Origin of the sequence: Planomonospora alba, from assembly GCF_039534085.1 — a bacterium.
GTDB lineage: Bacteria > Actinomycetota > Actinomycetes > Streptosporangiales > Streptosporangiaceae > Planomonospora_B > Planomonospora_B alba.
In genome coordinates this window covers 1-54759 of the sequence record NZ_BAAAUT010000023.1, presented here as the reverse complement: position 1 = coordinate 54759, position 54759 = coordinate 1, and the positions used below count along the sequence as shown (strand labels likewise).

Below are 54759 nucleotides of genomic sequence, written 5' to 3'. Positions count from 1 at the left end.
AGCGGCAGCAGCACCACCATCGGCGGGATCATCAGCGTGGCCAGCATGGCGCCCAGGATCACGCCGCCGAACACCGGCCGCAGCTTGGACAGCGCGAAGGCCGCCGCGACGTCGACCGCCATGACGAACAGCCACGCGCCGGCGGCGTAGAAGGCGGTGTTCGTCAGCAGCACCCCCAGGTCGAACAGCTCCCACGCCTCGGCGAACGCCTCCAGGCTCGGATCGGCCGGGAAGAGCGTCGGCGGGATCTGCGCGATCTCCTCCCCGGTCTTCATGGCACCGGTGACCATCCAGTAGAGCGGGAAGACGAACACGAGCGTGAAGACCGTCACCACGGTGGCCAGGACGGCCCGGTAGACGATCCGGCCGCGGCGGGAGTTGAGCCGGTGCGGGGAGACGATCGTGCGGAACGGCCGGGAGGGGGCCGCGCGCGGCCGGGCGGTCCGGCGTGCGGCCGCGCGCCGCCGGCCGGGCGGCGGCGGGGGCGCGGCGGCCGGGACGGGGCGGTCCGGGCGGTCCGGGCGGAGGACGGCGTTCGGCATCGCGGCTTCTCCCCTAGTCCCTGTCGTCCCGCGTCAGCCGGAGCTGCACGGCGGCGAACACCATCAGTACGAGCATGAGCATCATTCCGAGGGCGCCTCCGGCCCCCCAGTCTCCGAAGGTGAACGCGTACTGGTACATCAGCATCGCGACGGTCATGGTGGAGTTCTCCGGCCCGCCCCCGGTGAGCAGGTACGGCTCGATGAAGACCTGCATGGTCGCGACGATCTGGAGCATGAGCATCAGCAGCAGCACGAGCCTGGTCTGCGGGATCGTGACGTACCGGATGCGCCGGAAGAAGCCGGCCCCGTCCAGCTCCGCCGCCTCGTACAGCTCGCCCGGGATGTTCTGCAGCGCGGCCAGGTAGATGAGCGTGCCGCTGCCGAGGTTCATCCAGGTGGAGACGATGACGAGGGAGACCAGCGCGGTGGCGGAGGAGTCCAGCCAGCTCAGCCCGGGCAGGCCGACCAGCTCCAGGATCTGGTTGAACAGTCCGGGACCGGGGTCGTAGAACCACCGGAACAGCAGCACGCCGACGGCCGGCGGCAGCATGACCGGCAGGTAGACCACGAACCGGAGATAGGCTCGGGCGTGGCGCAGCTCGTTGAGGACGAGCGCGACGACGAACGGCACCGCGTACCCGAAGACGAGCGCCAGCACGGTGAACGCCGCGGTGTTGAGCCAGACCTGCCCGAACGAGGGGTTCGCGAGCACCGTCTCGAAGTTCTTCAGCCCCGCCCACCGGGGCGGGTCGACGAAGTTCGTCTCCTGGAAGGAGAGCAGGAACTCGCGGATCATCGGGTACCAGGCGAACAGCACGAAGCACGCCAGCGCCGCGCACATGAAGCCGTAGGCGGTGAGGTTGCGCCGCAGGCTCCGGAGGAGGGCCGGCCGCGACGGCGGGCGCCGCCGCGGGCCGGCCGCGGCCGCGGTCATCCGGCCGCCAGCAGGGCGTTGACCTTCGCCTCGGCGTCCGCCAGCAGCCGGTCGATGTCGGCGTCCCGCCTGCTCAGCACCGCCGACATGGGCACGTCGAGGACGGCGAAGATCTCCTGGGCCTTCGGCGGCTGCACCTTGAGCGGGATGGCGCCGGCGCCCTCCGTGTAGGAGGCGAAGTTCCGCACCGGGAGCGAGGCGAACCGCTGCTGCAGCTCGGCGAGCTCCCTGCCGGACGGGGAGTCGCCGAAGACGACGTTGACGGGGAGCCCGACCGGGTTGCCGATGGCCTTGCCCCGCTCGAAGTCGAAGGTGCCCCGCCCGGGGGTGAGCCAGTAGTGGTCGATCCACTTCATGCCGGCCCTGGCCTCCTCGGGGGTGGCCCTGGGGTTGATCATGAAGCCCTCGCCGCCGCTCAGCGTGGCCTTCGCCTCGGGGAAGGTGGTGATCCCGTAGTCCTCCATCCTGCCCTTGAACCGGGTGACGATGTCCGGGACGGCGTCCGGGGCGCCGAGCATCATGCCGACCTTGCCGCTGCCCATGGCCATCATCAGGGACTCCCAGCCGACCATCAGCTTGGTGCCCATGCTGTCGTCGGTCCAGCGCAGGTCCTTCAGGAACTGCAGGACGGCCCTGCCCTCGGGGCTGTTGAAGGCGGCCTTCGTGCCGTCCGCGGTGACCGCCTCGCCGCCCCGGCCGTAGAGGGCCTGGACGAAGTGCCAGCCGCCGGTGTTCTGCCCGCTGTACTCGCCGTAGCCGACGTAGCCGGGGCCGAGCGCGCTGATCTTCTTGGCCGCCGCGCGGATCCCGTCCCAGGTGCGGGGCGGGCTGTCCGGGTCGAGGCCGGCCTTGGCGAACAGCGCCCGGTTGTAGATCAGGCCGACGGCGTAGGCGGAGGTGGGCACGCCGTAGACGGCGCCGCCGGACGTCCAGGGCGCGGTGGCGGTCTCCGGCAGGTCGCCGTAGTTCTTGATCTCGCCGAGGTACGGCGTGACGTCGAGCGCCTGCCTGCGGCGGATGACGTCGGGGGCGTCGGTGACGGGTACCCGGAAGACGGTCTCGACCGTGCCGGCGGCCAGCTTGGGGGCGAAGGTCTTGGGGTCGTAGCAGGGCTGCTGGTCGGTGCTCTTGACCGTGATGTGCGGATGGAGCCTCTGGAACTCGGCGACGTCCTCGTCCCACGCCCTGCGGTTGGGCTGGTCGGTCCGGGGCGGCTGGCAGGCGACCGTGATCGTCACCGGCTTCTCGCCGCCGGGCGCCGCCGCGCCCCGGGAGGCGGGGGCCGGATCGCCGCCGCACGCCGCGGCGGAGAACGCGAGACCCGCGCCGAGCAGGACCGCGAGGTTACGAGGTCTCATGGGTGCTTCCCTCCTGGCCTGCCCCCGACGACGAGCCGTGAGATCGGAGCCCGGCCGCACCGGCCGGTTGCGAGAAACATACATATCCTTTCAACTTTCAGCAATACTTTGACTGAACTACGCAAAAACCTGACAACACGCTTCCATGCCGTACGCGGCCCTCCTTCCCGGGGCACGCCCGCCCCGGCGGGCCCGGCGACCCGCTCACCCGGGGCGCGGTACGGCCCAGCGCCCGCCTGCGGCGGTAGCCTGCGCTCATGCCCGGCGGGATCGGCGCGCGGGCACGGTGGATCGGGTGGGCGCGGCGGATGCTGAAACTGGACCGGCTGGTGAACGTCCTCGGCGGTTACGGGGCGCGGCTGTGCGCGGCCCCGGCCTCCCGGGACGTGGAGCTGCGCAGCGTCGTGGTGCACGACCCGACCGACCCCCGCCCGGCCGCGGGCGACGTGTTCCTGGCGGTCGGCGTGGAGTCGGCCGCCGAGGCCGTGCGCCTGGCGCGGGCGGCGCGGGCCGCCGCGGTGCTGACGCGCGGGAGCGCGCCGCCCGGCGGGGACGTGCTGGCCGAGGCCCGCGACGGAGGCGTCGCCGTCCTGCTCGTGGAGCCGGACGTGCCCTGGGGCCAGCTCTTCGGCGTGGTGTACGGCCTGGTGCTGGAGGGCCGCGAGAGCGGGGCGGGCCGGGGACCGGCGGACCTGTTCGCGTTCGCGGACATGCTCGCGGCCGAGGTCGGCTGCCCGGTGACGATCGAGGACCGGATGTCGCGGGTCCTGGCCTACTCCGGCTCGCAGCAGACCGCCGACCCGGTACGGCTGGAGACGATCCTGGGCAGGCGGGTGCCGGAGACCACCCGCCGCCTGCTGGAGCGCAAGGGCGTCTTCGCGCACCTGGCGGCCTCCGACGAGCCGCTCTTCGTGGCGCCCGACCCCGAGCACGGCCTGCGGGGCAGGATGGTGGCCGCCGTACGCGCCGGGCGCGAGCTGCTGGGATCCATCTGGGCCGAGTGCGAGCGCCCGCCGCCCGACGAGCGCCGGGCCCTGCTGGCCGACGGGGCGCGCGCGGTCGCGCTGCACCTGCTCCGCTCCCGGGTCGGCGCGGACCTGGAGCGCCGGGTGGAGTCCGATCTGGTCCTCCAGCTCCTGGAGGGCACGGCTGACGCCCCGGCCGTGATCAGCAGGCTCGGACTGCCGCAGGACCGGCAGTTCCGGGTGATCGCGCTCCAGGCCCACATCGGCGAGGAGCGGCACGCCGCGGTCCTGATGGCCTTCGAGCGCGTGACCACGGGGTTCGGCTGGGCGCGTCCGGGGCGCAGCACGCTGTTCGGCAACACCCTCTACACCGTGCTGCCCTGCGGGGCCGACCCGGCGCCCGCCCGGGACTGGCTCGCCGCGACCGCGCAGGCCCTGCCCCGGCAGGTCACCGTGCTCGCCGGCGTCGGCGGGGCGGCGGGGCCCGCGCAGCTGCCCGCCGGGCGGCAGGAGGCCGACGAGAGCCTCGCCCTGGCCTCGGCGCGGGAGGCGCTCCCCGCCCCGGCAGGAGCGGTCGCCGCGCCGGGGGCCGCACCGGGGGCCGCACCGGGGGCCGCACCGGGGGCCGCACCGGGGGCGGCACCGGGGGCGGCATGGCCCGGCGGGGCCCTGGCGGTCGTCTACGACGAGTCGTGGGACGAGATCCTGCTCCAGCGCCTGCGGGCCGCCGCCGCGGCGGGGCGCGTCCCCTCGCGGGGGCCCGTCGCCGAACTGACCCGGCACGACGCCGAGCACGGCACCCGGTACATCGCGACGCTGCGCGCCTGGCTGGAGGCGCAGGGGGACCTGACCGCCGTGGCCGCGCGCCTGGGCGTGCACCCCAACACCGTCAGGTACCGGCTCCGGAAGATGGCCGAGGTCACGGACCTGCGACTGGACCGACCGGAGAAGCGGCTGGCGATGATCATCGCCCTGGCGGCCGGGCAGGGCGACCGGCCCTGACCTCCCGGGCCCGCCCCCGGGCCCCTTGTCGCCGCCGGACAGCGCGCGCCCGCCCGATTGTCCGGATCGGACAGACCGTTCCCGCGCCGGTGCGGTGATCCTCCTCACAGGGAACCGGCGACGGAGCCGGTGGCGAAGCGAGGAGAGGATCGATGGGGATCGACGGTGGGCCGCGGACGGCGGTGGTGGTCGGCGCCGGTGTGGTGGGGCTGTCGACCGCGTGGTTCCTGCAGGAGCACGGGGTGGAGGTCACCGTGGTGGACCGCGACGGGGTCGCCGCGGGCGCCTCGTGGGGGAACGCCGGCTGGCTCTCGCCGGGGCTGGCCATCCCGCTGAACGAACCCGGCGTCCTCCGGTACGGCCTGCGCTCCCTGCTCGACCCGCGCGCCCCGCTGCACGTCCCCGTCACCCTGGACCCCGCCCTGTGGTCCTTCCTGACCAGGTTCGCCGCGAACTGCACCTGGGGTTCGTGGGGCAGGGCCGTCCGGGCCAACCTGCCGTTCAACGAGGAGTGCCTGGAGGCGTTCGACGTGCTCGCCGCGGGCGGGATCACCGCGCCCACGGTCGACGCCCCGATCACGGCCGCGTTCGAGACCGAGCGGCAGGCCGTGGCGCTCCTGCACGAGCTGCGCCGGATCGACCGGGCCGGGCTGCCGATCGAGTACACCGCGCTCGACGGCGACCGGCTCCGGGCGCAGGCGCCGCAGATCTCCCAGCGCGTGCGGGCCGGGATCCGGCTGGACCGGCAGCGCTACGTCGACCCCGGGGCCTTCACCCGGGCACTGGCCGACGCGGTCGCCGCGCGCGGCGCCGAGATCCGCTCCGGCTTCCGGGTGACGGGGGTGCACGCCGCCTCCGGCGGTCTCGCCGTCCGCTCCGCCGCCGGCGACCAGGTCCGCGGCGACGCCGTCGTGGTGGCCACCGGCGCCTGGCTGAACGAGCTCGCCCGCGACTGGGGGGTGCGCGTGCCGGTGCGGGCCGGGCGGGGCTACTCCTTCACCGTGCCGACCGAGCGGCCCGTCCCGGGGCCGGTCTACCTGCCCGCCGTCCGGGTGGCCTGCACGCCGTACCAGGGCGGGCTGCGGGTGGCGGGGACGATGGAGTTCCGCGGCCCCGACGACCCGCTGGACCACAAGCGCGTCGACGCGATCGTCGCCTCCGCCCGGCCGCTGCTGACCGGTGTCGTCTGGGAGGAGATGACCGACGTGTGGGTCGGCCCGCGCCCCGTCACCCCCGACGGCATGCCCCTCGTCGGGGCCACGCGCAGGCCCGGGGTGTTCGTCGCCGGCGGGCACGGCATGTGGGGCCTCACCCACGGCCCGGTCACCGGGCGCGCCCTCGCCGAGCGGATCGTCAACGGCAAGGGGTCCGAGATCCTGCGCTCCTTCGACCCCCTCCGCTGAGGGCGCGCACCCGTGGCCGGGACGGTCCCGGCCGCGGGCGCGTTCCCGCGCGCCCGGCCGCGGAGCCGTGATCCGCGCGCCCGCGGTCCCGCCTGCCCGGGACCGCGGGCGCGCGGCCGTGCGCGGGGACGGCATCCGGGGGCGGCACCGCGACACGTCAGGGTCGGTACAGGGGTGGGATCCTTACCATCGGAATCATTCCGTTATAGGATCTTCTCCGATCCTGTGGTTTCCCCTTCCCCTCGCAGGGGGAACACCCGGCCCCCTCGATCGTCCTGGAGAGCTGTACGCGATGCGCTTCCTGGATTTTCTCGGCCGTGACATGGCAGTGGATCTCGGCACGGCCAACACCCTGGTCTACGTCCGCGATCGCGGCATCGTGCTCGACGAGCCCTCGGTCGTCGCGGTGAACACCCGCACCGAGAAGATCGTCGCGGTGGGCAGCGAGGCCAAGCAGATGATCGGCCGCACCCCCGGGCACATCGTCGCGATCCGCCCGCTCGCCGACGGCGTCATCACCGACCTCGAGGTGGCCGAGCGGATGCTCCGCTACTTCATCCAGAAGGTCCACCACCGCCGCTACCTCACCCAGCCGCGCATCGTGGTGGCCATCCCCAGCGGCACCACCGGGGTCGAGCAGCGCGCCGTCAAGGAGGCCGGCTACCAGGCCGGAGCGCGCAAGGTCTACATCATCGAGGAGCCGATGGCCGCGGCCATCGGCGCCGGGCTGCCGGTGAACGAGGCGACCGGCAACATGGTCGTCGACATCGGCGGCGGCACCACCGAGGTCGCCATGATCTCGCTCGGCGGCATCGTGACGGCCCGCTCCCTGCGGATCGGAGGCGACGAGCTCGACGAGGCGATCATCGCCTACGTCAAGAAGGAGCACTCCCTGCTGCTGGGCGAGCGCACCGCCGAGGAGATAAAGATCGCGATCGCCTCGGCCTGGCCGTACGAGGAGGACCGCAAGGCCGAGATCCGGGGCCGCGATCTGGTCAGCGGCCTGCCGAAGACCGTGATGGTCTCGTCGGCGGAGATCCGCGAGGCGATCGAGGAGCCCGTGCACGCGATCGTCGACGCCGTCCAGACGACGCTGGACCAGTGCCCGCCGGAGCTCGCCGGCGACCTGGTGCAGAACGGCATCGCGCTGACCGGCGGCGGCGCGCTGCTGCGCGGGCTGGACCGGCGCCTGGCCGAGGCCACCGGCATGCCCATCCACGTGGTGGACAACCCGCTCCACTCGGTGGTGCTCGGCTCGGGCCGCTGCGTCGAGGAGTTCGACCGGCTCCAGGGCGTCCTGGTCCCCGAGCCCCGCCACTGACCCGCCGGACGCCGCGCACCCCCCGCCCCCGCACCCCCGGCACGGAGGAGGAAGGACATGCGACTCGCGCACCGCCCCCGGCTCGTACTCGGCCTGCTGGTCATCGCCTCCGCCGTACTGATCACGATCGACGTCCGCTCCGGCGCGGCCGCGCTGCGCGGCGCCGCGGCCACCGCCGCGGGGCCGGCCGACGAGCTGCTCGCCGCCGCGGGCCGCCCCCTGTCGGCGCTGGCCGGCGGCGACGCCCGCGAGCGCGTCCGGGAGCTGGAGGAGCAGAACACCCGGCTCGCGGCCGAGCTGTGGGCCGAGCGGGCCGCGCGCCGCCGCGCGGCCGGGCGGGACGCGATCCGGGCCGCCGCCCCGCACCGGGGCCTCGTCACCGCCCGGGTGGTCGCGCTCGGCGGCCACCGCGGCTACGGCGCCAGCGCGACCCTCGACGCCGGCACCCGCGACGGCGTACGGCCCGACATGCCGGTGGTCACCGCCGACGGCCTGGTGGGCCGGGTGATCGAGGCCGGTCCGGGCGTCTGCACGGTCCTGCTCGCCGTCGACGCCGCCTCCAGCGTCGGCGCCCGGGTGGCCGGCTCCGGGGAGATCGGCGTGGTGACGGGCACGGGCGCGGCGGGCGACGGCCTGCTCCGCCTCCGCCTGCTCGACGCCGACGCCCCGCTCCGGGCCGGTCAGCGGGTGGAGACGTTCGGGTCGAGCGGGACGCGGCCGTACCCGCCCGGCGTCCCGATCGGCACGGTCGTGAAGGTCGACCCGGCGACGGACCCGCTCACCCGCACCGCGCTGGTCCGCCCCGCCGTCCGCTTCACCGCGCTCGACGTGGTCGGCGTGGTGACGGCCACCGCGTCCGGGGAGGCGGGCCGTGCGGACTAGGCTCGCCGTCGCCGCGCTGCTGGCCCCGCTGCTCCAGGTGACGCTGGTCGAGCGGCTCCCGCTGCCCGGCGGGGTCGTCCCGGACCTGCCGCTCCTGGTGGCCGTGGTCGCCGGCCGGGCCTGCGGCCCGCTCGCGGGCGTGCTCACCGGCTTCGCCACCGGCCTGACCGCCGGCCTGATCCCGCCCGCGGTCCCCCCGCTGGGGCGCGACGCGCTCGTGCTCTGCCTGACCGGCTACGCCTGCGGCCTGCTGCGCCGGCTGCCCCCGCCCGCCGCACTCACCCTGGGCGTGCTGGGCGGCTCGCTCGCCCATGCCGGGCTGGGCGCGCTGCTCGGCGACCCGCGCGTCCCGGCGGCCGCGCTCGCGCGCGTGCTGCCGCTCGCCGTGCCGTACGGCCTGCTCGCGAGCCCGCTCGTCTGGTTCCCGATCACCCGGCGCCGCCGGGACCCCGACCACCTACCGGTTCCGAGAACGACCGATGCGAAGCCTTTCACGCCGTCCTTCACCCTTCCGTCTCCTCCTCGTCCACGTCCTCGTGACCTCGCTCTTCCTCGTCCTGGCCTGCCGCCTGTGGCAGGTGCAGATCCTGGACGGCGACCGGTACGCCGGAGCCGCCGCCGCCGAGCACGTGCGCCGCATCACCCTGCCGGCCGTACGGGGGCGGATCGTCGATGACCGGGGCCGGCCGCTGGTGCGCAACCGCACCGCGATGACGGTCACGGTGGACCGCGCCGCGCTGGGGAGGCTGCCCGACGACGGCCGCGCCGTGCTGGAGCGGCTCGCGCGGGTGCTCGGCCGGCCGCGGGCGGAGCTCTCCGGGCGGCTGCGGATCTGCGGCCCGGAGACGGGCAGGCCCTGCTGGGCGGGCTCGCCGTACGAGCCGATCCCGGTCGCGGAGGGCGTCGCCGAGCGGACCGCGCTGCAGATCGTCGAGCGCCCGGAGGACTTCCCCGGCGTGGCGGCCGTGCCGCAGCCGGTCCGCGAGTACCCGCAGGGCGGCCTGGCCGCGCACCTGCTGGGCTACCTCGCCCCGGACGACACCCCGGGCAGGGGTGCCGGGGGCACCTCCCTGGTCGGCAGGGACGGGCTGGAGGCGAGCTACGAGGCCGACCTGAGCGGCCGGGCCGGCAGCCGCGAGATCGTCGTCGACAGCACCGGGCAGGTGCTGCGGACCCTGCGCGAGCAGCGGCCGCAGGCCGGTGCGACCCTGGTCACCAGCATCGACGCGAAGGTGCAGGCGGTGGTGGAGAAGGCCCTGGAGCGCGCGGTCGAACGCGCCCGCGGGCGGGGCGCCCCGGCCGACTCCGCCGCCGCGGTGGTCCTCGACGTCCGCACCGGCCGCGTCGTCGCCATGGCCGGGCACCCCTCCTACGACCCGGACGTGTGGACCGGCGGCATCGCGCAGGACGACTACGAGCGGCTGACCGGCGCCGGGCACGGGAGCCCGCTGGTGCCGCGCGCGATCCAGGGGCAGTGGCCGCCCGCCTCCACCTGGAAGGTCGTCTCCACCGCCGCGGCGGTGGCGGACGGGCACGACTTCCACGGGCGCTACGACTGCTCGGGGTCGTACCGGATCGGCGACCGCTCCTTCCGGAACTTCGGCGGCGTCGCCCACGGCACGATGGACCTGCACCGCGCCCTCGTGGTCTCCTGCGACACGATCTTCTACCGCTTCGCCCACGAGATGTGGCGCGAGGACGAGCGCTCCGGCAGGCCCGCCGAGCCCGTGCAGCGCATGGCCCGTGCGTTCGGCTTCGGCGCGCCGACCGGCGTGGACCTGCCGGGCGAGGCCGCCGGGAGGGTGCCCGACCGGGCCTGGAAGCGCTCCTGGTGGGAGCGGACCCGGGAGCGCACCTGCGCCGACGCCCGGACCGGCTACCCGGAGACGGCCAGGACCGATCCCGCCCGGGCCGCCTACCTCAAGGCGATCGCCGCCGAGAACTGCACCCACGGCCACGTGTGGACGGCCGGCGACACCGCCAACCTCTCCATCGGCCAGGGCGACGTGCTGGTCACCCCGCTCCAGCTGGCCCGGGCGTACGCGGCCCTGGCCAACGGCGGCACCCTGTACAGCCCGCGCGTCGGCAAGGCGCTGGTGGACGCCGACGGGCGCGTCGTGCGCACGATCACCCCGCCGGCCACGGGCCGCCTGCCCGTCTCCGGGCGCACGCTCTCCGCCATCCGCGAGGCCCTGGCCGACGTGCCCCGCTCCGGTACGGCCGCCGCCGCCTTCGCCGGGTTCCCGTTCGACGAGCTGCCCGTGGCGGGCAAGACCGGCACGGCCGAGGCCTACGGGGAGAAGGACACCTCCTGGTTCGCCTCGTTCGCCCCGGCGGACGAGCCCCGGTTCGCGGTGGTCGTCGTGGTCTCCGAGGGCGGATCGGGAGGCGAGGCCGCGGCGCCCGCGGCCCGGGAGATCTGGTCGGGGATCTACGGACTGGAGGGCAGGCGCGCCGCGCTGCCCGGCGGGCGGCTCTCGGCGCGCCTGCCCGACCTCACCCGGGAGGCGAGGTGACCACCCTCTCCCCCGGCCGGCGCCCGCTCCGGCTGCGCGGCCCGGTCGGCGGGCGGCCGCCGTTCGGCCGTCCCGGCCGCCCGGCGTTCGGCCGCCGCCCCCGCCTCGACTGGGCGCTCTGCGCGGCCGCCGTCGCGCTCTGCCTGCTCGGCGCGGTGCTCGTGTGGTCGGCCACCCGGCCGCGGCTGGTCGCCGCCGGGGAGGATCCGCAGGCGTACCTGAAGCGGCAGATCGCCAACGTCGTCGTCGGGCTGGCGCTGATGACCGCGCTCGCGCTGTCCGGCCACGGCGCGCTGCGCGCCTGGACCGCCCCGCTGTACGCGCTGAGCTGCCTGGGCCTGGTGGCCGTGCTCACCCCGCTCGGCATGACCGTCAACGGGTCGCAGTCGTGGCTCGGCCTCGGCGGGCTCCGGGTGCAGCCGTCGGAGTTCGCCAAGCTCGCGCTGGTGCTCGGCCTGGCCGCCGTGCTCGGGGACCCTCCCGACGGGGGGCGCCGGCCGCGCGGCCCGCAGGTGCTGCTGGCGCTCGGCCTGGCGGCGGTCCCGCTCGGCCTGGTCATGCTCCAGCCGGATCTCGGCACCTTCACCATCCTCGCGGTGACGGCGGGGTGCATGCTCGTCGTGGCGGGGGTGCGGTGGCGGTGGATCGCCCTGCTGGCGCTCGCCGGGGCGGCGGCCGCGGCGGCGGCGTGGTGGCTGGAACTGCTCCGCCCCCACCAGGTGCAGCGGCTGCTCACCTTCACCGACCCGGCGGCCGACCCGCAGGGGGCGGGCTACAACGCCGCCCAGGCGCTGGTGACGGTCGGCTCCGGCGGCCTGTTCGGGCGCGGGCTGTTCCAGGGCGACCAGACCGGCGGGCGGTTCGTCCCCGAGCAGCACACCGACTTCGTCTTCACCGTGGCCGGCGAGGAGCTCGGCTTCGCGGGGACCATGCTGATCCTGCTGCTGCTCTGGATCGTGCTCCGGCGCGGCCTGCGCGTCGCGGGACGGGCGGCCTCGCCGTACGGGACGCTGGCCGCGGCCGGGATCGTGTGCTGGCTGGCGGTGCAGACGTTCGTCAACGTCGGCATGGTCGTCGGCCTGGCCCCGGTCGTCGGGGTCCCGCTCCCGTTCGTCTCCTACGGCGGCTCGTCGGTGGCGGTCTGCCTGGCCGCGGTGGGCGTGCTGGCCGCGATCCACCGCCAGGACGCCCACCGCCTGTGACAGCCCGCCCTACCGGGGCCCGCCGGGCGCGGCGGGCCCCGGTAGGGTGATCGATCCGACCGGAAAAGAGCGCATACCGGCGGAGGCCGGGGAGGAGGCGGGCGTGCAGCTGCGGGCCGCGCGACCGGACGAGGCGGAGGCGCTGAGCGCCCTGGCGCTCCGCTCCAAGGCCCACTGGGGCTACGACGAGGCGTTCCTGGCCGCCTGCCGGGACGAGCTCGCCCTGACGCCCGAGCAGGTCACGGCGGCGCGCACCACGGTGGCCGAGCGGGACGGCCGCGTCCTGGGCTTCGCCACCCTGGAGGGGGGACCCCCGCGGGGGGAGCTGGGCATGCTCTTCGTCGAGCCGGACGCCATCGGGACGGGTGTCGGCCGGCTGCTCTTCGAGCACGCCGTCGCCGCCGCGCGCGGGCTCGGCTTCACCGTGCTGGAGATCGAGTCCGATCCGCACGCCGAGCCGTTCTACCTGGCGATGGGCGCCGTCCGCACCGGTTCCGTCCCGTCCGGTTCCAGGGCGGGCCGGACGCTGCCGCTGCTGGAGGTCGCCGTCGCCTGACGGCCGCGACGCGGGCGGACGCCTCGCGGGAAGGCCCGGCCCGCCGCAGACCGCACAGCCGGACGCCTCGCGGGAAGGCCCGGCCCGCCGCGCGGACGGTGCGGGCGAGGTCTCCGGGACGGGCGCGGCCGGACGCCCCGCTCATCCCGGCCGCAGGGCGAGGGTGCCGTCCGGCTCCAGGTCCACCTCTGAGCCGAAGCCGCGGCAGACCCGGTCGAGGACGTCCCTGAGCCAGACCCGGTCCGCGTCCGAGGCGTGGCACAGCCGCATCCTGCGGGCCCGCATGGGCACCATCCGCAGCGCGGCCAGGGCCCCGGAGTCCGGCTCCAGCGCCACGAGGTACAGCAGCCGCAGGTCGTCGCGGTACTCCTCGTAGCCGGTGATGCCCTCGTAGTCGTCGATGAGGTCGCCGCAGCCGTACAGCACGAGCCTGCCCCGGTACACCTCGGCGGGCCGGGGGTGGTGGGAGGAGTGGCCGTGCACGACGTCGGCCCCCGCCTCGACGAGCCGGTGCGCGAAGCGGACCTGGTCGCGGGGGACGCCGTAGCCCCAGTTGGAGCCCCAGTGGACGGAGACGACCACGGTGTCGCCGTGCCGTTTGGCCCGCCGTACCCGCTCGGCCGCCTCGGCCGTGCCCGCGTCCGTGCCGGGCACGAAGTCCACGCCGGGCCGGCCGGGGGCCGCGGCCCAGCCCGGCGGGACGCCGCTGGAGGCCATGCCGAAGGAGAAGACCGAAAAACGCCTCCCGCCGGCGGTGACGTCCGCGGGCCGCCGCGCCTCCCGCTCGTCCCGGCCCGCCCCCGCCCGGCGCAGCCCCGCGCGGTCCAGCGCGTCGAGCGTCTCCTCCAGCCCCCGGCGGCCGAAGTCCAGCACGTGGTTGTTGGCCAGCGCGCAGACGTCCGGCCGGGCCGCCGCCAGGCAGGGGAGGTTGTCCGGGCTCATCCGGTAGCACACGGGTTTGCCCGGGGCGAACCCGCCGGCGCGCGTGACGCTCGTCTCCAGGTTCACCACCCGCAGGTCGGGTGCGGCCTCCTCCAGCACCGCCAGGGCGTCCCCCCAGGGCCAGGTGAAGTCGGCCGGGCGCGGCACCGGGCCGCTCGCCGCCTCCGCCAGCGCGACGTAGTCCCGGGCGTCCCGGATGTACGTCTCGCGCAGCGCGGGATCACCGGGGTGCGGGAGGATCTGGTCGACACCGCGGCCGAGCATGACGTCCCCGCAGAGGAACAGCGTCACCGGACCGGCCTGCATATCTCCATCAAATCCGACGCGCGCGGCGGCGGACCCACCGGGTGGGGCGGCCGCCCCGGCGTCCGGTGGGCCGCTCCCACGCCCGGTCCGACGCTCAGGAGGTCTCGAACACGATCCGGCCGATCCGGTCGACGGTGCCGAAGTCACCGGCCGAGGCACGGTTCTTCATCACGGCCACGCTGGTCCCGGTGGCGGTGTCCGCGAAGGCCGCGGTGCCGCCGCTGCCGACCATCCCGAAGAAGGTCCGCGCACCCAGTGCTCCGGTCAGGCCGATCGCGTAGCCCAGCCCCCACGTGGCGGGGGCGCCGGTCACCTCGTCCACCCCCGTCACCGCCGCGGAGGACAGCTCGTGCAGCCGGTCGGCGGAGACGAGCTTCCCGCTCAGCAGCGCGTCGTACATGCGGGCCGCAGCGCGGGCGGTCATCGTGCCGCCCGCCGGGATGTCGGAGCCCAGCACGTCGGCGCGGTTGCTGAAGGCCGCGTCCGGCATCGCCGCCGCGGGGGCGGCGGTGTAGCCGTCGACCACCCGGAAGAACGGGATGCCGGCCAGCATCTCGGCGGGCATCTCCATCGCCGGAGCGGCGTCCTCGATCCTGGCCAGCCGCCCGAGCTCGGTGGCGGGGACACCGAAGAACAGCTCGTCCGCCACGCCGAGCGGCCCGGCCACCTCCTCGCGGAGCACCTGCGAGACGGGCTTGCCGGTCACCCGGCGGACGACCTCACCCAGGATGTAGCCGTAGGTCTGCGCGTGGTAGCCGAACCGGGTGCCCGGCTCCCACCACGGCCTGGCCTCGGCGATCGCGGCGCACATCCGGTCCCAGTCGCACAGGTCCTCCGGTGTGGTGCCGACCGGCACGCCGGGTACGCCGGCCGCGTGCGTCAGCGCGTGCCGTACGGTCACCCGCTCCTTGCCGTGGGCGGCGAACTCCGGCCACACGTCCGCGATCCGCGTCTCGTAGCCGAGGGCTCCGCGCTCGGCCAGCACATGGACGACGGTCGCGGTCACCCCCTTCCCCGTCGAGGTGGCGTAGACCGGGGTGGCGGAGGTGAAGGGGCGGCCGCTCGCCGGGTCGGCGACGCCCGCCACCGCGTCGGCCAGGAGCTCACCGCGCCGGTAGACGGCGACCTGCACGCCGCGTTCGGCTCCGGACTCCACCAGCTCGTCGATGGCGGACTGCACCTGCTTCTGCAGATCGGTCATGCTGGTTCCTCTCCCCAGGCTTCGTAGGTCGCCCATAGGACGAGCGGGCCGCGGAAAAGGAATCGGTCTCCCGCCGGAAAGACGGACGGCCCGTCCCGGCAGGAGCCGGCGGGCCGGACCCCGTGCCCGGCTCCCCTCCCCGGCCGTGCGGACGGCGCCTCAGAGCGAGGAGGGCAGGCCGAACAGGGGGAACCGTTCCTCCCCGAACACGGTGATCTGGGAGATCAGCCCGTCCTCGACCCGCAGCACGCCCACCCACGAAGGCGAGAAACCGGTCTCGCCGGGCCTGCGGAGGTATGCGGCGACCGCGGGTTGCCGGTTCGCGCGGGTCGCCAGCACCCGCCACTCCCCCCATCCCGCCGGTCCTCCCGCGGCCGGGTCCCATCCCGCGACGAAGGCCCCGCGCCCGTGCAGCCAGATCGGCTCCGGCGGCATCGTCTGCACCACGTCGGCCCGCAGCACCTCCGCCAGGATGGACGGATCGGCCCGCTCCACGGCGTCGACGTAGCGCCGCAGGACGGCCCGCTCGGCCTCGGTGGGCTCGACCCCCGCACCCCACTCCAGCCGTCGCTCGGGCAGATGCCTGCGGAGGGCCGGCCTGGCCCGCTGCAGGGCGCTCTTCACCGCGGCGACGGTCAAGCCGAGCGCCTCGGCGGTCTCCTGCGCCGGCCAGCCGAGCACGTCGCGCAGGATCAGCACCGCCCGCTGCCGGGGCGGCAGGTGCTGGATCGCGACCAGGAAGGCCAGTTCGATCGTCTCCTGCTCGATCACCACGTCGGCGGTGTCCAGCAATGCGTCGGGGTACGGCTGGAGCCACGGGACCGCGTCCGCGACCGGCCGGTCGAGCCCGGAGTCGGCCAGGACCGGTGCCGGGCGCGGCCGCGGTCGGCGGGGGTGCGCCCGGAGGTGGTCCAGGCAGGCGTTGGTGGCGATCCGGTACAGCCAGGCCCGGAGGCCGTCCTCGCCGCGCAGCGCGTCGCGCCGTCGCCACGCCCGCAGGAACGTCTCCTGGACCAGGTCCTCTGCCTCGTCGAAGGAGCCGAGCATCCGGTAGCAGTGCACGTGCAGCTCGCGCCGGTGCTCCTCCAGGCGCTCGCCGAACCCGTCCACCGCCGTCACCGCCCCGTGCACCGGACGGTCCCCGTCACCGCGCCCGTCCCCGCACGCCCTCGGTCCGCCCGCAGGCCGGCGAGCCCGGAGCGTCGCGGCGCCCGGCCGCGGCTCGCCGCCGTTGTGAGGACAACGCTCATGGCCCGCAACCCGCTAGTGACGACCGATGGGGTGGGCGGCCTCGTGCGCCTCGACCAGCTGCTTGGGCGCGGTCAGGCACCACGCCTCGGTGACCAGCTCGAACAGCTCGTCGGCCTCGATCTTGTCCAGGTGCACCACGACCCAGCCGAACCGGCCGGCGGTGAACTGGACCTCGAAGACCTCCGGCCGCTCCGCCACCAGCGCGATCTGCTCCTGAATCGTCGACTTGAGGCCGACGGTCTCCGTCCGCTCCCACAGGTAGCCGAAGCCCTTGCCGCGGACCTTCAGCGAGATCCAGTCACCGCCGGGGCTCTGCTTCACCTCGGGCAGCCGGTCCAGCATCTTCAGGAACTCGTCAACAGTCACACCCATGGGCCCTGGCCTATCAGCAGGCTCCGACATTTTCCGCGCCGCCGTACCTCCGGCCGCCGGCGGGGCGCCGGAGGCGTCGCCGTACGGCGGCGCGGCAGCGGCTCGGCGGCGGCGCGGAGACCGGAGGCGGGCCCGGAACCGTTCAACCGCGGGGCCGGAGCACGGAGTACAGGACCTGGTCGTGCCAGCGGCCGCCGCGCCACTGCGCCTCGCGGACGACTCCCTCGCGCTCGAATCCCGCCTTCTCCAGCGCGCGCTGCTCGGCGAGGTTGGCGATGTCGGTGAAGGCCTGGACGCGGTGGGCCCTGGTGTGGTCGAACAGGTAGGCGACGAGCCGCCGCTGCGCCTCGGTCCCGATGCCGCGTCCCCGGAGACCGGGCCTGAGGCCGATGGCGATCGTCCAGCACCAGGAGGTGACCGGCCGTCCCCAGGAGCCCTTGAACCACTCGACGCGGCCGGCGACCTCCTCACCGGCGCAGACCGTCAGCGTGCCGCCCTCGTCCCCCAGCAGGCCCGTCTCGGCGAACGCGCGGCGCAGCCTGACCGGATCCTGGTGGCCGAACCACTGGTAGGGGCCGGTGCCCTCCGGTGTGGAGAACTCCTCCTCGAAGATCTGAAGATCGTCGTGCCGGACGGGACGCAGCACCACGCTCACCGTTCGGATCCCTCCTCGATCGGGGCCGGATGCAAGGATCATGAACCTTACCGGGGTGCGGTGACCCGGTGGAAACGGCTCCCCGTCCGGCGCCGGCCCGCCCGGGGTGCCGTGCCCCGGCCGGCGCCGGATCGTCCCGCCCGGCACGCCGAGGTCGAGGCGGCCGGGATCCGCTCGCCGCGCGTGAGGAGGATCCCCACGGCGACCGGATCCACGGGGTCAACCGGATTTCCCGGGGCGCGTGGACCGCCGTGGGCGATCAGGCGCTTCCGGGATCCCCGCCCCGGCCCCGCCGGAGCCACCGGACGAGTGAGCGTCTGCGGCGCGGCGGCTCGGCGGGGACGGCGGGCGTCTCCTCGGCGGGGTGGGCGGCCCGCCACTCGGCGACGACCCCCTCCACGTCGAAGGGCGGCTGGTAGAGCGGCGGGCCGGACAGGACCTTCCGGTGGCCCTCCTCGATCCTGCCGTTGACCTCCTCGATGATCCTGCGGGCCTCTGCCTCCGTGCGGGCCGCCACCGCCGCCGCCCGGGCCTCCTCGGCCTCCTTGCGCAGCGCGAGCGTGCCGGGCAGCGGGAACGACAGGTTCTCCGCCTCCAGCTTCTGCTTGATCCACCACATCTCGTCGTACGGCCTGCCCTCACCGGGCAGGGGCTTGCCCGCCCCCGGCAGGTCGTCGAACTCCCCGCGCTCGGCGGCCTCGCGGATCTGCCGGTCGACCCACGTCTCGAAGCCGACCCCGAGCGGCTTGCGCTCCGTCACGAACCCCACCCCCATGCCGAGACCGGCGGCTCCTTCGAGGATAACCAGCGGTCCGGCGGCGCCCGGCCCGCGCGCCGCCGTACCCTCCCCCGGCCCGCTCGGAGAGGTGAGGTGAGGCCGGTGGCAGAGGTGAGGCCGGCGGCACCGGGGGCAGGACGGCGGTGTGCGAGTAGTGGCCCTGTCCGACACCCACGCGCCGCGGCGCTGGAAGTCCTGTCCGCCCCGCGTCGCGGAGCACCTGCGCGGCGCCGACCTGATCCTGCACGCCGGGGACGTCTGCACCGCGGGCGTGCTCGACGAGCTGGCCGCCTACGCGCCCGTCCACGTGGTCAAGGGCAACAACGACGGACCGGACGTGGTCGCGCCCGAGACGCTCGAACTCGACCTGGACGGGCTCCGCGTGGCGATGGTCCACGACAGCGGCCCGGCGCGGGGACGGCTGTCCCGGCTGCGCCACCGGTTCCCCCGGGCCGACCTGGTCGTCTTCGGGCACTCGCACATCCCCCTCGACGAGAGCGGGGACGGCCTGCGCATCTTCAACCCCGGCTCCCCCACCGACCGCCGCCGCCAGCCCCACGGCACCCTGGGTCTGCTCCGGATCGCGGGCGGCGTGCTGGAGGAGGCGAGGATCGTGCCGGTCACCTGACCCCGCCCGGCGGCCCGCCGGGGCGGGGCACGGTCCCGGTCGGCGCGGGTACGGCCGGGCCCGGCCGCGGGGGTTGCGCTCCGCGGCCGGGCCCGGGGTCGAGCGGTCAGAGGGTGAGTGCGGCGGAGAGGGCGGGCAGGTAGCCCCGGGCGTGGCCGGTGGCGGTCGGGTGGACGGTGGCGCCGCTGATCCAGGGGGCGGAGGTGCAGATCTCGTGGCCCGCGAACGCCGCCCGGGCGTCCGCGAAGGTGAACCCGGCGGCCGCGGCGCGGGCGGCGATGACCTCGTTCAGCCGGTCGGCGCCGCCGTTGATGATCGACCGCTTGGTCGCGCTCGGCCCGCCGAGGCAGATCCCGCCGTCCTTGTAGAGGCGGGGGTAGCCGAGCACCACGACCTTCGCCTGCGGGGCGCGCGCCCTGATCTCGGCGTAGAGGGCGTCGAGCTCGCCCGGGAGCACGTTCTGGGCGTACTCGAGTCCCTTGTTCACCGCGTTCCGGCACGCGGTCGTGGTGGAGAGCAGGCAGTTCAGCATCGTGTCGGCGAAGCCGACGTCGTTGCCGCCGATCGTGATGCTGACCAGGGTGGTGGAGCCGTCGAGAGCCGACAGCTGGTTGTTGCGCACGTCCGGGATCTTGGCGCCGCCGCAGGCGACGAACCTGAAGGCCGCCGGTGAGTTGGCCGCCGCCCACCTCTGCGGGTAGGCGTTGGCGCTGCGCGTGCACAGCACGTTGGTGTAGTTCCCGGCTCCGGTGCCGGAGGAGTAGGAGTCGCCCAGGGCGACGTACGTCTCGGCCGCCGCATGCGAGGCGGAGGTACCGAACAGCGACGCAGCGCCGAACGCGAGGGCGGCCAGGGCCGTGGAGACGGCACGGTGAAGACGCATGGGGTTCTCCAACCGCTGGGGGGTATTACTCACTAGTTTTACGCCGGAGTAACGTAAGAGTAAAAGGTGTGCGCCCTGTGAACGTGCACAGTAATCCGCCCACGAGGTTGTACCGACGCACAATCCCGGCGGGGCGGCCGCATACGCCGCGTGCGCGGAGCGGCGTCTCAGGTCAGGTGCGGGGAGCGGCGGCGAGCAGCCGTTCGCAGGCGTCCAGCAGGCGCCGCCGGAGCGGCCGCGCCCGCTCGGCGAACGCCCGCTGCTCTGCGGCGTACTCGGCCCGCCCCTCGGGCGTCTCGATCCGGATCGGCCGGTAGCCGAGCGCGCCCAGGTCGTACGGGCTCGCCCGCATGTCCACGGCGCGGATGTCGCGGGCCAGCGCGAAGCAGTCGGCGACGAGCTCACCGCTCACCAGCGGCGACAGCTTGTACGCCCACTTGTACAGGTCCATGTTGGCGTGCAGGCAGCCGGGCTGCTCCAGTTCGGGCTGCCGCTCCCGCGCCGGCTGCAGCACGTTGAGCGGGCGCGCCTCGGGGGTGAAGAAGCGGAAGGCGTCGAAGTGGCTGCACCGCACCCCCCGCGTCTCCACGACCCGGGCGATCTCCTCGCCGCCGAGCCGGAGCGGCCAGGCGCCGTGCCGCACCCGCGCGGCCTTGTAGACCATCGCCCACTCGTGCAGGCCGAAGCAGCCCAGATACGCCGGGCGCGACGCGGTGGCGGCCAGCAGCCGCGCGATCCACTCCACGGACGCCCCGCGCCGCTCCAGCAGCGCCGCGGTGTCGAGCGTCGCCCCCTCAGGGGTGTCGAGGTAGTCGCGGCCGAAGCCGGTCGCCCCCTTCAGCACCACCCCGGCGCCCGGGTGCCACCGGCGCAGTTGCGCCGGCCGGTGCCCGTAGTAGGTGAACAGGAAGTCCTCGACGGGATGGGTCTCGCCCCGCTCCCTGCGCGCCAGGTGCGGCGCCGTCCACGCCTCCACCCGCCGCCGGTGGGCCTCCGCCCGGGCCCGCCACTCCTCCGGCTGCAAAACCTCCACCGTCGAATGGTATTCGCGCACCGGCAGTGCCCTCCCCCGCACGTCCCGGCCTGCCCCGCTCCCGCCGGGCCCGCCGTGCGCCGGAAGGGTCTCCGGGTCACGCCAGGTGGAACCAGTGAATGCGCCTGCACTCGGTGCACACGAAGCACGTGGCGTCGCGGTTGGCCCAGTCGAGGCCCATGAAAGTCATTCCCGTGGTCTGGAGCTTCCACCGGTGGTATTCGAAGGTCTCGTTGCGGCAGGTGTCGCACTGCAGAGCGAGACCGTTGGGAAGTGTCACCGGCTGGGGCTCGTTCATGAAGAGATGATAACCACCGGTCAGCGGCCGTCCAGCCCTTCGACCGGAGGCCGGCGCTTCATCTGAGGCGGGCGGAGAACCGCCCGCGCCGCGCTCGGCGGGCACGTCTCCCGGACATCCCCCGCTCATTTGTTTTCGGTCTTCTTCTATTCCGATTTTCCGTTTCAACCATTCACGGAATAGACGAGGAGGAGTAATCCACGTGACGGATAAACGCTCCCTCGCGAGGAGGACGACCCGGCGATCACGCAGCGGCCACCATGAGATCGCCGTCGCCTGCCGCGGTTCTTCCCCCGCCGCAGGCGCCGCGTGGACGAGGTCGGCGCACCGCCGGCCCGATGACCGGCGTGCACCGTCACCCCATGCGTTCCCGACATCCGGGACGCCACCCGAAAGGAAGCCGAAGAACGTGAAAACGCGCAAGAAGGCCCTGCTCGCCACGGCGGCGACGGCGGCTTTCGCCCCCCTGGCCCTGGTGCCGGCGACCGCCGCCACCGCCGCGGCGTCCACTGCCGCGAGCTACACGGTCCAGGTCCAGCTCCAGACCGTCAACACCGTGAAGGAATCGTCCGGCGTCCGCTTCACCTGCCCCGCCGGTCAGGTGATGACCGGCCGCGCGCACTCCGGGGACGAGAACGGCTACACGAAGTACTCCTGCAGCCGGATCCTCATCAACGGCGAGCAGGTGACGGTGGAGCCCCGGAACTGGAGTCCCGAGGAGAGGGAGAACAACTCGTTCTTCGAAGCCCCGCAGAACCAGGTCATCATCGGCAGGTTCCACGAGGGGGACGAGAACGGCTACACGAGCTATCGCGCGGCCGCGCTGTGGTGGCAGGGCAGGCAACTGCGGATCGTCCCGGGGCCGTGGGGCTCGAACCTGCGTGAGAGCAACCATTCCGTGTCGGCGAGCCCCTACCACGTCATGATCGGCCGGAGGCACTCCGGAGACGAGAACGGCTACACGAGCTACCGGTTCGGCTCGGTCGTCGTCGACGGCTGAGACCCCGCACCCCCTCACCCGTCGCCGCCCCGCGCGGAGGCTCCCGCCACCGGAGTCTCCGCCCGGGGCGGTCACCGGAAAGTCGTGACGCGGCCGGGTGTGGCAGTCCCGCCGCTCGCGCCGCCGGAATTCGAATTCGAAAGCGATTCCCGCTGAATCGCCGCCCATAGGGGCATGCGGTTCTCCACGAAGGGCAGGAAAGATGAGAGTTCGTCGCACGATCGCGACGGCGTTGACGGCCGGTGGGCTCGCCTTCGGCGCCGCGGCCCTCTCCGCCACGGCCGCATCCGCGCAGACCACCCCGTCATGGCACCTCGCCGGTTACCACCAGTACAACGAGCAGTGCTTCAGAACCGGTTTCAGAGCCATCACGAGCGGCGGGATCGTCCAGGATTTCAAATGCGAGCTCGTCGGATCCCGGTTCGCCCTCTACCTCTTCTATTAGAATCCGCCGGATCTTCTGTCAGCCCGCCGGATTCCGGCGGGGACCGGCGGAAGGTCCGCCTCGGCCGGTCAGGCGTCCGGCCCGCCACCCGGCGGGCCGGATCCCCGGGCCGGGGCGCGCCGTTCTCGCACCAGCAACCGACCGTCAGGATATCCTGACGGTCGTGACGTTCACCTGTCCTGACATCCCCGACCACGAGGGCTTCGCCGCTCCGGTGCTCCCCACCGGCGAGCCGGCGCCGTCCGCCAGCGCCTTCACCAAGACCTTCGTCGGCTACCAGGCCGCCTGCTCCTGCGGCTGGACCGACCAGCGCCGCTTCCCCGCCACGCCGGAGGGGACCAAGGAGGCGGAGTACCGGTGGTGGAGCCGGCACGCCGCCCCGCTGCTCGCCGCCGCGCCGCCCGCCGAACTGGTGACCAGGTCGAACCTCCTGTGCGAGCGGATCGTCACGCTCGCCGCCGAACGCCCTCTCGCCGCCCTCACCCTGCTGTCCCAGATGGAGGGCTGGCAGCGCACCCTGCTCGAGCACGCCGTCGCCGGGGCGCGGGAGGCGGGCGCCTCCTGGGCGCAGGTGGGGGCCGCGATGGGCATCTCGAAGCAGAGCGCCCACGAGCGGTTCAGCGCGCACGTGAGCGCGTGATCCGCCGCCGGTCCCCATCGCACGGGCGTCCGGCGGGCGGACAGGATCGGCCGGGAGGGCGCGCCCCTATGGAGAACCGTCGCCACGGGTCCGGTCCTGGGGACGGGACCGGGAAGAGCCGTCGGAGCGCCCCTCCACCGGCCGTCTCCCGGACCGCGGCAGGCGGGCGATCAGACCGACCGGCAGGGAGACGAGCACCGAGACGATCGAGGCGACCGGGAACACGGCGAACCAGCCCACCGCCCACAGGACACCGGCGAAGCCCTCCCCCGCGTCCAGACCGTCCGGGCAGTGGCGCTGCGCCCGGGCCACCAGGACGAGATCGAGGAACATCCTGAGCACCGCCCAGATCAGCGCGGCGGCCACCAGCACCCCGCAGCCCTTGGCCCAGAAGACATCACTCGCTGCGGGTTCGTCCCTCTCCGTCACGGCACGATCGAAACAGACCTCCGTGATGGCCGGGCGCAGAGAACGTGAGGATCCGGTGCAGATCCCCTCCGGGGACGCGGCGCGCGGCGGAGACCGCCTGAGAGGCACCCCGGAGGCATGGGCCGCTCCGGGGCCCCTCGCCGATCGGCGGGGCGCGCCGAGGAACCCCGCGATGAGCGCGTTGACCCGGTCGGGGGACTGGCGGTTGGACCAGTGCCCGTCGTCCTCGAGGATCTCGAGCCGGGCATCCGGAACCAGCGCGGCGGCGGCCCTGGTATGCCGGAGCTTGACGCCGATGTCCCTGTCACCCTGGAGCGTTTTTCATCCTGAGCGGCGGTTCTCTTCGATGAGCTGCAGGACGACGATGGCCTGGACGATCGCGGTGGCGCGGCGTGGGCCGGGGCAGTACCTTCCAGGCCCTCGGAGTCGCAGTGGCACGTTCCCCGATCGCCCGGGTACGGGCGCGGGAGCGGTTGACGGGCCTTTGGTTGCGCGACAGGCGCGGACGGTGCCGGTGGCGCTTGGAACGGCGTGCGGATCGTGCCACACGCGCCCTGGTACCCCCGGTCGGCGAAGACCGGGACGCCGGCGCCGGTCGATCGGAAGGAGCGCGCCGTCACCGACGGCGTAGGCCAGGCGGGATGCCTCCCGTACGGCGGTGTGCACGTCATCGGCCAGGCCGCCCCGATCTGGGCCATCAGGTGTCGGCGTACGGGTTCCGGCGCAGAGTCGGGTACACCGAATACGCAGAGGCCGGAGGCGGAAGCGTTGGGCGGCCAGCCTGTCGGCCCGCGTTTGCCATTCACGACGCGTAATCATGGATATGGGCTGACGCCCGGATCGTGGCAGATCCGACTGCCGGTTCATCGGTTGTCCGTGTGCGACCGAAGGTCGTGCAGCGATCGGTCGAGTGGCGCGGGAAGATGCGTCAAAGTGGCGCCCCGCCGATGCTCAACTCATTGCCGTCCAAGTCGCGGAACTCGGCCTTGCGTACCCCGTTGGGATAGGTCTCCCGCCTGGCTGGCTCGATCCCGCGTTCCGCGGCGGCGGCGACGAAGGTGTCGAGGTCGTCCACGAAAATGGTGACCAGGGCGTGACCTGCGTGTTCGGGTCGGTGCTCGACGAAGATCGACCGATGCTCGGCCAGTTCCCACACGGCTTCGGTGTCACCGGCCACGTAGGCCGGTGCGGTGCCGAGCAGCCTCTCATACCAGGCGAGGGCTGCGGGATAGTCGCTGACTGGGATTCCGGCGTAGAGATCGATCGGCATCCGAACAGAGTAACGGCGGCACCTGTGGGCGAGCACACTCTCGTCGTCTGAATCCGGAAGCCAACAGGGCAGACCGGCGTGGCGGCGTGGGCCTGGAGGGACGGCGCCGCCGCGCCTCTACCCGCATCGCCCTCCTCCGCTCCGGGTGCCTTCCGGCCGGCCAGGTCATCCGACGGCAACCCGATCCGGAGCGCAAGCCCGTCAGCGTTGAGCACCGGAAGCGGGGCGGCAGCCTTCTTTCACGGCCGTAGCCGCACCGCCGCCTCGATCCGGCCGCCGATTCCGATGATCGCAAGCACGATGGCCATGGGCGCGAAACTCTCGTTCCCGTTCAGCGCGGAAAGGAATTCCACGACTCCGGCCAGGAAGATCAAGGCGCTACTGACGCCACGAACCGCGTAAACGTTATTGCGAGGCTTGCGAGACGGAGCGATGGCTCCCAGAGCCTGGATAGCCGATTCCGTACCTCTGGATTCACGAATGTGCTCGAAGGACGCAGTGGAAGGTTCACTCATAAGATCACAATGCCACGATGGTGGTCGCGGACAGGACTCTCGCTCCCATTTGAGCAGTGACACGGATCTCGGAGCGGCGGGTCCATCCGGCGGACCGGGCCGTGCGCGCGGATGAGGCTCTGGCGGGAGAGGCCGGGGCGCTTGCAGTGCTGGTGGAAGCGCGTGGGGTCGTCGGCGTCGGGAGCACGTCGGCGTTGGTAGCGAAGGCCAGTTGTCACTGAGCGATGCGGCCGACACGCGACTGATCGGAAAGCAAAGGCCCTTGACCTGTTCTCCCGGGTCAGGGGCCTTCTGGTGGGCGCTACCGGGTTCGAACCAGTGACACCTCGCTTGTAAGGCGAGTGCTCTACCACTGAGCTAAGCGCCCCGACGTCCCGTCCGCGGACGGGATGCGTGCAGACGGGATACAACCTTACGGCACCGCGGAGGTCTTCGGCACATCGAGCGCCCAGGACGCCCTCGCGTCCGGCACTCCGGCCGCCCGCCAGCCGAGCAGCGCCGCGCCGAGCATGCCCGCCGAGACCCCGAGGGCGGCCTTGCGCAGCGGTGGGGCGCTGCGGAAGGTCAGCCGCTCACCGAGGCGGGCGGCCAGCGGGTCGGAGAGCAGGGGCCCGGCCTCGGCCAGACCGCCGCCCAGCACGATCGCGGAGGGGTCCAGCAGGAGCGTGTAGGTCGCCAGGGCCAGCGACAGGGCCTCGACCGCGTCGTCCCACACCTTGACCGCCACCGGGTCGCCGGCCGCGGTCAGCGCGGCGACCCGCTCCGCGGTGGCGGGGGACGCCGCACGGGCCGAGTAGCGGCGGGCGACGGCCGCGGCGGAGGCGTAGGTCTCCAGGCAGCCGGTCTGGCCGCAGGCGCACCGCTCGCCCTCCGGGAAGACCGGGATGTGCCCGATCTCCCCGGCCCAGCCGGACGTGCCGCCGTACGGCCCGCCCTTGATGATCATCGCGCCCGCGATGCCGGTGCCGATCGGCAGGAACAGGAAGTCGGTCAGCTCCCGGCCGGCTCCGAGCACGCTCTCGGCCAGGCCGCCGGTGCGCACGTCGTGACCGAGCAGGACGGGGACGTCCAGCGGGACGAGGCCGGTCGCGGGGACGTCGCGCCAGCCGAGGTTGGCGGCGTAGAGCGCGGTGGCCGTCGCGTCGTCCACCAGTCCCGGTACGGCGATGCCGACCGCCGCGGGCGCCCGCCCGAGCAGCGAGGAGCCCCGCGCGGCCAGGTCGCCGACGAAGGAGCGGATGGCGGCGACCACGTTCTCCGGGCCGCCCTCGGCTCCGGTCGGGCGGCGGTCGGTCGCGACCACTTCGCCGGAACGGGTGACGACGCCGCCCTTCATCGAGGTGCCGCCGACGTCGACGGCCACCACGTACCCGCTGTCCTCGCTGTACTGGCTCATCCCGGCCTTTCCCGTCACCGGCGCCCCTTCCACGCGTCGGGGCGCACGCCGGATCACCCTAACCCAGGGTGATCCGGGTCAGGCGGGGGAGAAGCGCCCGAGCACGCGGTCCAGCGCCGCCGCGACCTCGTCGGCCAGGCCGTCGGGCCGCTCCGGGGCCGCCGGGGGCCGTTCGGCGAGCCGTACCGCGCCGCAGGAACGGCACTCCACCTCGCCGAGGCGGCAGATGAGCGCGATGGAGCCGCACGAGGCGCAGGTGTCGAGGTCGAGGTCGTGCACACGCTGGCAGTCCGGGCAGATCAGCACCTGGGTCTGCCGGCGCACCCCGCGCTTCCACGGGCTGGCGCCGCGGACCGGGTCGGTCTGCCGGGCCCCGCACGAGAAGCAGGGCATGATCGCCTCCGAGTGGTCGAGATCGGCGGGTGCGGACCGCCCCGCCGGGTCACCGCTTAGGAAAGTCCGGCGAGCACCTTGCGGTACTCGGCGATGTCACGTGCTTCCGGGATCGGGTTCACGACGCGCCAGCGGACCACGCCCTCGCCGTCGATGACGAAGGTACCCCGCAGGGCGACGCCCTTATCCTCGTCGAACACACCGTACGCCCGCGCGACCTGGCCGTGCGGCCAGAAGTCCGACAGGAGCGGGAAACGGTAGCCCTCCTGGTCGGCCCAGGCCCGGTGGGCGAACACCGAGTCGACCGAGACGGTGAGGACCCGCACGTCCTCGGGGAGCTCCGGGACGAGTTCGTCCCGGACGGCGGCGAGCTCGCCGCGGCAGACACCGGTGAACGCGAGGGGGTAGAAGATCAGCAGGACCTTCCCGCCCCGGAGGCCGGAGAGCCTGACCGGAGCGCCGTGCTGGTCCTGCAGCTCGAAGTCCGGCGCCGGTGACCCCACCTCGACAGACATGCCCGCTGGTCCTCTCCCCTGATGGTGGACGAACACCATCATCCTGCCGTACGGCTCACGCGAGCCGTACGGCAGGGTGGACCGTTACCGGACCCCTTACCGGCGCGCCTTGGGTGTGACCAGTCGCGTCCCCGACCAGTCCGGCGCGGCACTGATGCTGCTGGTCTGCGACAGACCCGCGGTCGCGGCGTCCTCCCCGATGTCACTGGGCTCCACGTGGCCCTCTCGACCGGCCTTGGGAGTCAGCAGCCAGATCTGGCCGCCGTCGGTCAGGTTGGTCACCACCCCGCTCAGGGCGTCGAACAGGTCACCATCACCGTCCCGCCACCACAGCAGCACGACGTCGACGACGTCCTCGTAGTCCTCGTCGACCAGTTCGTTGCCGGTCAGCTCCTCGATGGAGTCGCGCAGATCGTCGTCGACGTCCTCGTCCCATCCGACTTCCTGCACCACTTGACCCGGCTTGAGGCCGAGCCGTTCGGCCAGGCTGCGTTCACCCTGCGCCTGACCCGCGGTCGCGCTCACGTCTATCCCTCCTGCTTCGATGGCCCCGCCTCCGTACGGCGGTGCTCACAGTGCTTCGGCACAGTCCACACGCTGTGACCCTCAGTCGTCAACGGTCGCCACGGCAACGACTGGGCCACGCGCGAATCACCCCGGCAAAAACGACAACCGGACCTGCCGCTCGCGGTTGTCGACGTTGAGGTCCACCACGGCGACCGACTGCCACGTGCCCAGCGCGAGCCTCCCGGCGAGAACCGGGACGGTGGCGTACGGAGGGACGAGGGCCGGCATGACATGCGACCTCCCATGCCCCGCAGAGCCGTGCGCATGTCTCCACCGGTCGTCCGCCGGGAGCAGGTCCGCGAGCGCGGCGAGCAGGTCGTCGTCGCTGCCCGAGCCGAGCTCGATCAGCGCGACGCCCGCGGTCGCGTGGGGGACGAAGACGTGCAGCAGGCCGTCGCCCCCGCACGACCGGGCGAACTCCTCGCATTCGGCGGTGATGTCGTGCACCCGCTCGCGGGAGCCGGTCACCACCTCGATCAGCTGTGATCTCACACGCGGAATCCTATGAGCCGCGCCGGGACCGGCTCACGGCCGCGCCCCCGCCGGGAGCACGATCGCGTCCGGTCCCGGGACCACCAGGCCGGTGTGGCCGTCGTCGAACCGCACCAGGTAGGGAGGGGTCCCGTCGTCCCCGCGGACCTCGATGACCTCTCCTCTGCGGTCGTGGTGGCCGACCGCGTCACCGTGGACCAGGATCTGGTCCCCCACTGTCGCGCGCATCCGTCGCTCCTCCTTCCTCAGTCGCGCCCCGACCTCACTTCCAGGGTCGTACCCAGCGCTTCCGCGGAAAAGAGCGGCCCCGGTGTTACCTTTGACGTTCATTCGTCCTACGATCGGTGGTCTAGGCCACACTGCCGCTCCTGCCAGCGGCGACATCCTGGTTACCGGTCAGTAGAGATGCACTTTCCGGGGTAAGAGACCAGGATGGATGGTGACCGACACCAGACAAAAGTCCATCCTCGGAAGGCGAGACCCAGTGGCTTCCGGACGCCAGCGTTTCTCGATCATCAGTGACGGCCTACCCAGCCAGCTCCCTGATGTCGACCCCAGCGAGACCCAGGAGTGGCTCGAGTCGCTCGACAACGTCATCAAGACGGAGGGCCGGACTCGGGCCCGGTACTTGATGCTCCGCCTCTTGGAGCGGGCCCGCGAGCACCAGGTCGGCGTCCCCGGCCTGCGCAGCACGGACTACATCAACACGATCCCGCCGGAGCGGGAGCCGTGGTTCCCCGGCGACGAGCACGTGGAGCGGCGCATCCGCGCCTACATCCGGTGGAACGCCGCGGTCATGGTGACCCGGGCCAACGCCCGCACCAACGTCGGCGGCCACATCGCCACCTACGCCTCGGCCGCGTCCCTCTACGAAGTGGGCTTCAACCACTTCTTCCGGGGCAAGGACCACGGCGAGTCGGGCGACCAGGTCTTCTTCCAGGGCCACGCGGCCCCGGGCATCTACGCCCGGGCCTTCCTGGAGGGCCGCCTCAACGAGGCCCAGCTCGACGCCTTCCGCCAGGAGCTGTCGCACGGCTTCCGCGGCCTGCCCTCCTACCCGCACCCGCGCCTCATGCCGGACTTCTGGGAATACCCCACGGTCTCCATGGGCCTCGGCCCGATCAGCGCGATCTACCAGGCCCGGTTCAACCGCTACCTGCTGAACCGGAAGATCAAGGACACCAGCCGCAGCCACGTCTGGTGCTTCCTGGGCGACGGCGAGATGGACGAGCCGGAGTCGCTCGGCGCGATCGGCGTGGCCGCCCGCGAGGAGCTCGACAACCTCACCTTCGTCATCAACTGCAACCTGCAGCGCCTGGACGGCCCGGTCCGCGGCAACGGAAAGATCATCCAGGAGCTGGAGACCTACTTCCGCGGCGCCGGCTGGAACGTCATCAAGGTCGTCTGGGGCCGCGACTGGGACCCGCTGCTCGCGGCCGACGTCGACGGCGTGCTCGTCAACCAGATGAACACCACGCCCGACGGCCAGTTCCAGACCTACTCCGTCGAGTCGGGCGCCTACATCCGCGAGAACTTCTTCGGCGGCGACCCCCGCCTGCGCAAGATGGTCGAGCACCTGTCCGACGACGACATCCGCAAGCTGTCGCGCGGCGGCCACGACTACCGCAAGGTCTACGCGGCCTTCAAGGCGGCCCGCGAGCACGTCGGCCAGCCGACGGTCATCCTCGCCCAGACCATCAAGGGCTGGACGCTCGGCAAGGACTTCGAGGCGCGCAACGCGACGCACCAGATGAAGAAGATGTCCAAGGCCGAGCTGAAGGAGTTCCGCGACCGGCTCTACCTGCCGATCCCCGACTCCGCGCTCGAGGCCGACCTGCCGCCCTACTTCCACCCGGGCGAGAACGACCCCGAGATCGCCTACATGAAGGAGCGCCGCGCGGCCCTGGGCGGCTTCCTGCCCCGGCGCACGGTCCGCGCCAAGCCGATCAAGCTGCCCGGCGAGGACGCCTACGCCCAGCTGCGCAAGGGCTCCGGCAAGCAGAACGTCGCCACCACGATGGCGTTCGTCCGCCTGCTCAAGGACCTCATGCGCGACAAGGAGATCGGCCACCGCTTCGTGCCGATCATCCCTGACGAGGCCCGCACCTTCGGCCTCGACGCGATCTTCCCGACCGCGAAGATCTACTCGCCGCACGGCCAGACCTACGAGGCCGTGGACCGCGAGCTGCTGCTGTCCTACAAGGAGTCGACCGAGGGCCAGATCCTGCACGAGGGCATCAGCGAGGCCGGCTCGATGGCCTCGGCGATCGCCGCCGGCACGTCGTACTCCACGCACGGCGAGCACATGATCCCGGTCTACATCTTCTACTCGATGTTCGGCTGGCAGCGCACCGGCGACCAGATGTGGCAGATGGCCGACCAGATGGGCCGGGGCTTCCTGCTCGGCGCCACGGCCGGCCGCACCACGCTGAACGGCGAGGGCCTGCAGCACGAGGACGGCCACACCCCGCTGATCGCCTCGACGAACCCCGCGGCGGTCTCCTACGACCCGGCGTGGGCGTTCGAGATCGGGCACATCGTCCGGGACGGCCTGCGCCGGATGTACGGCGAGGCGCCGGAGGACGTCTTCTACTACCTGACCGTCTACAACGAGCCCTACCCCCAGCCGGCCGAGCCCGCCGACCTGGACGTCGACGGCCTGCTCAAGGGCCTGTACCGGTTCGCCCCGGCCCCGCAGGTCCAGGGACCGAAGGCCAACATCCTGGCCTCCGGCGTGGCCGGCCCGTGGGCGATGGAGGCCCAGCGCATGCTGGCCGAGGAGTGGGGTGTGGCCGCCGAGGTCTGGTCGGCCACCTCCTGGACGGAGCTGCGCCGCGAGGCGCTGGCCGTCGAGGAGCACAACCTGCTCAACCCCGACGCCGAGCAGCGCGTGCCGTACGTGACCCGGGCGCTGTCGAAGGCCCAGGGCCCGTTCGTGGGCGTCAGCGACTACATGCGCGCGGTGCAGGACCAGATCGCCCGGTGGGTGCCCGGCGACTGGGCCTCGCTCGGCACCGACGGCTTCGGCCTGTCGGACACCCGCTCGGCGCTGCGCCGCCACTTCCACGTGGACGCGGCCTCGATCACCCTGGCCGTGCTCACCCAGCTCGCCCGGCGCGGGGAGGTCAACGAGGAGGTGCTGCGCGAGGCCATCTCCCGCTACCACCTGAAGAACGGTGTGACCGAGGCCGGGGGCGCCGAGAGCAACGACACCCAGTCCATGGGTCTGTGAGATCCTGCCGGGTGGGGTCCGCCGGCGGACCCCACCCGGGACGGGGGACGGGCTCGTTCCTCCCGGGGACCGATCCTTAGGGGGGATGCACGTCATGCGAGGAATCCCGGCGACGGCCGCGACCGCGGCGCTGTCGATGGCGCTGGCCGCCACACTGGCCGCCTGCGGCGCCGGGGAGGACGGCGGGCGCGAGGGCGGGACGGCGGCCCCGAGCGCCGCCGCCACGACGCCGGGCGCGATCGCCTGGGCGCCCTGCACCGACATCAAGCGCCCCGGGGGCCAGCGCGCCACCCCGGAGCCCGGCGAGGAGTGCGGGAAGCTCACCGTGCCGCTCGACTACGCCGACCCCGCCGCGGGGACGATCGACATCGCCCTCATCCGCTTCAAGGCCACCGGCCCGGGGGAGCGCATCGGCTCGCTGCTGTTCAACTTCGGCGGCCCCGGTGCCTCCGGCGTGGACACCCTGGCCCAGGCCGCCAAGGCCTTCGGTGCCCTGCGCACCCGCTACGACCTGGTCAGCTTCGACCCGCGGGGGGTGGAGCGCAGCTCCGGAGTCCGGTGCGGCGGCACCGCGGAGATGGACGAGTACACCTCGGTGGACAGCGTGCCCGAGGACGCGGCCGAGCGCGCCGAGATCGAGAAGGTCGTCGAGGGGTTCGCCGACGCCTGCGAACAGACCTCCGGGAAGGTCCTGCCGTACATCGGCACCGTGAACGCCGCCGAGGACATGGAGCGCATGCGCGCGGCTCTGGGCGACGCGAAGCTCAACTACGTCGGCATGTCGTACGGCACGCACCTGGGCGCGGTCTACGCGACCCGCTACCCGAAGAACGTGGGCCGCTTCCTGCTGGACGCGCCGATGGACCCCAGCCTCTCGATGCGCGAGCACACCCTTGCCCAGACGGCCGGCTTCCAGCAGGCCTACGAGTCCTTCCTGAAGGACTGCGTCAAGGACGGCCAGTGCAAGATCGGCGCCGACGCCGACGCCGCGGACGGGAACGTCACGGCGATGCTGGAGAAGCTGGACGACAAGCCCCTGGCGGTCGGCGGCCGGGAGCTCACCCAGGGTCTCGCGGTCACCGCCATCGCCTCGGCCCTCTACTCGGAGCAGACCTGGCCCTTCCTCGACCAGGCGCTGAGCACGGCGATGCGGGGTGACGGGCAGGGGCTGATGTTCCTGGCCGACACCTACACCGGCCGCGAGCCCGACGGCTCCTACAGCACGATCATGAGCAGCTTCCCGGCCATCAGCTGCGTGGACACCGCGGAGCGGCCCGACGAGGCGGAGCTGCTCAAGACCGAGAAGGAGGCGCTGAAGGTCTCCCCGCTGTTCGGCAGCGCCGGCATGGGGAGCGTCTGCTCCTCCTGGCCGGTCGCCGGCAGCGACGAGTCGAAGAAGATCGACGCCTCCGGCTCCGCGCCCATCATGGTGATCGCCGGCACCGGCGACCCCGCCACGCCGTACGAGTGGGGGCCGAAGCTGACCGAGCAGCTGGGCACGGGCGTGCTGGTCACCTACAAGGGCGAGGGCCACGGCGCCTACATGTCCGGCGACGAGTGCGTCAAGCAGGTCGCCGACGGCTACCTGCTCGACGGCGAGGTGCCCGCGGAGGGGACCACCTGCCCCAAGGAGTGACGCGCGCCACCCGCGCCCGGCTGAGGGCGGCCGGGGGCGGGCTGCGGGCCCGCGGCGGGCCCGCCCGCGCCCGCGGGACCGGGCGGATCGGCTCCGCGGCCCGGCGGGCGGCACCGGGCGGATCGGCCGCGGCGGCCCGGCGGGCGCGGCCTACCCGCAGGGCTCCGGGCGGGGGCGCGCGGTCGCGGGCCGGAAGCCCACCGCCCCGAAGTGGCGGTCGAGGAGCTCCTTCATGCTCCCGTCCTCGTACATCGCCTCGATCGCCCCGGTGACCGCCGCGCAGGCGAGGCGGTCCCCCTTCCGGAGCGCCACGCCGTACGGCTCGCGCCTGAGCCGCAGGCCCGCGATCGTGAACTCGCCGCTCTCCCGGGCACCGAATCCGGCGACCACCAGGTCGTCCCCGGGGAAGGCGTCGGCGGTGCCGTCGGCGACCCGGTCCGCGCACTCCGCCATGTCGTCCGCCTCGACGGCCTCGAAGGCGATGCCGCGGTCCCGGATCAGCGCGGTGGTGGTCGTGCCGGGCGCCACGCAGACCCGCCTGCCGCGCAGGTCCTCCAGGGAGGAGATGCCCGAGCCCTTCCGCACCAGCACGTCGCGGTAGGCCAGGTAGTACGGCCCGGCGAAGGCGACGCGCCCCCGGCGGCCCTCGGTGATCGAGAGGTTCGCGACGACCAGGTCGACCGCCCCGCTCTCGACCGCCTCCTCGCGGCGGATGCCGACGTCCTTGAACACGACGCCGTCGGCGGGGACCTTCAGCTCGGCCGCGATGCGCCGCGCCACGTCGATCTCGAAGCCCGACGGCGCGCCCGAGCGCTTCAGGGCCATCCCGGGCAGGCCGCCGCGGTAGCCGATCGTGATCGTCCGGGTCCTCGCGATCCGGTCGAGCAGCGGCGAGCCGGTGGAGGGGGACGGGGTGGGGACCGGGGTGGAGGCCGCGGCGGTGGCCGGGGGCCGCGCGGTGGCGCCCCCGGCGCCGGACGGGGAGCCGAACTGCGCGAAGGCGACCGCGACGGCCAGGGCCGCGGCCGCGATCCCGCCCGCGGCGGCGGCCCGCGCCGAGGTGGCGCGGGCCCGGGCCGTCCCCGTTCCCCGGGTCAGGTCGGCCGTGGCCGCCTGCGCGCCCTCGGAGAGCTCGGCGTCGGAGACCTCGGCGCCGTCCTGGGCAGGGTGGCCCAGCAGACGCCTGAGCACCTCGTCGGCCGTCGGCCTGCGCTCCTGGTCCTTGGCCAGGCAGCCGGCGACGATCTCCCGCAGGCCGTCGGGGAGCGCGCTCAGGTCGGCCTCGTGGTTGATGACCCGGTGGAGCGTCGCCACGATCGTGTCGCCGCCGAAGGGCGCCCGGCCGGTCGCGGCGAAGATCATGGTGGATCCCCAGGCGAACACGTCGGCCGGGCAGCCGACCCGGTCTCCGGCGATCTGCTCGGGCGCCATGTACGCGGGGGTGCCGACCGCCCGCGTGGTGATCGTCCCGCTCTCGTCGATGATCTTCGCGATGCCGAAGTCGACGACCCGGGGGCCGTCCGAGGCCAGCAGCACGTTGTCCGGCTTGAAGTCGCGGTGCGCGATCCCGGCGCGGTGGATCGCGGCCAGCGCGGTGGCCGTGCCGATCGCGAGCCGCTCCAGCGTCTCCCCGGCCAGCGGTCCGTCCCGCCGTACGACCTGGCGGAGCGACGGGCCGTCGATCAGCTCGCTGGCGATGTACGGCGTCTCGCCGTCGAGATCGGCGGCCAGCACCCGGGCCGTGCAGAACGCCTCCACCCGCCGGGCGGCCTGCAGCTCCCGCGCGAAGCGGGAGCGCGCGTGCTCCTCGCCGGTGAAGCGCACGTGCAGCAGCTTGACGGCCGCGCGCGTCCCGTCGTCGGACTCCCCCAGGTAGACGACACCCTGACCGCCCTCCCCCAGCCTGCCCAGCAGCTCGAAATCCCCCAGCCGCGGCGGATCCCCCGGCCGCAGCGGCTCGATCTCCGACATCGCCGACCCCTCGTACACGGCGTTTTACCCGGACATTACACATCCGCGGCGTCCGGGGCCGGGCCGCGACCGGATCGGGACGCAACCGCGATCTCCCCGGGTGCCCGGCGCGGCGCCCGGGACGCCCGGCCCGTCACTCCTCGTCGAGCAGTCCCGCGTCGTGGACCAGCAGCGCGATCTGGACGCGGTTGTTGAGGTCCAGCTTGGCGAGGATCGCCGAGACGTGGGTCTTGACCGTGGGGACGCTGAGGTGGAGCACCGACCCGATCTCGGCGTTGGACCTGCCCTGCGCGACCGTGACGGCGACCTCGCGCTCGCGGTCGTTCAGCAGGGCCAGCCGTTCCCTGGCCCGGTCGCGGCGCCGGTCGGCGCCGGAGTCGGCGACCCTGGCGATGAGCCGCCGGGTCACCGCCGGGGACAGGACCGGCTGGCCCTGGGCCACCCGGCGCACCGAGGCCACGATCTCGTCGGGCGGGGTGTCCTTGAGGAGGAACCCGGCGGCTCCTGCACGCAGGGCGCGCAGCACGTGCTCGTCGGCGTCGAAGGTCGTCAGGACGACGACCTCCGGCGCGCCGCGGCGGGCGCGCAGCGCCTCGGTCGCGGCCAGCCCGTCCATCACGGGCATCCTGATGTCCATCAGGACCACGTCGGGGGCGTGCCGGGCGACCAGGGGAAGCGCCTCGGTGCCGTTGCCGGCCTCGGCGACCACGCGGATGTCGGGGGCGCCGCGCAGCATCATCGCCAGTCCGGCGCGGACCAGCGGGTCGTCGTCGACGATGAGCACGCCGATGGAGCCGGGTTCGGGTGTGGTCATGACGGCCACGGTAGCCAGGCCGCCAGCCGCCAGCCACCCTGGGCCTCGGGGCCGTACTCCAGCCGTCCCTCGACCAGGGCGACGCGCTCGGACAGGCCGGTCAGGCCCTGGCCGGCCCCCGCGGAGGGCACCGAGGCGGGCACGGGCACGGCGGCCGGTGCGGTGTTGCGCACCTCCACGGCCAGGCCCGCGCCCGGCTCCCCCGCCACGCGGATGCGGACCTCGGCCCCCGGGGCGTGTTTGCGGACGTTGGTCAGGCCCTCCTGGACGATCCGGTACGCCGTGCGGCCCACGCCGTCGGGCACGGCGCCCGCGGTCTCCTCCAGCAGTTCCACCCGCTCCCCGGCCCGGCGCGACTCCTCCGCCAGCTGCGGCAGGTCGGCGAGGGTGGGCTGCGGCAGCTCACCGACCGGGGCGCGGAGCACGCCGACGACCTCGCGCAGGTCCTGCAGGGCCTGGTGGGCGCTCTCCCGGATCACCTTGGCCGCGTGGGCGATGTCCTCGGCCGGGGCGCCGGGGTTGAACTCCAGCGCGCCGGCGTGCACGCTCAGCAGCGACAGCCGGTGGCCGAGCACGTCGTGGATCTCCCTGGCGATCTCCTGGCGGGCGTAATAGCGGGCCTGCTCCGCGCGGAGCCGGGCCTCGGTCTCGGCCCGGACGGCGCGCTCGCGCAGCGAGAGCACGAGCCGGCGCCTGTGGTGGACGAACAATCCCCAGCCGACCGCGGCCGCCTGCAGCGGGACGCCCACCAGCAGCAGCATCAGCGGGGAGCCGGTGTCGGAGCGGACCACGGCGAAGACGACCGACGCGACCATGCTCAGCGCGAAGACGGCGGCCGTGGTCCGCGGGGGCCGGTGGACGGCGACGACGAAGAGCATCAGCAGCATCGGCCCGGCGATCAGTTCCGAGAACGCCGACAGGACGATCAGCGCCACGGCCAGCTCGACCGGCCGGCGGCGGCGCAGCCAGATCGCGGCGCAGCCCAGCGCCGCGATGGCCTGGTCGAGGTGGAACAGCCACATCGGGATGGACAGGGCCTTGACCCGCTCGTCGTAGACCAGCAGCCCGAAGGCCACCGCCAGCAGGAACATGCACGTGTCCACGGCCCAGTCGCGCGCACCGCGCCGGCGCCGGGCGGCGGGCGCGGAAGCGGGGGAGGCGGTCTCAGATTCGTTCATCCTCCCCGGAGCGTACGGCGGGCGGCGGCGCCGCGCCCGCCCCGGGGACGGAGACGGTACCGACGCCGGAGCGGCCGATACTTTCGTCGGGCGCGGGGGATACCTCCGCCGGTCGCGGCCGGTTCCTCCGTCGGCCGGGCCGGCCGCGGGACCGGTCCCGGAGTCGCGGGAGGGCATCCCTGCGGCCGATCCCCGCGGCGGGGGCCGCGCCCAGCATGGGGGCATGCGCAAAGTCATCCAGCTCCTGGGCCTCGCCATGGTCCTGTCCGGCGTCAGCGGAGCCATCGACCACGTGGCGGTCCAGCCCTTCATGGGCGTGCTCAACCTCTTCAACCGCCTGGTCGTCGAACGGGTGGCGCTCCTGGAGGGGCACGAGGTCTTCGCGAACCTGTGCCTGGCCGTGCTCGGCGCCGCGCTGATCGCCGCAGCGCGGCTGACCGAGCCGTCGTGACCCGGTCCGGGCCGTCGTGACCCGCCGGGCGCGTGGATGCGGGCTCCGGCCGCGCCGGGCCTCGGGCCGGAACCCGCGTCCCGGCGCGGCCGTGCCCCGGCGGGACGCGGGCCCGGCGGGCCACGCGGCGGAGGAGCGGGGAGCGGCGGGTCCGGGCGGCGGGATCGGGCGGCGGGATCAAGCCGCGGCGTCGGCGGCCCTCGCGAGGCGGTCCGCCGAGTGGACCGCGCGGGCTCGAGCGGCCCGCAGATCCGGGTGGACGAGTCGGCCCGACCGCTTCACGACCCGCCCGGCGACCAGCACGGTGTCCACATTGCCCGGCCCCGCGGCGGTGACCACCGCGGCGACCGGGTCGCAGACCGGCGCCAGGTTGGGGGCGTCGGCGCGCAGCAGCACCAGATCGGCCTGCTTGCCCGGCCGCAGCGAACCGATCCGGTCCGCCATCCCGAGTGCGGCCGCGCCCTCGATCGTGGCCGTCCGCAGCACCTCGGCCGCGGTCAGAGCGCCGCCCCGGGCCCGTTCAGCCGCGAACGCGGCGCGCATGACGGCGAACATGTCTCCCGGCACGTTCACCACCGTGTCGACGCCGAGCCCGGTCGGGACGCCGGCCCGGCGGAACCTGCCGGTCTCCGGGTGGCCGTGCCCCATCTGCATCTCCACCGCGGGCGCCACGGAGGCGGTTCCCCCGCTGTCGGCGACCAGTTCCACGGCCTCACCGGTGAACCCGTTGCCGTGCACGAACATGACGTCCGGCCCGAGCAGTCCTGCGCCGTGCAGCCGTTCGACCGCGCCGGTTCCGGTGGCGTGCAGGCTGATCCGGAGGCCGAGCTCGCGGGCGAGCCGCCAGTCGGCCTCCGCCTCCTCCATCGGTCCGTGGACCGGCCCCGAGGCGGCGAGGGCGGCGGTGACGAGCCCGGGGGTGCCGAGCAGCGAGGCGACCCGCCGCACCTCGTCGGGGCGGCGGGCCTCGCCCGGGCCGGGATGCGCGTACGCGAAGACCGCCCGGATCCCCGACTCCCGCAGGGCCTCCAGCGCCGCGTCGGTGTGCTCGGGGGTCGACTGGATGTGCGACCAGTCGCAGAGGGTGGTGATCCCGGCGTCGAGGGCCTCCAGCGCGCCCCAGAGGTTCGCCGCGTACACGTCCTCGGCCCGGTAGGCAGGGGCGAGGCGTCCGAGCACGAGTGCGAGGTAGTCACCCAGGGTGGCGTCGGCGGAGGAGGCGCGCAGGACGCTCTGCCAGACGTGGCGGTGGGTGTCGACGAAGCCGGGCAGCACGAGCATGCCCGAGGCGTCGACGACCCGCGCGCCGGGGACGTCGAGTCCCGGGCCGACGGCGGCGATGAGCCCGTCTTCGACCAGCACCTCGGCCCCGGGCAGCACGCGGGGCGCGGGTTCGGTGTCGATCACGGTGCCGCCGGTGATGAGAGTGCGCACGGCAGATCCCTTTCCCGATAGCTATTCAGAAAGCTTTTATAAAAGCTATCAGCCGGGAGGGATACCCTCAATGCCATGGCGAGGCGAGAGACCGACCCGGTCGACGAACTGGTCGCGGCCTGGCGGGCCGAGCTGCCCGAGGCCGCCACCCTCGAACTGGAGATCGTCAAAAGGGCCGCGCTCCTGAAGGGCCGCATCGAGGAGACCACCCAGTCCGTCCTGGGCCGGTACGGCCTCACCTACGCCGACTTCGACGTCCTGACGACGCTGCGCCGGTCGGGTGCCCCGTACCGGCTCAAGCCCGGCCGGCTCGCCACCCGCTCCTCGCTCACCACCGGCGGGACGAGCAACATCCTGCAGCGGCTCACCGGGGCCGGGCTCGTCGAACGCGAGCCCGACCCCACCGACCGCCGCAGTTCCTGGGTCCGGCTGACTCCCGAGGGCGTCCGGCTGGCCGAGGAGATCACCCTGGCGACCACCGAGGCCCACCGGGACCTGTTCACCGGCGTCCCCGCGGCCACCGCACGGGCCCTGGCGGACCTGCTGCGCGAGGTGCTCGCCGCGCTCGGGGACCGGCCGGACCCGCGCCGCGGCCACCGGTGACCCGCCGGGGCCTCACCGCGGAGGCCGCCGGCGACCGGCCGGACCCGCGCCGCGGCCACCGCCGGCCACCGCCAGGGCCTCCTGCGCCGGCGCGGCGCCCCTACGCCTGCGCCCCGCGCAGGTGCGGCGGGGTGAACAGGCCGAACAGGTTGCCCGAGGTGTCGCGGACGTAGGCGAAGTCGGGGCCGTTCGGGTTGTCGAGCAGTTTGAAGACGACCTGGCCGCCGAGGCTCTCGGCCCGCGCGCAGGCGGCGCCGGTGTCGGCCACGAGGACGGAGAAGACCGCGTGGCCCGGGGACTCCCCGCCGGTGGCGTACACGCCGCCCTTGGGGCCGTCGCCGCCGGGGTAGCCGACGAGCCGGTAGTCCATGCCGCCCTTCGCCGACCCCTCGTCGGCGGTGAAGGACCAGCCGAACAGCTCGCCGTAGAACTTCTCCGCACCCTGCGGGTCGTCGGTGGCGATCTCGAACCAGGCCACGGTGTTGATCATCAAGTGTCCTCTCGGAGCGGTTTCCTGAACGCCTCCACGATGGACCGGCCCGGCGACAACCCTATGTCGGTGTTTTCACTCGAATTTCGGGCTTCCGAAAACCAGCCCTGGCACCTGCGGCATGACCCGCTCCGGCGGGTGCTCGGGCGAGGGCTCCTCGGTCTCCTCCGCCCGGACGATCCGGTCGAGCCGGAAGATCCGCACGTCGCGCCGGAGCCGGCACCACCCCACGAGGTACCAGTGGCCGCCGCGCCCGCCCACGAAGACGGCCGGCTCCACCTCGCGCCGGGTCGCCTCGCCCTTGGCATCGGTGTAGTCGATCACCAGCACGCGCCGGTGCAGCAGCGCCTGCTCGATCACCCGCGACACCCGCGGGTACGGCTCCGGCTCGACGAGCAGGTGGACGCGGGCGGCCAGCCGCCTGGCCCGCTCCCCCTCCTGCGGGGGCATCGCGGCCACCAGCTTGCGCAGGGCGCTGCGGGCGTGGCGGGCGAAGGGGCTGCCGGCCGCCTCGCTGAGCGCCACCGCCACCGCGACCGCCTCGGCGGGGGTGAAGTTCAGCGGCGGCAGGGAGGCGTTCTTGTCCAGCACGTAGCCGCCGGTCCTGCCGGGCTCGGCGTAGATCGGCACCCCGGCCTGCTGCAGCGCGGAGATGTCGCGCTCGACCGTGCGCACGCTCACCTCGAACCCGGCGGCGAGCTCGCGCGCGGAGCGGGGCCGGGGCGAGACGGCGCGCAGCTCCTCGACCAGGGCGTAGAGACGGTCGGTACGGTTCACAACCCGACGGTACGCGCCCCCGCCGACACTTCCCGGGGAAGGGGACGCGAAAGGAACTTCCGGGCGCTCCCGACCGCTTGAACAGTCAAAAGAGCATAGATACCCTGTCTCGACACTTCTCATTGGAGTTCGATGGCTCAGAAACACCCGATGGCCCGGAAACCTCCGCGCAAGCCCGCCCGGCTGGAGCCGGGGGGCAAGGCGTCCAAGGCCATCGTGATCTCCGGAATCACGCTCGTCTCGTTGATCGTCGTCGGCGCGTGCGCGGCGGACGACGACTACGAGGAGGTCGGCGCCGACTGCGTCAACCTCGACAACCGGCTTCCCGACGGCTCCTACGAGGTCGTCGACGAGGACCTCTGCGACGACGACGGCACCGTCCGCTACCACGGCTCCCACGGCGCCTATGGCTGGTACTACGGCGGCGCCCGCAGCGGCACCAGGGTGTCGAAGGGCACCACCGTCAGGCCCTCCGACGTCCAGATCACCACCCGCAAGGGCACCGTGATCCAGCGCGGCGGCTTCGGCGGCCGCGGCTCCAGCGGCAGCTGACCCTCCGCGATGAGACGCGAGAGCTCGCCTCCCCGCCCCGGCTGGGAGAAGATCATCGAAGAGCAGGGCCTGGCCTACCACCGCTCCGTCCACCCCAGCGGTCTCGGCCGCCCCTACTGGGACGAGAGCGTGCACTACGTCTTGTCCATGGACGAGGTCCTGGCGCTGGAGGAGCAGGTCGAGGAGCTGCACCGGATGTGCCTGCACGCGGTGGAGCACGTGGTCGCCGCCGGCCGGTACCGCGACTTCGCGATCCCCGAGTGGGTCGCGCCGGAGATCGCCCGCTCCTGGGAGCGGCGCGACCCGCACCTGTACGGCCGCTTCGACCTGCGCTACGACGGGACCGGCCCGGCCAAGCTGCTGGAGTACAACGCCGACACCCCGACCAGCCTGCTGGAGAGCTCCGTCGTGCAGTGGTTCTGGCTCCAGGACCGCCACCCGGGTGACGACCAGTGGAACTCCATCCACGAGCGGCTGGTCGACCGGTGGCGGCAGATCGCGGCCGCGCTGCCCACCGGGCCCGCGCACTTCGCCTGGACCTCCATGGACGCGAGCGGGGAGGAGGCGATGACCGTCGCCTACCTCCAGGAGACCGCCGGCCAGGCCGGTCTGGCGACGGTGGCGGTGGCGATGGAGGACATCGGCTGGGACGCGCTCAACCTGCGGTTCGTGGACATGGAGCGCCGGGTGATCCGCACGCTCTGCAAACTCTACCCGTGGGAGTGGGTGGTCGCCGACCCGTTCGGGGCGGACGCCGTGCGCCAGCAGGTCTCGATGACCTGGATCGAGCCGCTGTGGAAGATGCTGCTGTCGAACAAGGCCCTGCTGGCGGTCCTGTGGGAGCTGTACCCCGGCCACCCGAACCTGCTGCCGGCCTACCTCGACGGCCCGCGCGACCTGCCCGCCCACATCGCCAAGCCCCTGCTGGGCCGGGAGGGCGCGGGCATGCGGGTCGTCGCCCCCGGCCAGGACCTGCGGACCGGCGGCGACTACGGCGCCGAGGGCCACGTCTACCAGGCGTTCGAGCCGCTGCCCGTCTTCGCCGGCCAGCGGCCGGTGCTCGGCGCCTGGGTCGTCCACGACGAGGCCGCCGGGCTCGGCATCCGCGAGACGTCCGGGCTGATCACCGACGACACCTCGTCCTTCGTCCCGCACCGCATCGCACTGTGAGAGCCCGGGCGGGAACCCGGCCCTCCGCGACGGGCGACCGCCCGACCCACGTACGGCCGTGAGGCCGCCGACATCCAGATCATGGAGAGAACGACATGAGCACCACCCCGGTCCTGCTTTCCGCCCCCGCCGAGACCGACACGACCCTGTCGCTCGCCGAGCTCCTCGGCCGCGGGGCGCTCGCCATCGCCGGCTACGCGGCGCTCGGCGTCATCCTGCTGATCATCGGCTTCTACGTGATCGACCTGGCCATCCCGGGCAAGCTCAGCCGGCTGATCAAGACCGACCGCAACCCCAACGCGACCCTGCTCACCGCCTCCGGGCTGGCCGCCGTCGGCCTGATCGTCGCGGCCTCCATCTGGTCCTCCGGGGGCGCGCTGCAGGAGGGCCTGCTGGCCACGGCGGTCTTCGGCCTGGTGGGCATCGCGGTGCAGACCGTCGCCATGGTCCTCTTCGACAAGGTCGCCGGGATCTCCGTCCGCGAGCTGGTCGCCGAGCCCGAGCTGCAGCCCGGCGCCCGCCTGCTCGCCGTCACGCACGTGGTGATCGGCCTGATCACCGCCGTGGCCGTCATCTGACCGGCGGCCGATCGGCTCCGACCTTCTCCCGGCCGCCCGCCGTACGGCTGTCGCATCCCGGCCGAGCTGGCAGTCTTAAGGCGTGAACGATCAGATTCGCGAGGACACCACGCGCAGACTGGAACGGGCCATGGGCGCCCTGGGCACGGCGGCCATGGCCCGGATGGACGACCGGTTGCCGTGGTTCCGTGCCCTGTCCGCGGAGGACAGGTCCTGGGTGGGGCTGGTCGCACAGGCCGGGATCGCCGCGTTCGTGGAGTGGTTCCAGCACGCCGGCGAGGGGCGGCCGACCCCCAGCATCGAGTTCTTCGGCACCGCGCCGCGCGAGCTGAAGCGGTCGATCTCGCTGCAGCAGACCGTCGACATCGTCCGGACCGTGGTCGAGGTCGTCGAGGCGCGGACCGCGGAGCTCGCCGCGCCGGGCGGGGAGGAGCAGCTGGAGCAGGCGATGCTCCGCTACACCCGGGACGTCGCCTTCGCCGCCGCCCAGGTCTACGCCCGCGAGGCGGAGGCGCGCGGGGCGTGGGACGCCCGGCTGGAGGCGCTCATCGTGGACGCGCTCGTCCGCGGCGAGGTGGACGACGGCCTGCACTCCTGGGCCGCCGCGCTGGGCTGGACCTCCTCCCCCGTCGTCGTGCTCGCCGGGCGGGCGCCCGACGACGACCCCCAGGAGGTGATCGACGGCCTGCGCGACCGGGGGCGCCGGGTCGGGATGGACATGCTGGCCGGGGTCCAGGGCGACCAGCTGATCGTGATCGTGGGCGGCGCCGACAGCGTCAATGCGGCGGCCAGGCACGTGGTGCCCCGTTTCGGGCCCGGTCCGATCGTGATCGGCCCCGAGGTGAGCGACCTGCACACGGCGGCGAGCTCGGCGCGGGCCGCGATCGCCGGCCTGCGGGCCGCCGCGGGCTGGCCGGACGCGCCCCGGCCCGTCCACGCCGAGGACCTGCTCGCCGAACGGGCCATCGACGGCGACGAGGCCGCCCGGAGCCAGCTGATCGAGAACGTCTACCTGCCGCTCGTCGGCACTCCGCTCCTCGACACGCTTGCGACGTATCTGGAGCAAGGTACATCACTCGAAGCGACGGCTCGGCTACTCTTCGTACATCCGAACACGGTACGCTACCGGCTACGGAAGATCACGGAGCTGACCGGATACCAACCGACGGAGGGCCGCGCCGCCTTCACCCTGCAGGTGGGCCTCATCCTTGGGCGGCTGTCCGAAACCTCCGCGATCTAATCGCCCTTTACTTAATGCGGGCGAAACCTCTTCCGTAGGTTTCCTACAAAAAACTGTGGAAGAAGTTCGTTCGGATCTCCATCCATGTGGCTAACTCCTACAGGGCAGGCTGGATTTCGTGCTCGTCATCGTCGCTCCGGGCCAAGGCGCCCAGACCCCAGGCTTCCTGACCCCATGGCTCGAGATACCGGGCCTGGCGGACCGCCTGTCCGCCTGGTCCGAGGTGGTGGGCCTCGACCTGATCTCCTACGGGACCACCGCGGACGCGGAGGCGATCCGCGACACCGCGGTGGCCCAGCCGCTGCTCGTGGCGGCCGGGCTGGCCGCGGCCGAGGCCCTCGGCGTCTCCCTCTCCCCCGCCTCCGGGGCCGGGACGGCGGTGCCGGACCTCGTCGCCGGGCACAGCGTCGGCGAGCTGACGGCCGCGGTGCTGGCCGGAGTGCTCACCGCCGAGCAGGCCCTGACCCTGGTGCGGGAGCGCGGCCAGGCCATGGCCAAGGCCGCCGCGATCACCGAGACCGGCATGGTCGCGGTGCTCGGCGGGGCCGAGGACGAGGTGCTCGCCGCGATCGAGCGGCACGGGCTCACCCCGGCCAACATCAACGGCGCCGGCCAGATCGTGGCCGGCGGCACGCTGGAGCGGCTGGAGGAGTTCAAGGCCGAGCCGCCCGCCCGCGCCCGGCTGATCCCGCTCCCCGTCGCGGGCGCCTTCCACACCGCCCACATGGCGCCGGCCGTCGACCAGCTGCGCGAGGCCGTCGCCTCGATCACGCCCCGGGACCCGTCCGTCCCCGTGCTGTCCAACGCCGACGGCGCGGTCGTCGCCGGCGGCGCCGACTTCCTGGCACGCCTGGTCGACCAGGTCGCCAACCCGGTCCGCTGGGACGCCTGCATGGCCACGATGGCCGAGCGGGGTGTCACCGCGATGGTCGAACTGCTGCCCGGCGGCACGCTCACGGGCCTGGCCAGGCGCGCCCTGCGCGGTGTCACGACCGTCGCCCTGAAGACCCCCGACGACCTCGGCGCCGCGCGGGAGGTCCTGAAGTGAACCGGCACGGATCCGGCGGGGCGGTCCCCGCGACGGGAACGGCCCGCACGGCGAACGAGGAGCGGTGATCGACGCATGAAGGTCTCGCAGGGCGCCCCCGGCGCCAAGATCCTGGCCTTCGGCCACTACCAGCCCTCCAAGGTGCTCACCAACGACGACCTGTCGAAGACCATGGAGACCAGCGACGAGTGGATCCAGAGCCGGGTCGGCATCAAGGAGCGCCGGATCGCCGAGAGCGAGTCCGAGATCGACCTGGCCGTGCAGGCGGGCGAGAAGGCCCTCGCGGCCAGCGGCCTGCTCCCCGCCGACATCGACCTGGTCGTCGTCGCCACCTGCACGCTGGAGACGCAGATCCCCAACGCGGCGGGCCGCGTCGCCGCCCGGCTCGGCATCGGCGCCCCCGGCGCGCTCGACGTGAACACCGCCTGCTCCGGCTTCTGCTACGCGCTGGCGGTGGCCGACGACGCGATCCGCGCGGGCTCGGCCACCCACGTCCTGGTCATCGGGACCGAGAAGTTCTCGCCCTGGATCGACTGGACCGACCGGAGCACCGCGGTCATCTTCGCGGACGGCGCGGGCGCCGCGGTCGTCGGCCCGGCGGAGACCCCCGGCATCGGCCCGGTGGTCTGGGGCAGCGCCGGCGACAAGGCCGATGCGATCATGGTGAAGGACCGCCACTCCTTCCTGAAGCAGGAGGGCCAGACCGTCTTCCGCTGGGCCACCACCGCGCTCCACCCGGTGGCCAGGCTGGCCTGCGAGCGCGCCGGGGTGGACCCCGCCGAGCTCGCCGCCTTCGTGCCCCACCAGGCGAACGTGCGCATCATCGAGGCCATCGCCCGCCGGATCGGCGCCGACAACGCCGTCGTCGCCAAGGACATCGTGCTGTCGGGCAACACCTCCGCGGCCTCGATCCCGATGGCCCTGTCCCGGATGATCGAGCGCGGCGAGGTGCCGTCCGGCGGCCTGGCCCTACTGCTGGGCTTCGGCGCGGGCCTGACCTACGCCGGCCAGGTCATCGAGATCCCGTAACAGGCTTGCGCGGCCCCACCGCGCAAAACGAGAAGAACACCAACCCAAGGAGAACACGCGACATGGCCATGACCGAGCAGGAGATCCTCGCTGGTATCGGCAAGATCATCAACGAGATCACCGGCATCCCGGCCGCCGAGGTCACCCCGGAGAAGAGCTTCGTGGACGACCTCGACATCGACTCGCTGTCCATGGTCGAGATCGCCGTCGCCGCCCAGGACGAGTTCGGCGTCGAGATCCCCGACGACCAGCTCAAGAACCTCCAGACCGTCAAGGACGTCATCAACCTCATCCAGAGCTGACGGGACGACGTCCCGGAGCCGCAAGAGCCAGACCCGCGATGCACAAGGAGCGCAGAACGTGAACACAGACCAGGTACGTGTCGTCGTCACCGGGCTCGGCGCGACGACGCCCCTCGGCGGAGACGTCGCCTCGACCTGGTCGGCGCTCCTCGCCGGTCGGTCCGGGGTCCGCACCATCACCGAGGACTGGGCCGAGTCCGTCCCCGTGAAGTTCGCCGCCTTCGCCGCCGTGGATCCGACCGAGGTGCTGCCCCGGCCGGAGGCACGGCGGCTGGACCGCACCGAGCAGCTCGCCCTGGTGGCGGCCCGGGAGGCGTGGAAGGACGCCGGGATCGAGACGGTCGACCCGGAACGGCTCGGCGTCGTCGTGGGCAGCGGGATCGGCGGCATCACCACGATCCTGAGTGCCTACGACACCTTCCGGGAGAAGGGCTGGCAGCGGCTGTCGCCGTTCACCGTGCCGATGCTGATGCCGAACGGCCCCGCGGGCTGGATCGGCATCGAGCTCGGCGCCCGGGCCGGCGTGCACGCCACCGTCAGCGCCTGCGCCACCGGCGCGGAGTCGATCGGCTACGCCATCGAGATGATCCGCTCCGGCCGCGCCGACGTCGTGGTGGCCGGCGGCACCGAGGCCGCCATCCACCCGCTGAACATCGGCTCGTTCGCCGCGATGCGTGCCATGTCCACCAGGAACGACGACCCGCAGGGCGCCTCGCGCCCCTGGGACAGGGGCCGGGACGGGTTCGTGCTCGGCGAGGGCGCCGGCATCGTCGTGCTGGAGTCGGAGGAGCACGCCCGCGCCCGCGGCGCGAAGGTCTACGCCGTGGCCGCGGGGGTCGGCTACTCCGCCGACGCGCACCACATCGCGCAGCCCGAGCCGAACGGCACCGGGGTCATGACGGCCATGCGCCGGGCCCTGGAGAACTCCGGCCTCACCGGCCAGGACGTCAAGCACGTCAACGCGCACGCCACCTCCACCCCCGCGGGCGACGTGGTGGAGACCGTCGCGATCAAGAAGGTCATCGGCGGCCACCCGCTGGTGACCTCCACCAAGTCGATGACCGGTCACCTGCTCGGCGGTGCCGGGGGCATCGAGTCGGTCTTCACGGTCCTCGCGCTGCACGAGCGGATCGTCCCCGGCACGATCAACGTGGACGACCCCGACGACGGCATCGAGGTGGACCTCGTGCTCGGTGAGCCGCGCAAGCTCCCCGACGGCCGGATCGCCGCGATCAACAACTCCTTCGGGTTCGGCGGACACGACGTCGCCGTCGCCTTCACCAGCCTCTGACAGGAGCAGGAGCCCGCCATGACCGTGCTCGAGAACAGACTCGACAACCGGACCGCCGAAGGCGCCGCGGCGGCCGGGACCTCCGGGGAGGCCGCCGATCCACGCGATCCCCAGGTGCGCCTGGCGGCCCTCCTCGACGAGGGATCGATCCGGCTGATCACACCGGTGGACCGCAGCGGCGTGCTCGCCGCCATGGGCCGGGTGGAGGGCGTGCCGGTCGTCGTCTTCTGCAGCGACGCCCGCGTCCAGGGCGGCGCCATGGGCAGCGAGGGCTGCGAGCACATCGTGCACGCCTACGACGTGGCGGTCCGCGAGCGGGTCCCGGTCCTCGGCGTGTGGCACTCCGGCGGCGCCCGGCTGGCCGAGGGGGTCGAGTCCCTGCACGCCGTCGGCCGGGTGTTCGCCGCGATGACCCGCGCCTCCGGCGTGGTCCCGCAGCTGTCCGTGGTCGTCGGCCCGGCCGCCGGCGGCGCCGCGTACGGCCCGGCCCTGACCGACATCGTGATCCTTGCCGACGACGGCCGCATCTTCGTCACCGGGCCCGACGTGGTCCGCAGCGTCACCGGCGAGCAGATCGACATGGCGGCGCTCGGCGGCCCGGAGCCGCACAGCAAGCGCAGCGGCGTCGTGCACGTGGTCGCCAAGTCCGAGACCGACGCCTACGTGCAGGCCCGCCGCCTGGCGGTGCTCCTGGGCCACCAGGGCCGCATCCGCCCGGACGTCGAGGAGGTCGACTTCTCCGGTCTGCTGCCGGACAGCCCTCGCCGCGCCTACGACGTCAAGCCCCTGGTCAAGGGTCTGCTGGACGAGCCGGGCGTGGAACTGCACCCCAAGTGGGCGCCGAACGTCGTCACCACGCTGGGCCGCCTCGGGGGCCGGACCATCGGAGTGATCGCCAACAACCCCATGCGGCTGGGCGGCTGCCTGGACTCGGCCTCCGCCGAGAAGGCCGCCCGCTTCGTACGCATGTGCGACGCCTTCGGGGTGCCGCTGGTGGTGCTGGTGGACGTGCCCGGCTACCTGCCCGGGGTGGGCCAGGAGCACGACGGCGTGGTGCGCCGCGGCGCCAAGCTGCTGCACGCCTTCGCCGAGGCGTCGGTGCCGCGGGTCACCCTGGTGACCCGCAAGGCGTACGGCGGCGCCTACATCGCGATGAACTCCCGGTCCCTGGGCGCCACCAAGGTCTTCGCCTGGCCGACCACCGAGGTGGCGGTGATGGGCGCGCTGGCGGCGGTGCGCATCCTCAAGCGCCGGGAGATCGCGGCGGCCCCGGAGGAGGAGCGCTCGGCCCTGGAGGCGCGGCTCGCCGCCGAGCACGAGGTCCTCGCCGGAGGTCTCGACCGGGCCATCGAGATCGGCGTGGTGGACGAGGTGATCAAGCCTGCCGAGACCCGCGGCGCCATCGCCCGGGTCCTGGCGCGGGCCACCCCGGCCCGCGGCGCCCACGGCAACATCCCGCTGTAGGCCCGCGGGCCCGGACACGGCGACGGCCCCGTACGGAGAGAGTCTCCGTACGGGGCCGTCGCCGTGTCCGCCGGCACCGGGTCCGGGCGGAGCGGCCGTCCTCCTCGGCCGGGGAGGGCCAGGCCGCTGCTGGGCGGCCCGGTCCGGGGAGCGCGGGGGCCGCCGGCGGGGTGCGGGGGCCGGGGCGTACGCAAGGCCGCGGAGCGGAGGCCGGGGCATGCGAGGGGCCGGGGCGTGCGGGGCGGGGGCGTGCGGGCAGGTCCCGGCCGATAGGTCGCAAGGCGCGCGAGAAGGAAGGTCCGGCCGGATCCGTCCCGGCTCAGACCGCGGCGTGCAGCCAGCGGACCGGGGCGCCCTCGCCCGCGTAGCGGAACGATTCGAGCTCCTCGTCCCACTGCTTGCCGAGCAGCCGGTCGAGCTCCTCCTCCAGGACCACCCGGCCCTGGCGGGCCATCAGCATGGCGGAGCGCAGCCGGTCCTCCGGCACGAGGATGTCACCGGTGGCCCCGATCACGGCCGTGAAGGCGCCGAGGCTCGGGGTGTAGGCGTGGCGGGAGCCGTCGCATCCCGGGGAGGCGTCCTCGGTGACCTCGAAGCGGATGCGCTGCCAGCCCATCAGGGACGAGGTGATGGCCGCGGCCGTTCCCGGTCGCCCCTCCCACTCGGCCTGTGCGCGCACGTGGCCCGGCGCGGCGGGCTGCGGCGTCCACGTCAGGTCTACGGGCACGCCAAGGACACCCGCGACCGCCCATTCGATATGAGGGCACAGCGCGGGCTGAGCCGAGTGGACGTAAAGCACGCCACGAGCAGACACCGGACCTCCCGTTTCGTACGAGGTGCGCCTTCCCCAACGGCCTCGTCCCCGGATGATCACAAGTGACTGAAGGAGAGACTACCGTCGGTCGCGACATCACACCAGAGGGGGGTCATACCGAGATGGTGCGATGAGGCTCTCTCTCGCACCGGAATGGGCGTTCCGTACCGTTTTCGCCAGGACGACCGAATCCTTTCGCTCACCGGACTTTGCGAATACATTACCGACTCTCCAGGCGGAGTCGTTCTGGAGTTCCCATGGCACGGGGCGCGCCCCGGAGACGGGAGAAGCGATCCGCGTCTCCGCTCCCCGAAGGGTTCATCTCGGGCATGGTCGGAGAAGAAGATTTCCACGACGCGGCGACCGACATCGGAGGACCCCATGGACGCCGACATCATCCGGGTCGAGCCCGTCCCGGGCTCCCCCGCACTGATCAGGGCGGACCAGCTGCTGACCGACGCCCCCGGCATGGAGGCCGCCGCCCGCTGGACCGCCGCCGCCTCCGAGGCCGACGGCGTCTTCCGGCTCCGGCTCGCCCCCGGCGTGGACGTCTGCGACCTGGCGGCCACCGTGCGGGAGCGGGGGCATCGCGCCTCCCCCAACCACGTCCTGACGGGCCAGCCGCTCTTCTTCGGCGGCCCGGCCTCCCGCCCGTTCCCCGCCGCGCCCGTCCCCGCCCCGGCCTCCGCCCGGCCACCGGACGACAGCCCGGTGACGGTGGCGGTGCTCGACACCGGCCTGGCCGAGCACCCGTGGTGGCGCGACAGCCCCTGGTTCACGGAGCGGCTGCGCGAGATCGCCGAGGTGCCCGACGCCGACGGCGACGGCGCTCCGGACGCCCAGGCCGGGCACGGCACCTTCGTCGCCGGGCTGGTCCTGCGCTCGGCCCCCGAGGCGAGGCTCCACCCGATCCAGGTGCTCGACGGCCACGGCGTCGGGGACGAGGCCGGGCTGCTGCGCGCCCTGGCGCGGCTGCGGGACGACCGCCCTCAGGTGCTCAACCTCTCCTTCGGCTACCACACCTTCGACGACCGCCCCTCCCCGCTGGTGGAGGCGGCGCTGGGCGCGCTGAGCGGCACGGCGGTGGTCGCCTGCGCGGGCAACACGGCCTCCGACCGCCCGTTCTGGCCCGCCGCGCTGCCGGGGGTGGTCGCCGTCGGCGCCCTGGACGCCGCGCAGGAGGGCAGGGCGCCGTTCTCGGCCCACGGCCCGTGGGTGGACGCCTGCGCCCGGGGCGAGTGGCTGACGAGCGCCTTCCTGGAGTACGGGGCGTTCGGCGGCTACGCGCGCTGGAGCGGGACGTCCTTCGCCGCCGCCGTGGTCTCCGGGGCGATCGCCTCGGCCGCCCGGGACATGGCCCCGCAGGAGGCGGTGGCCCACGTCCTCGACCCCCGGCGCACCCGGAAGATCTCCGATCTCGGGACCGTCGTGCCCCTCCCCGGGTAAAGTCCCACCCAAGGTGACCGCCCGGGCACCGCGCGTGCCCGGCGGGTTCTTTGACGTCCTTGCGGAGGCGCCGTGGTCGACCAGCACACGATCGAGGCCGTCCTGGCGGGCGACCAGGCGGCCTGGGACGTGCTGGTCCGGCGCTTCACCCCGGTGATCTGGGCCGCGGTCCGCGCCTACGGGCTGAGCCCCGCCGACGCGTCCGACACCGTGCAGGGGACGTGGCTGCGGCTCCTGGAGAGCCTGCACACCATCCGGGATCCGGACCGGATCGGCTCCTGGCTGTTCACCACCGCCCGCCGGGAGGCGGTCCTCCTCCTGCGGCGGAGCCGGGGCGAGCGCCTGACCGCGGACCCCGCAGAGCCGGGCGGGCCCGGCGGCGCGGAGCACACCGCGGATCCGGCGGCGGCCGTGCTCACCGCCGACGAGGGCCGCCGCCTCTGGCGGGCCGTCGAGACCATGGACGAGCCCTGCCGGTCGCTGTTCCGGCTGATGGCGACGGCTCCCGACGCGGGCGTCCGCCAGCTGGCCGGGCGGCTGGGCATGCCCGCGGGCAGTTACGGTCCCACCCGGCGCCGCTGCCTCGACCGGCTCCGCTCCGTGCTCGCCCTCCAGGAGGCGGCGTCCTGATGACACGGCACTCCTCCGCCGACGACGAGTCCCTGATCGCCGCCCTCCGCCTGGCCTGCGGCCACGACCCCGTACCCGGTCACGTGACGGCCGCCGCCCGGGCGGTCTTCGGCCTGCGGCTCCCGGGCGCCGCCACGGCCCGCCCGGTGGCCGTGCCCGCCCCCTCGGGCGTCCGCTCCGCCGAGCGGGCCGGCCTGCTCCGGTTCGGCGCCGGCGGGCTCACCGTCGAACTGGACGTCGACTCCTCGGGCGGGCTGGTCGACCTCGCCGGGCGGGTCAGCCCGCACCCGGGGCCGGATGCGCGGGTCGAGGTCCGCACCCCGGACCTCACCGAGGTCCGCGAGCTCTCCCCCACCGGGCAGTTCGCCGTCGTCGGCCTGCCGGGCGGCTGGCTCAGCGTGGTGTGCCACCGGCCGGGCCTGGCACCCGTCGCCACGAGCTGGACCCTCGTCCGGCCCGGATGAGCGCCGTCCCCACCCGCCCTCCCGCCGCCCCGGGCGGCGCGGGATGACCGCCCTCGCCGCTGGTGGTCCCGCCGTCCCGGACGAGGCGGTGGAGGAGGCCGACCAGGCGGTCCGGGTGGCCGGTGACGACCCCGCCCGGGCCCGGGAGCTGGCCCTGGCCGTCCTGCGCGGCGGGGCCTCCGGCGAGGCCGCCTCGGTCGCCCACCGGGCGCTGGCGCTCGCCGCCCGCGAGCTGGGCGACCTGCCCCTGGCCGACGAGCACCTGCGCCGCGCCGAACACATCGCGCTGCGCGCGGGGGCGCCCCACCGGGCCGCGCAGGCGCGGCTCTCCCTCGTCCACGTCCGGACCGAGCTCGGCCACCCCGCCGAGGCCCTGGCCATCGCCGCGGCCGCCGAGCCGTACCTGACCGCGGTGGAGGCGGCGCGGCTCGGTGTGAACCGCGCGGCCGCGCTGGTCCGGCTCGGCCGGCACCGCGAGGCGGTCCGCCACTGCGACCGCGCCGCGGCCCTGCTGGGCGAGGATCCCGCCTTCCTGGCCGGGGCGATGCTGAACCGGGGCCTCGCCCGCGTCTACCTCGGGGAGTTCGCCGCGGCCGAGGCCGACCTGGCGCGGAGCGCGGAACTGGCCCGGGCCGCGGGACTCGAGCACGTGCTCGCGCTGGCGGAGGGCAACCTGCCGTTCCTGGCCGCGCGCCGCGGCGACCTGCCCGCGGCCTTCGCCGCCTACCACCGGGCGGAGCGGATCCTGTTCGGCTGCCCGGAACGGCTGGCCACGGTCCGCTGCGACCTGGCCGAGGCGCTGGTCGCGGCCGGCCAGCCCGGGGAGGCGCGGGTGCTGCTCGACCAGGCGGTGCCGGAGCTGGAGGCGGCGGGCGCCGAGACGGCCCTGACCGAGGCGCGCTTGATGCTCGCCCGGGTCGAGCTGCGCACCGGCGACCCCCGCAGCGCCCTGCACAGCGCCGAGGCCGCCCGCGAAGGGCTGCTCCGCCAGGGGCGCACGCTCATGGTTCCGCTCGCCGCCGAACTCGTGCTCCGGGCGCGGGCGGAGCTCGGCGGGCCGGGCGGTCCCGTAGGGCCGGATGGCCGGGGCGACCGCGGCGACCGGAGCGGCCCCGAGCTGCCCGCCGGTCCGAGCGTCCCGGCCGATCCGGGCGGCCCGGCCCCGGACGGCCGACTGGTCGCCGAGATGCTCGAGTGCGCGGCCGACCTCGACCGGGCGGGCCATCCGTCCGGACCGCTCCGGCTCACCGCCGCCGAGCTCGCCCTCCGGCGGGGCGACGGGCGGACCGCCGACGAACAACTCTGCCGGCTGGCGGCGTCCGGCCCCGGGCCGATCTCCCGGCACGCGGCCGCGCTGCGGCGGGCCGCGGCCGGCGACCGGCGCGGGGCGCTCGCCGCGGCCCGGGCGGGACTGGCGGCCCTCGCCACCGGCACGGGCCCCGCGGGCGCGTCCCC

56 protein-coding genes, 1 tRNA gene and 2 pseudogenes (1 of these 59 only partly in view) are annotated in these 54759 nt (G+C 73.8%); 29 read left to right on the top strand and 30 right to left on the bottom strand.

Annotated elements, in window-relative coordinates; translation table 11 throughout:
- The 3 genes in view from ABD823_RS15720 to ABD823_RS15710 are tightly spaced (at most 13 nt apart) and all read right to left on the bottom strand, a layout consistent with a single transcriptional unit that may run on beyond the window.
- Nucleotides 1–542 carry the 5' portion of a carbohydrate ABC transporter permease gene (locus ABD823_RS15720; RefSeq protein ID WP_344860159.1) on the bottom strand. Its footprint begins 460 nt before the window's first position, so only the first 542 of its 1002 coding nucleotides appear in the window; the start codon lies at nt 540–542; its stop codon lies beyond the left edge, outside the window.
- 13 nt (nt 543–555) lie between these two features.
- On the bottom strand, nt 556–1476 hold the full coding sequence (locus ABD823_RS15715) for a carbohydrate ABC transporter permease (RefSeq protein WP_344860158.1): 921 nt from the start codon (nt 1474–1476) through the stop codon (nt 556–558).
- Nucleotides 1473–2834: an ABC transporter substrate-binding protein gene (locus tag ABD823_RS15710; RefSeq protein WP_344860156.1), complete on the bottom strand. Its 1362-nt coding sequence runs from the start codon at nt 2832–2834 to the stop codon at nt 1473–1475. Before ABD823_RS15710 ends, ABD823_RS15715 begins: the two co-directional genes overlap by 4 nt.
- 308 nt (nt 2835–3142) lie before the next feature.
- Between ABD823_RS15710 and ABD823_RS15705 the strand changes: the two genes are divergently transcribed.
- The 8 genes from ABD823_RS15705 (at nt 3143) to ABD823_RS15670 (ending at nt 12681) form a co-directional block, all read left to right on the top strand.
- Complete coding sequence (locus tag ABD823_RS15705; RefSeq protein ID WP_425566618.1) at nt 3143–4801, top strand: PucR family transcriptional regulator; 1659 nt, start codon at nt 3143–3145, stop codon at nt 4799–4801.
- A gap of 152 nt (nt 4802–4953) precedes the next feature.
- A complete protein-coding gene (locus tag ABD823_RS15700; RefSeq protein ID WP_344860153.1) occupies nt 4954–6204 on the top strand; it encodes an NAD(P)/FAD-dependent oxidoreductase in 1251 nt (416 codons plus the stop codon).
- A 292-nt stretch (nt 6205–6496) separates the two neighbouring features.
- Nucleotides 6497–7525, top strand: a complete 1029-nt coding sequence (mreB, locus tag ABD823_RS15695; RefSeq protein ID WP_425566617.1) for a rod shape-determining protein — start codon at nt 6497–6499, stop codon at nt 7523–7525.
- Between the two features lie 57 nt (nt 7526–7582).
- Nucleotides 7583–8407, top strand: coding sequence for a rod shape-determining protein MreC (gene mreC, locus ABD823_RS15690; protein ID WP_344860152.1), 825 nt, complete (start codon nt 7583–7585; stop codon nt 8405–8407).
- Entirely contained in the window at nt 8397–9083 is a 687-nt protein-coding gene (locus ABD823_RS15685) for a rod shape-determining protein MreD (RefSeq protein WP_344860150.1), read from the top strand. Before mreC ends, ABD823_RS15685 begins: the two co-directional genes overlap by 11 nt.
- Nucleotides 8965–10923, top strand: a complete 1959-nt coding sequence (mrdA, locus tag ABD823_RS15680) for a penicillin-binding protein 2 (protein WP_344860239.1) — start codon at nt 8965–8967, stop codon at nt 10921–10923. The genes ABD823_RS15685 and mrdA overlap by 119 nt, the downstream gene beginning before the upstream one ends.
- Nucleotides 10920–12125 carry a rod shape-determining protein RodA gene (rodA, locus tag ABD823_RS15675; RefSeq protein WP_344860148.1) on the top strand — a complete coding sequence of 402 codons (1206 nt, stop codon included), beginning with the start codon at nt 10920–10922 and terminating at the stop codon, nt 12123–12125. Before mrdA ends, rodA begins: the two co-directional genes overlap by 4 nt.
- A gap of 103 nt (nt 12126–12228) precedes the next feature.
- Entirely contained in the window at nt 12229–12681 is a 453-nt protein-coding gene (locus ABD823_RS15670) for a GNAT family N-acetyltransferase (protein WP_344860146.1), read from the top strand.
- A gap of 141 nt (nt 12682–12822) precedes the next feature.
- On the opposite strand, the gene ABD823_RS15665 is transcribed toward ABD823_RS15670, so the two are convergent.
- From ABD823_RS15665 to ABD823_RS15640, 6 genes are all read right to left on the bottom strand, one after another.
- Nucleotides 12823–13929 (bottom strand): CapA family protein, encoded by a 1107-nt coding sequence (locus ABD823_RS15665; RefSeq protein ID WP_344860144.1) that lies wholly within the window; start codon nt 13927–13929, stop codon nt 12823–12825.
- Nucleotides 13930–14023: 94 nt separating this feature from the next.
- Nucleotides 14024–15130, bottom strand: coding sequence for a serine hydrolase domain-containing protein (locus ABD823_RS15660; RefSeq protein ID WP_344860143.1), 1107 nt, complete (start codon nt 15128–15130; stop codon nt 14024–14026).
- A 159-nt stretch (nt 15131–15289) separates the two neighbouring features.
- Nucleotides 15290–16261, bottom strand: a complete 972-nt coding sequence (locus ABD823_RS15655) for an RNA polymerase subunit sigma-70 (RefSeq protein WP_344860141.1) — start codon at nt 16259–16261, stop codon at nt 15290–15292.
- A 132-nt stretch (nt 16262–16393) separates the two neighbouring features.
- Nucleotides 16394–16753: an MmcQ/YjbR family DNA-binding protein gene (locus tag ABD823_RS15650; RefSeq protein WP_344860139.1), complete on the bottom strand. Its 360-nt coding sequence runs from the start codon at nt 16751–16753 to the stop codon at nt 16394–16396.
- A gap of 142 nt (nt 16754–16895) precedes the next feature.
- Nucleotides 16896–17408, bottom strand: a complete 513-nt coding sequence (locus ABD823_RS15645; protein WP_344860137.1) for a GNAT family N-acetyltransferase — start codon at nt 17406–17408, stop codon at nt 16896–16898.
- A gap of 259 nt (nt 17409–17667) precedes the next feature.
- On the bottom strand, nt 17668–18183 hold the full coding sequence (locus ABD823_RS15640) for a DnaJ family domain-containing protein (RefSeq protein ID WP_344860135.1): 516 nt from the start codon (nt 18181–18183) through the stop codon (nt 17668–17670).
- 148 nt (nt 18184–18331) lie between these two features.
- Between ABD823_RS15640 and ABD823_RS15635 the strand changes: the two genes are divergently transcribed.
- Entirely contained in the window at nt 18332–18814 is a 483-nt protein-coding gene (locus ABD823_RS15635; protein WP_344860132.1) for a metallophosphoesterase family protein, read from the top strand.
- A gap of 106 nt (nt 18815–18920) precedes the next feature.
- Here the strand turns inward: ABD823_RS15635 and ABD823_RS15630 are convergent, their stop codons facing one another.
- The 3 genes from ABD823_RS15630 to ABD823_RS15620 form a co-directional block, all read right to left on the bottom strand.
- A complete protein-coding gene (locus ABD823_RS15630; protein ID WP_344860130.1) occupies nt 18921–19697 on the bottom strand; it encodes an SGNH/GDSL hydrolase family protein in 777 nt (258 codons plus the stop codon).
- 172 nt (nt 19698–19869) lie between these two features.
- A complete protein-coding gene (locus tag ABD823_RS15625) occupies nt 19870–20730 on the bottom strand; it encodes a 3-methyladenine DNA glycosylase (protein WP_344860128.1) in 861 nt (286 codons plus the stop codon).
- A gap of 97 nt (nt 20731–20827) precedes the next feature.
- Complete coding sequence (locus tag ABD823_RS15620) at nt 20828–21028, bottom strand: hypothetical protein (protein WP_344860126.1); 201 nt, start codon at nt 21026–21028, stop codon at nt 20828–20830.
- Nucleotides 21029–21437: 409 nt separating this feature from the next.
- Here ABD823_RS15620 and ABD823_RS15615 point away from each other — a divergent pair, with 409 nt between their 5' ends.
- The 3 genes from ABD823_RS15615 to ABD823_RS15605 all read left to right on the top strand — a co-directional run bounded on the left by ABD823_RS15615 (nt 21438) and on the right by ABD823_RS15605 (nt 23113).
- A complete protein-coding gene (locus tag ABD823_RS15615) occupies nt 21438–22028 on the top strand; it encodes a hypothetical protein (RefSeq protein WP_344860124.1) in 591 nt (196 codons plus the stop codon).
- A gap of 202 nt (nt 22029–22230) precedes the next feature.
- Nucleotides 22231–22473, top strand: coding sequence for a hypothetical protein (locus ABD823_RS15610; RefSeq protein ID WP_344860122.1), 243 nt, complete (start codon nt 22231–22233; stop codon nt 22471–22473).
- A gap of 163 nt (nt 22474–22636) precedes the next feature.
- Entirely contained in the window at nt 22637–23113 is a 477-nt protein-coding gene (locus ABD823_RS15605) for a hypothetical protein (RefSeq protein WP_344860120.1), read from the top strand.
- Between the two features lie 66 nt (nt 23114–23179).
- Here ABD823_RS15605 and ABD823_RS15600 read toward each other — a convergent pair whose 3' ends face one another.
- The 11 genes and pseudogenes from ABD823_RS15600 to ABD823_RS15550 all read right to left on the bottom strand — a co-directional run bounded on the left by ABD823_RS15600 (nt 23180) and on the right by ABD823_RS15550 (nt 28918).
- Entirely contained in the window at nt 23180–23542 is a 363-nt protein-coding gene (locus ABD823_RS15600) for a hypothetical protein (RefSeq protein WP_344860118.1), read from the bottom strand.
- 321 nt (nt 23543–23863) lie between these two features.
- A pseudogene (locus tag ABD823_RS15595) lies at nt 23864–24220 on the bottom strand (transposase family protein); the annotation flags it as partial.
- Between the two features lie 250 nt (nt 24221–24470).
- Nucleotides 24471–24812 carry a VOC family protein gene (locus tag ABD823_RS15590; protein ID WP_344860116.1) on the bottom strand — a complete coding sequence of 114 codons (342 nt, stop codon included), beginning with the start codon at nt 24810–24812 and terminating at the stop codon, nt 24471–24473.
- A gap of 239 nt (nt 24813–25051) precedes the next feature.
- Nucleotides 25052–25327 carry a hypothetical protein gene (locus ABD823_RS15585; RefSeq protein WP_344860114.1) on the bottom strand — a complete coding sequence of 92 codons (276 nt, stop codon included), beginning with the start codon at nt 25325–25327 and terminating at the stop codon, nt 25052–25054.
- A 292-nt stretch (nt 25328–25619) separates the two neighbouring features.
- Nucleotides 25620–25694 (bottom strand) — tRNA-Val (locus ABD823_RS15580).
- A 45-nt stretch (nt 25695–25739) separates the two neighbouring features.
- Nucleotides 25740–26723 (bottom strand): ROK family protein, encoded by a 984-nt coding sequence (locus tag ABD823_RS15575; protein ID WP_344860112.1) that lies wholly within the window; start codon nt 26721–26723, stop codon nt 25740–25742.
- Between the two features lie 78 nt (nt 26724–26801).
- The gene (locus ABD823_RS15570; RefSeq protein ID WP_344860110.1) at nt 26802–27116 is read right to left on the bottom strand and encodes a hypothetical protein; all 315 of its coding nucleotides are present in this window, start codon (nt 27114–27116) and stop codon (nt 26802–26804) included.
- A 56-nt stretch (nt 27117–27172) separates the two neighbouring features.
- Nucleotides 27173–27631 carry a peroxiredoxin gene (locus tag ABD823_RS15565; RefSeq protein ID WP_344860108.1) on the bottom strand — a complete coding sequence of 153 codons (459 nt, stop codon included), beginning with the start codon at nt 27629–27631 and terminating at the stop codon, nt 27173–27175.
- Nucleotides 27632–27727: 96 nt separating this feature from the next.
- A complete protein-coding gene (locus ABD823_RS15560; protein WP_344860106.1) occupies nt 27728–28156 on the bottom strand; it encodes a DUF3052 domain-containing protein in 429 nt (142 codons plus the stop codon).
- A 126-nt stretch (nt 28157–28282) separates the two neighbouring features.
- Complete coding sequence (locus ABD823_RS15555; protein ID WP_344860104.1) at nt 28283–28690, bottom strand: secondary thiamine-phosphate synthase enzyme YjbQ; 408 nt, start codon at nt 28688–28690, stop codon at nt 28283–28285.
- Between the two features lie 33 nt (nt 28691–28723).
- Nucleotides 28724–28918 carry a DUF1918 domain-containing protein gene (locus ABD823_RS15550; RefSeq protein WP_344860102.1) on the bottom strand — a complete coding sequence of 65 codons (195 nt, stop codon included), beginning with the start codon at nt 28916–28918 and terminating at the stop codon, nt 28724–28726.
- Between the two features lie 256 nt (nt 28919–29174).
- Here ABD823_RS15550 and aceE point away from each other — a divergent pair, with 256 nt between their 5' ends.
- Both aceE and ABD823_RS15540 read left to right on the top strand, forming a co-directional pair.
- Complete coding sequence (gene aceE / locus ABD823_RS15545; RefSeq protein WP_344860100.1) at nt 29175–31922, top strand: pyruvate dehydrogenase (acetyl-transferring), homodimeric type; 2748 nt, start codon at nt 29175–29177, stop codon at nt 31920–31922.
- Between the two features lie 94 nt (nt 31923–32016).
- Nucleotides 32017–33558 carry an alpha/beta hydrolase gene (locus tag ABD823_RS15540; RefSeq protein ID WP_344860098.1) on the top strand — a complete coding sequence of 514 codons (1542 nt, stop codon included), beginning with the start codon at nt 32017–32019 and terminating at the stop codon, nt 33556–33558.
- Nucleotides 33559–33708: 150 nt separating this feature from the next.
- On the opposite strand, the gene ABD823_RS15535 is transcribed toward ABD823_RS15540, so the two are convergent.
- From ABD823_RS15535 to ABD823_RS15525, 3 genes are all read right to left on the bottom strand, one after another.
- Entirely contained in the window at nt 33709–35529 is a 1821-nt protein-coding gene (locus ABD823_RS15535) for a bifunctional serine/threonine-protein kinase/glutamate ABC transporter substrate-binding protein (RefSeq protein WP_344860096.1), read from the bottom strand.
- Nucleotides 35530–35662: 133 nt separating this feature from the next.
- Complete coding sequence (locus ABD823_RS15530; RefSeq protein WP_344860094.1) at nt 35663–36343, bottom strand: response regulator; 681 nt, start codon at nt 36341–36343, stop codon at nt 35663–35665.
- Nucleotides 36340–37521 (bottom strand): sensor histidine kinase, encoded by a 1182-nt coding sequence (locus ABD823_RS15525; RefSeq protein ID WP_344860092.1) that lies wholly within the window; start codon nt 37519–37521, stop codon nt 36340–36342. The genes ABD823_RS15530 and ABD823_RS15525 overlap by 4 nt, the downstream gene beginning before the upstream one ends.
- A gap of 223 nt (nt 37522–37744) precedes the next feature.
- Between ABD823_RS15525 and ABD823_RS15520 the strand changes: the two genes are divergently transcribed.
- Nucleotides 37745–37972, top strand: coding sequence for a hypothetical protein (locus tag ABD823_RS15520; RefSeq protein ID WP_344860090.1), 228 nt, complete (start codon nt 37745–37747; stop codon nt 37970–37972).
- A 177-nt stretch (nt 37973–38149) separates the two neighbouring features.
- Here the strand turns inward: ABD823_RS15520 and ABD823_RS15515 are convergent, their stop codons facing one another.
- A complete protein-coding gene (locus tag ABD823_RS15515) occupies nt 38150–39406 on the bottom strand; it encodes an amidohydrolase family protein (protein ID WP_344860088.1) in 1257 nt (418 codons plus the stop codon).
- Nucleotides 39407–39481: 75 nt separating this feature from the next.
- Between ABD823_RS15515 and ABD823_RS15510 the strand changes: the two genes are divergently transcribed.
- Complete coding sequence (locus ABD823_RS15510; protein WP_344860086.1) at nt 39482–40009, top strand: MarR family winged helix-turn-helix transcriptional regulator; 528 nt, start codon at nt 39482–39484, stop codon at nt 40007–40009.
- 100 nt (nt 40010–40109) lie between these two features.
- Here the strand turns inward: ABD823_RS15510 and ABD823_RS15505 are convergent, their stop codons facing one another.
- Complete coding sequence (locus ABD823_RS15505) at nt 40110–40499, bottom strand: VOC family protein (protein ID WP_344860084.1); 390 nt, start codon at nt 40497–40499, stop codon at nt 40110–40112.
- Nucleotides 40500–40574: 75 nt separating this feature from the next.
- A complete protein-coding gene (locus ABD823_RS15500) occupies nt 40575–41276 on the bottom strand; it encodes a helix-turn-helix transcriptional regulator (RefSeq protein WP_344860082.1) in 702 nt (233 codons plus the stop codon).
- Nucleotides 41277–41426: 150 nt separating this feature from the next.
- On the opposite strand from ABD823_RS15500, the gene ABD823_RS15495 reads away from it, so the two are divergent.
- The 9 genes from ABD823_RS15495 (at nt 41427) to ABD823_RS15455 (ending at nt 49950) form a co-directional block, all read left to right on the top strand.
- A complete protein-coding gene (locus ABD823_RS15495; RefSeq protein WP_344860080.1) occupies nt 41427–41828 on the top strand; it encodes a hypothetical protein in 402 nt (133 codons plus the stop codon).
- Nucleotides 41829–41837: 9 nt separating this feature from the next.
- Nucleotides 41838–42998, top strand: coding sequence for a glutathionylspermidine synthase family protein (locus tag ABD823_RS15490; RefSeq protein ID WP_344860078.1), 1161 nt, complete (start codon nt 41838–41840; stop codon nt 42996–42998).
- 95 nt (nt 42999–43093) lie between these two features.
- Complete coding sequence (locus tag ABD823_RS15485) at nt 43094–43576, top strand: DUF350 domain-containing protein (protein ID WP_344860076.1); 483 nt, start codon at nt 43094–43096, stop codon at nt 43574–43576.
- 130 nt (nt 43577–43706) lie between these two features.
- Complete coding sequence (locus ABD823_RS15480; protein WP_344860237.1) at nt 43707–44816, top strand: PucR family transcriptional regulator; 1110 nt, start codon at nt 43707–43709, stop codon at nt 44814–44816.
- A gap of 118 nt (nt 44817–44934) precedes the next feature.
- Nucleotides 44935–45864 (top strand): ACP S-malonyltransferase, encoded by a 930-nt coding sequence (locus ABD823_RS15475; protein ID WP_344860074.1) that lies wholly within the window; start codon nt 44935–44937, stop codon nt 45862–45864.
- 75 nt (nt 45865–45939) lie between these two features.
- Nucleotides 45940–46893, top strand: coding sequence for a beta-ketoacyl-ACP synthase III (locus tag ABD823_RS15470; protein ID WP_344860072.1), 954 nt, complete (start codon nt 45940–45942; stop codon nt 46891–46893).
- A 62-nt stretch (nt 46894–46955) separates the two neighbouring features.
- Entirely contained in the window at nt 46956–47195 is a 240-nt protein-coding gene (locus ABD823_RS15465; RefSeq protein ID WP_344860070.1) for an acyl carrier protein, read from the top strand.
- A 58-nt stretch (nt 47196–47253) separates the two neighbouring features.
- Nucleotides 47254–48486, top strand: a complete 1233-nt coding sequence (gene fabF / locus ABD823_RS15460; protein ID WP_344860068.1) for a beta-ketoacyl-ACP synthase II — start codon at nt 47254–47256, stop codon at nt 48484–48486.
- An 18-nt stretch (nt 48487–48504) separates the two neighbouring features.
- Nucleotides 48505–49950: an acyl-CoA carboxylase subunit beta gene (locus tag ABD823_RS15455; RefSeq protein WP_344860066.1), complete on the top strand. Its 1446-nt coding sequence runs from the start codon at nt 48505–48507 to the stop codon at nt 49948–49950.
- Between the two features lie 319 nt (nt 49951–50269).
- Here ABD823_RS15455 and ABD823_RS15450 read toward each other — a convergent pair whose 3' ends face one another.
- Nucleotides 50270–50764 (bottom strand): DUF3145 domain-containing protein, encoded by a 495-nt coding sequence (locus tag ABD823_RS15450; protein ID WP_344860065.1) that lies wholly within the window; start codon nt 50762–50764, stop codon nt 50270–50272.
- A gap of 381 nt (nt 50765–51145) precedes the next feature.
- Here ABD823_RS15450 and ABD823_RS15445 point away from each other — a divergent pair, with 381 nt between their 5' ends.
- The 4 genes and pseudogenes from ABD823_RS15445 to ABD823_RS15430 form a co-directional block, all read left to right on the top strand.
- Nucleotides 51146–52210 (top strand): S8 family peptidase, encoded by a 1065-nt coding sequence (locus ABD823_RS15445; RefSeq protein WP_344860063.1) that lies wholly within the window; start codon nt 51146–51148, stop codon nt 52208–52210.
- 72 nt (nt 52211–52282) lie between these two features.
- The gene (locus ABD823_RS15440; RefSeq protein ID WP_344860062.1) at nt 52283–52840 is read left to right on the top strand and encodes an RNA polymerase sigma factor; all 558 of its coding nucleotides are present in this window, start codon (nt 52283–52285) and stop codon (nt 52838–52840) included.
- A complete protein-coding gene (locus ABD823_RS15435) occupies nt 52840–53304 on the top strand; it encodes a hypothetical protein (RefSeq protein WP_344860060.1) in 465 nt (154 codons plus the stop codon). Before ABD823_RS15440 ends, ABD823_RS15435 begins: the two co-directional genes overlap by 1 nt.
- A 43-nt stretch (nt 53305–53347) precedes the next feature.
- Nucleotides 53348–54759: pseudogene (locus tag ABD823_RS15430) on the top strand (hypothetical protein); the annotation flags it as partial.

What these genes read in the sequence shown, in the direction of transcription:
- ABD823_RS15610 (WP_344860122.1), top strand. Translation starts at nt 22,231, where the DNA reads ATGAGAGTTCGTCGCACGATCGCGACGGCGTTGACGGCCGGTGGGCTC.
- ABD823_RS15590 (WP_344860116.1), bottom strand. Translation starts at nt 24,812, where the DNA reads ATGCCGATCGATCTCTACGCCGGAATCCCAGTCAGCGACTATCCCGCA.
- ABD823_RS15465 (WP_344860070.1), top strand. Translation starts at nt 46,956, where the DNA reads ATGGCCATGACCGAGCAGGAGATCCTCGCTGGTATCGGCAAGATCATC.
- ABD823_RS15620 (WP_344860126.1), bottom strand. Translation starts at nt 21,028, where the DNA reads ATGAACGAGCCCCAGCCGGTGACACTTCCCAACGGTCTCGCTCTGCAG.
- ABD823_RS15505 (WP_344860084.1), bottom strand. Translation starts at nt 40,499, where the DNA reads ATGATCAACACCGTGGCCTGGTTCGAGATCGCCACCGACGACCCGCAG.
- ABD823_RS15630 (WP_344860130.1), bottom strand. Translation starts at nt 19,697, where the DNA reads ATGCGTCTTCACCGTGCCGTCTCCACGGCCCTGGCCGCCCTCGCGTTC.
- ABD823_RS15435 (WP_344860060.1), top strand. Translation starts at nt 52,840, where the DNA reads ATGACACGGCACTCCTCCGCCGACGACGAGTCCCTGATCGCCGCCCTC.
- ABD823_RS15455 (WP_344860066.1), top strand. Translation starts at nt 48,505, where the DNA reads ATGACCGTGCTCGAGAACAGACTCGACAACCGGACCGCCGAAGGCGCC.
- ABD823_RS15485 (WP_344860076.1), top strand. Translation starts at nt 43,094, where the DNA reads ATGAGCACCACCCCGGTCCTGCTTTCCGCCCCCGCCGAGACCGACACG.
- ABD823_RS15445 (WP_344860063.1), top strand. Translation starts at nt 51,146, where the DNA reads ATGGACGCCGACATCATCCGGGTCGAGCCCGTCCCGGGCTCCCCCGCA.
- ABD823_RS15525 (WP_344860092.1), bottom strand. Translation starts at nt 37,521, where the DNA reads ATGAACGAATCTGAGACCGCCTCCCCCGCTTCCGCGCCCGCCGCCCGG.
- ABD823_RS15705 (WP_425566618.1), top strand. Translation starts at nt 3,143, where the DNA reads ATGCTGAAACTGGACCGGCTGGTGAACGTCCTCGGCGGTTACGGGGCG.
- ABD823_RS15585 (WP_344860114.1), bottom strand. Translation starts at nt 25,327, where the DNA reads ATGAGTGAACCTTCCACTGCGTCCTTCGAGCACATTCGTGAATCCAGA.
- ABD823_RS15575 (WP_344860112.1), bottom strand. Translation starts at nt 26,723, where the DNA reads ATGAGCCAGTACAGCGAGGACAGCGGGTACGTGGTGGCCGTCGACGTC.
- mreC (WP_344860152.1), top strand. Translation starts at nt 7,583, where the DNA reads ATGCGACTCGCGCACCGCCCCCGGCTCGTACTCGGCCTGCTGGTCATC.
- ABD823_RS15510 (WP_344860086.1), top strand. Translation starts at nt 39,482, where the DNA reads ATGGCGAGGCGAGAGACCGACCCGGTCGACGAACTGGTCGCGGCCTGG.
- ABD823_RS15470 (WP_344860072.1), top strand. Translation starts at nt 45,940, where the DNA reads ATGAAGGTCTCGCAGGGCGCCCCCGGCGCCAAGATCCTGGCCTTCGGC.
- ABD823_RS15530 (WP_344860094.1), bottom strand. Translation starts at nt 36,343, where the DNA reads ATGACCACACCCGAACCCGGCTCCATCGGCGTGCTCATCGTCGACGAC.
- ABD823_RS15535 (WP_344860096.1), bottom strand. Translation starts at nt 35,529, where the DNA reads ATGTCGGAGATCGAGCCGCTGCGGCCGGGGGATCCGCCGCGGCTGGGG.
- ABD823_RS15480 (WP_344860237.1), top strand. Translation starts at nt 43,707, where the DNA reads ATGGGCGCCCTGGGCACGGCGGCCATGGCCCGGATGGACGACCGGTTG.
- ABD823_RS15640 (WP_344860135.1), bottom strand. Translation starts at nt 18,183, where the DNA reads ATGGGGGTGGGGTTCGTGACGGAGCGCAAGCCGCTCGGGGTCGGCTTC.
- ABD823_RS15710 (WP_344860156.1), bottom strand. Translation starts at nt 2,834, where the DNA reads ATGAGACCTCGTAACCTCGCGGTCCTGCTCGGCGCGGGTCTCGCGTTC.
- ABD823_RS15570 (WP_344860110.1), bottom strand. Translation starts at nt 27,116, where the DNA reads ATGCCCTGCTTCTCGTGCGGGGCCCGGCAGACCGACCCGGTCCGCGGC.
- ABD823_RS15520 (WP_344860090.1), top strand. Translation starts at nt 37,745, where the DNA reads ATGCGCAAAGTCATCCAGCTCCTGGGCCTCGCCATGGTCCTGTCCGGC.
- ABD823_RS15665 (WP_344860144.1), bottom strand. Translation starts at nt 13,929, where the DNA reads ATGCAGGCCGGTCCGGTGACGCTGTTCCTCTGCGGGGACGTCATGCTC.
- ABD823_RS15650 (WP_344860139.1), bottom strand. Translation starts at nt 16,753, where the DNA reads ATGGGTGTGACTGTTGACGAGTTCCTGAAGATGCTGGACCGGCTGCCC.
- ABD823_RS15550 (WP_344860102.1), bottom strand. Translation starts at nt 28,918, where the DNA reads ATGCGCGCGACAGTGGGGGACCAGATCCTGGTCCACGGTGACGCGGTC.
- ABD823_RS15490 (WP_344860078.1), top strand. Translation starts at nt 41,838, where the DNA reads ATGAGACGCGAGAGCTCGCCTCCCCGCCCCGGCTGGGAGAAGATCATC.
- mreB (WP_425566617.1), top strand. Translation starts at nt 6,497, where the DNA reads ATGCGCTTCCTGGATTTTCTCGGCCGTGACATGGCAGTGGATCTCGGC.
- ABD823_RS15700 (WP_344860153.1), top strand. Translation starts at nt 4,954, where the DNA reads ATGGGGATCGACGGTGGGCCGCGGACGGCGGTGGTGGTCGGCGCCGGT.
- ABD823_RS15565 (WP_344860108.1), bottom strand. Translation starts at nt 27,631, where the DNA reads ATGTCTGTCGAGGTGGGGTCACCGGCGCCGGACTTCGAGCTGCAGGAC.
- ABD823_RS15715 (WP_344860158.1), bottom strand. Translation starts at nt 1,476, where the DNA reads ATGACCGCGGCCGCGGCCGGCCCGCGGCGGCGCCCGCCGTCGCGGCCG.
- ABD823_RS15660 (WP_344860143.1), bottom strand. Translation starts at nt 15,130, where the DNA reads ATGACCGATCTGCAGAAGCAGGTGCAGTCCGCCATCGACGAGCTGGTG.
- ABD823_RS15495 (WP_344860080.1), top strand. Translation starts at nt 41,427, where the DNA reads ATGGCCCGGAAACCTCCGCGCAAGCCCGCCCGGCTGGAGCCGGGGGGC.
- ABD823_RS15540 (WP_344860098.1), top strand. Translation starts at nt 32,017, where the DNA reads ATGCGAGGAATCCCGGCGACGGCCGCGACCGCGGCGCTGTCGATGGCG.